Below are 57671 nucleotides of genomic sequence, written 5' to 3'. Positions count from 1 at the left end.
CCTTGTTGGGGGCCATCACCAAGGCCGGGCGTTCCAGTCGCTCGATTACCTTGGCCATGGTAACGGTCTTGCCGGTGCCGGTGGCCCCCAGCAGGGTCACGAAGCGCTCGCCATCGTTCAAGGCTTCCGTCAGAGCGGCAATTGCCTGGGGCTGGTCGCCTTTTGGCTCCGGGCCCTGGTAGCGAAACACATGACTCATCTAAACCCCCGGTGTTCTGGCATAGATTGCCAATTTACTTCTTGGGGATATTTTCTGTCTAAACCAGAACACAATGTGCACAAAAAAACCCCGCCCCAAAGGGCGGGGTCTGAAGTGGGGGTTCGATTAGAACTTCACTTCGTAGCTAATCTTGAAGGCGGTGCCGGTGCTGACAGTGGTACCACCGCCGTCCTTCAGGTCAGCCGAGGCGGCCGCCATGGTCAGGTTGCCGTACTTCCACTCGAGGTAGAGGCCGGTCACGCTGCCCGAGGCCGTGCCAAAGCCGGTGGTCAGGTTCCAGGGGAACTGGACTTCACCGGGGTAGGTGAAGACGCGGTCGGTGGTGATGGAGAGGGGGAAGTTGCCGTAGCCGCGCTGCGGGGTGGTGGCGGTGGGGTTGGGCGAGACCACGTTGGTCGCGCTGTAGTTGGCGTAGCCCACCTTGAACACGCTACCAGTGGCCAGGAACTCGTTGAGGTTCAGGCCCACCCGCCAGTAGGTCTCGCTGGAGTTGTTGGAACCAGGAGCGGTTTCGGTGATCTGGTTGGCGGCAAAGGCCCCTTCCAGGCTGGGCCGGAAGAAGATGCCCAGCGGGTCGGTGGTCACCCCAATGCCGTACTTGAGGGCAGTGGTGGAGAGGTTACCCGGCGCCGGAGTATTAGCAGCAAAGCTGTGGTAGCGCACGATGGGGTTCAGCGACACGAAGCCCAGCTTCAGGTTGTAGCCCGCGCTGGCCAGGATGTCGGTACCGGCGTTGGGGCCTGCGAAGGACTGGTACCACAGGTTCAGATCCAGACCCGAGATCAGAGCGTTGCTGGCACGCCCGTTGTGCACCAGCTTCACCCCGAAGCCCGACGACCAGCGGGCGTCCAGGTTGTTGTAGACGTAGAAGTTGTAGTTGCCGTTGATGCCCGACTGAAGACCGGTAGCACCGGAGACCTGGGCACCGTTGACGTTGGTGTTGTTGTAGAAGGGGTTGATGCTGAAGCCAGCGAACAGCGGGATAGTAGCGCCCACACTGAGGGTGTCGGCGGTCTGGGCGCCGGTGGCAAAGTCGGCGGAGTTGTCGTAGAAGCCGCGCACCTCGATGCCGCCCAGGATGGGCAGGGTCAGCTTGCCTTCCAGACCAAAGCCGCGGTTGTTGGCCGCGAAGGGGGCCTCGCCGTTGCCACCCAGGCCAAAGGTGTAGAAGCCAGAGGCAGCGGACATGCCGGCCACACCGTTTTCGTACTGCGGGTCAATGGCGCGGTAGTTGGCGTTCAGTTCGATGATGCCCAGCTTCACCCCGAGCTTGGTGTAGAAGGCCTGGTCGGTAACCAGCGCGTTGCTGAGGTCAACAGGCGTACCAAAGGGCGTGGAGGCCACAAAGGCGCCTTCCAGGTTCAGCAGACCGAAGAGCGAGCCGCTGTAGTCAATACCGAAAGCGGTGCGGTTGTTGCGGTTTTCGGCGTAGCTGAGGCCGGTGTTCAGGCCCAGCAGGTTGACCTCGGCCCGCAAACCGCCGTAGATACCGTTGAGGATAGTGTTACCGCCGTCCTTGGTAGTGTCGCGAACACCCTCACCCGCTACAATGGTGAACTTGGGCGACAGCGGGAAGGCCTTGGCGTCGAGCGTAGCCACAAAGCCACGGGTGGTTACCACATCGCCTACGGTGCTGTTGTTGAAGAGGTAGGGGTTGAAGCGGAAGGTGCTGTCGTCGTTGTTGTAGGTGACGCTGAAAGCTTGGCCGCTCAGGCTACCCTTCACGCTAGCGCTGTTGAGCTTGATGGCGCGGTCGGGATCGGTTCCGCCGTTGAAAAGACCGGCACCCAGACCCAGGGTGACCTCGCTGATGGCGCCTCCTGGCTTCAGGCCGAAGTTAAGGCTAGCGCCGCCGCCGGTATAGTCCTGGTCAAAGTCGCCCCGGCGGAACTGGTTGCGGATACGGTTTTGCGGGGTATTGTCTTGGGCGCCAGCACCCGAGCTCAGGGCGTTGTTGGGGAACAGGCGGTCGATGTCGAAGTTGGGACCCGTAGCGGTGGCGTAGCCGTAGGTAGCCGAGACGCTACCGGTCAGGGTCGGACGGGTGGCTTCCACTGCGCCAAGGCGGCTATCCAGGCCGCTCACCCGGGTGTCCAGCGCGCTTACCCGGTCGGAGAGGCGCACCAGGTCGCTGCGCAGGGCGGTGGCGAATTCCTGGATGGCGCTCACGTCTTCGCGGTTGGCAAAGCTCTCAAAGTCCACGTCGCCCAGTTGCTTCTCGAGGGCGGTCACGCGGTCTTGCAGGCTGAGCACGTCCTGGTTCAGCAGCACGGCCAGCTCGTTGAGGGCGCGGATGCTGTCGGCATCGGCCTCGACCTGGGTCTTGAGAGCAGCCACGTCGCCTTCCACGCCGTCCAGGCGCTCGGCCAGGATCTGGGCCTGGGCCAGGGCGGTGTCGGCGGCCACGCTGGCAGCTTCAACGCGGTCGGCCAGGTCAGCCAGGGCAGCTTCGTCCATGCCGCCTTCGGGCTTGGCGCTCTTCAGTTCTTCGATGGCAGCCTCGAGGCGGGCGATGTCGTCTTTGGAAGCGGCGTTATCTTCCAGGGCCGAGACGCGCACACCCAAAGCAGCCAGCTCGGCGGCCAGTTCCTGCACCGCGTTGCGGATAGCGGTCATGTCCTCTTCGCTCATGCCGCCGCCTTGACCCTTCACGCACTCGCCGCCCTGCTGAATCTCGTTGAGCAAGCGCTGGAAGATCAGGGCAGCCTGGTAGCGGGTCAGGTTGGTGTTACCACGGAACGTCCCGTCGGGGAAGCCCGTGATAAGACCGCAGGCCGCGATGCGCTCGACGGCTTCTTTGGCCCAGTGTCCGGCGGGTACGTCGGAGAACTGCGCCTGACCGAAGCCTAGACCGAGCACGGTCAGCAACCCAGCCAAGTAAACTACTAGCTTCTTCTTCATTCTGCCTCCTCAAACTCTCATGTTGTGTCCAGATGGACACACCACAAGAACCTGATGTTGCGGAGGTGCAGGATTTTTTTCTAGGGGGCGAGTTGCCGTGTTTCCTCTCCCAAAAAACCCTTTACATCCGCAACGGACGCCAGGTAAGAGATGCCCCCTTTTCAGGGCTCAAAAAGCTCTCACCTTGCGCATCCGGGGGGCATCATACCCGTGTATTTATCGCGCTGTCAAGTATGAACAAGCACACAGACGAAAAAACCGTACAATGAATAGGGGTTTATTAAGCCCAGAAAGGAGGGCCAAACTACAAAGTGAGGAGCGCAGGGGGTAAGGATGGTTGCAATGGGAGCGGTTAGCAAAAACTAATTCTGCTCCCACTCGGAAAGCCATTTTTTTACCTTACGAGGTGGCGGTCTTTTAGAGATAAGCAGCGAGCTGCGAAAGATCGAAGGTTCCGCGGATGCCGCCAGGGCGCGAATCCCGCCCTCTCCGCTGGCCCAGGTATTTATGGCCAGACCAGCTCTACGGGAAAGCCAGCAGCGCGAGCGCTGGACAACCAACGAGCAGGATTCAAAGGAATCGGGAAAATAGCAGTAACACGCAAAACACCGGCCGCGTCAAGGGGCTGGAGGCCCACCGGGCGGGTGGGCAAGGTAACGTCAGTTTGGTGCAAAAACGGGTGGGTTGGCCCTTTGGTTGTTCTATGGTTGATACAGGGCTGACTCGGGGGGCAAACAACCAGGATTGAGAGGTTAGAACATGTGCGGAATCGTGGGATATGTGGGTTTTCGAGATGCGTCGGAGGTTATTCTGGACGGGCTCAAGCGCCTGGAGTACCGGGGCTACGACTCGGCGGGGATTGCGGTCAAGGTCAACGGGCATCTGGAGGTGGTCAAGAAAGCGGGCAAGCTCAAGGTGCTGGCCGATAGCCTGAAGGAGCACCGCCTGAGCGGGCAGTTTGGGGTGGGACACACCCGCTGGGCCACCCACGGGGCCCCCACCGACCCCAACGCCCACCCTCATATGACCGAGAAGGGCGAGATTGCCGTGATTCACAACGGCATCATCGAAAACTACCTGCCCCTCAAAGAGGGCCTGATTGCGCGGGGCCACACCTTCAGCTCCGAGACCGACTCGGAAGTGCTGGCTCACTTGATTGAAGAAAAATACCAGGGGAGCCTGACCGAAGCGGTACGACTGGCCCTCTCCGAGGCCTACGGGGCCTATGCCCTGGTGGTAGCCCACCAGAACCACGAAGAGATTGTGGTGGCCCGCACCGTGAGCCCGCTGGTGATTGGGCTGGGTGAGGGGGAGAACTTCGTGGCCTCGGACGTGCCGGCCCTCCTGCCCTATACCCGCCGGGTGATTTTTCTGCACGATGGCGATATGGCGGTGGTGCGCCGCGAGGGGGTACAGGTCACCGACCTGGCCGGTAATCCGGTAGAGCGCGATGTGGTGACGGTGGAGTGGAGCCTCGAGGCCGCCGAGAAAGGTGGACACCCCCACTACATGCTCAAGGAAATCTACGAGCAGCCGCGGGTGCTGGAAAACACCCTGGGGGGCCGCCTTTACGAAGAGGAGGCCGGTGTAGAACTGGGCCTCAGCCTCGAGCCCACCCGCTACGACAAGGTGCACATCGTGGCCTGCGGCACGGCCTACTATGCGGCCTGGGTGGGGAAGTATCTGCTGGAGGCTTTGGCCCGGGTGCCGGTGGAAATTGATGTGGCCTCCGAGTACCGCTACCGCGACCCGGTAGTAGACGACAAAACCCTGGCCATCTGCATCAGCCAGTCGGGCGAGACCATCGATACCCTCGAGGCCATCCGCGAGGCGGGGCGCAAGGGGGCCGGCACCCTGGGGGTCATCAACGCCAAGGGCAGCAGCATCACCCGCGAGGTAGATGACACCCTCTACATTCACGCAGGGCCGGAAATTGGGGTGGCTTCCACCAAAGCCTACATCGCCATGCTGGCCGCCATGGCCATGCTGGCGGTGTGGATGGGCCGGGCCAGGGGCACTCTAGACGAAACGGCGGCGCGGGAACTCCTGCGCGAGATGCGCAAGCTGCCCCGGCTGGTAGAAGAAACCCTGGAGCAACGCCCTCACATTGCCCATATTGCCGAGAAGTACCACCAGGCCCAGGACTACCTGTTCCTGGGGAGGCACATCCAGGCCCCTACTGCCTACGAAGGGGCCCTCAAGCTCAAGGAAATCAGCTACATCCACGCCGAGGCCTACCCCGCCGGCGAGATGAAACACGGCCCCATCGCCCTGATTGACGAGCGCCTGCCGGTGGTGGTGCTCGCTACGCAAAGCCCCTTCTACGAAAAAACCGTCTCCAACATCCAGGAGGTGCGGGCCCGGGGCGGGCGGGTGATTGCGGTAGCCAGCGAGGGCGATACCGAGGTGCAGAAGTTTGCCCAGGACGTGATTTACGTGCCCAGGATCCACCCCCTGCTGGCTCCGGTGGTGAGCGTGGTACCGCTGCAACTCCTGGCCTACGAGACCGCCGTATTCCTGGGCCGCGACGTGGATCAGCCCCGGAACCTGGCCAAGAGTGTGACGGTGGAGTAAAGCGGCCTCTGGTGGCCCCCTGTACACGCGCTATCGCTTTGATAGCGCGTTCTTTTGGTATTTGTTTGATCTGGCGTGCATCGAGCAGTTTCGGTGATGTGGAATGAAGTACGATAGGTGTGATTATTTCCAGCCCTCAGCCTTCAGCTTTGGGCCTTGGGCAGTTCGATAAAGCATGGAAATCTATCTGGGCACCGGCGGCTACACCAACGAGGACTGGGTGGGCCTCTTGTACCCGCCCGAGGCCAGGCGGGAGGCGTGGCTCTCCATCTATGCGCGAACCTTCAACGCCGTGGAGCTGAACTCCTCTTTTTACAACATTCCGGGCCTCAAAGCCTTTGCCGGCATGCTCGAGCGCAGCCAGGGGCGGGTGCGCTGGGCGGTCAAAATTCACCAGCGCATGACCCATGAGCGCAACGCTAGCGAAGACGACTACCGGCGGCTTTTTGAGTCGGTGACTCCATTGCGCGAGGCAGGGGTGCTGGGGCCCTTTCTGGCCCAGTTTCCCCAAAGCTTTCACCGCACCCCCGAAAACCGCAGGTATTTCGCCGCACTGGCCCAGCGTTTTGCCGACCACGTCCTGGCCCCCGGCGGCCTGGCAGTGGAGTTTCGTCACACTTCCTGGGATAACGAGGAGGTCCGCGAGGCTTTCCGCAGGGCAGGGTTGATTTGGGTTAGCACCGATTACCCTCCCCTGCCCGGTCTGCCCAAGAACGAGCTACACCTCACCGGCGAGACTGCGTACATCCGGCTTTCGGGACGCAACAAGGAAAAGTGGTACGAGGGCAAGGATCAGTCCGAACGCCATGACTACCGCTACAGCGAAGAGGAACTGCGTTACTGGGTGCAAGCGCTGCTGGCGGCACTCGAGCACCACACCCTGACGCAGGTCTGGTTCATTTTCAACAACACCACCAAAGGCCACGCCCTGGCGAACCTGGAAATGCTCAAGAAGCTCCTGGAAGAAGCCGGGCTGCAACCCGGATAAAGCCACTACCGAGCGCTTGCCAGCTGCGGCCTGCTAAGGAAAAACACCAGCGCCAACCCGATCAGAAGGGCCGAAAACACATAGGGATAGGCCGGGGAAAGCCCGTACAACGAGGTACCCACCACCGGCCCCAGCATCCGGCCCAGGGCCTGCGCCGCGCTGGACAGGCCTGCTACCGCACCTTGTTCATCGTCGGAGACCGCCAGCGACTGAGCCGCCGTGAGGCCGGGGCTGGTCATGGAACCCAAACCCAGCAGCATCAGCGAAGCGGTGAGCCAAGCAAAGCTAGAGGCAAACATCAGGCCCAGGTAGCCCAGCAATAACAGGGGCATCCCCAGCATCAGCAGCTTTCGCGGCGGCCACTTGACGGCCCGCACCCAGACCCCCTGCACCAGCACCCCCACCACTCCAAAAACCACCAGGGCTATACCTACAGCCTGGGCAGTCCGGGCAGGGCTCAGCAAAAGACGATCCTGATACAAAAAAGCTACAGTCTGCTCCATGGCAATGGAGGCCAGGTTGATGCTCAAGCCTATTAACAGCAAAGGCAGGATACGGGGGTCGGCCCAGGAGAGCTGGGGCGGGCTCGAGGGGCGGGCCTCAGCCTTGCGCGACTCCGGCAAGACCACCCACACAAACAACGCATTCAGCAAGGCCAGGCTGGCCGAAAAAACCACCGGCGCCAGCAAGCCAAAATGAGACAGCCCTGCCCCAATGGCCGGGCCAAAGATCACCCCCAAACCAAAAGCGGCCCCCAGAATGGCGAAGCTCTGGGTACGCTCTTCGCGGGGGGTAATATCGGCCAGGTAGGCCTGCGCGGTGGGCAAGGTAGCTGAAGAAAAAGCGCCGCCCAAAAGCCGGGAAAATAGCATAGCCGCGAAAAGACCCCACCCCAGAAGCACTTTCTGGTAGCCCAGCCAGGCAAAAAAAGCAAATAAAAAGAAGCTGACTGCAAAACCCACAATACCCATCAACAGAATGGGCTTGCGCCCCATCACCTCGCTGCGGCGCCCCCAGTAGGCGGCCAGTACGAACTGCATCAGGGCGTAGCCGGTGGAAAACAATCCAACCTGCACCTCGCTCAAGCCCAGCTCGCGGGCAAGCGGCCCCAGGATGGGGAACAACACCGAAAGGCCCAAAATGCTATTGAACAAGGTGAGAAACAACAACGAAAGCGGCGTCACCGCCCAATAGTTTACCGCATGCGAAAAGCCCTAGGCCTTTCCTGGTTGAGCCGGTCAGGGCAACCGCAAGGTCAGAAAACCACAAGGCACGCGCCCCTCTCCCCTTGTGGGGAGGGTTAGGGTGGGGGTAGCGAGCAAAGCGAATGCCTTTGACCTTGGATTTTTGCCCTACGCAAGTCAAGCAGCCAGGCTCGGACACCCTCACCCCCGCCCTCTCCCATCGAGGGAGAGGGCGCTTAAGGCAACTTTGCGGTTGCCCTATTGAATCGGTGGTGTCGGGTTTACACCTTACACAAAAGGGGATGAAACGTTATAGCCCTGCAACAATTTGCGTTTATGCGTTTAAACTCTGTGAATAAGCTGTGGATAAGTCTGTGGATAACCTGTGGATAACTCTGCAGCGGTTTGCCTACTATTGGAGGGTTCTGGTAATACCAGATTCGGTTAGTTCGCCACCAAAGGGTGACGAACTAACCCGACCGAAGTTATCCGCGTAGCGGAGGGCGATACCGCCTCTTGGAAGGGAGACGCTTTCTTCGCCGACCGACAGGGAGGGGTGTACTCCAGGATTCAAAAAGACAGCCTCTGGTGTTTTTGTTTTTGTAAACTGTCTTTTTGAATCCGGTATAAGCCACAGGGAATGGGCTGTCCTGATCGTGGTACCCGCCCGCCACAGCAAAATCTTTTGTACGACTATTCGTGGGAGGCCGCTCTGAAAAACACCCACTAGGATTTTCGATATAGCAAAAAGGCCAGAGAAGCTATTCCCTGGCCTTTACTTTGGCGGAGGAGGGGGGATTCGAACCCCCGATAGGGACTTTCGTTCCCTATAACGGTTTAGCAAACCGCCGCCTTCAGCCACTCGGCCACCCCTCCAGTTAGGTTGTTGGGTTTGGGGGCACGTCCCCAAAAGCCGCAAACGATACTTTAGCACAAAACCGGGCATTTGAAACACCAAGACCGGCATTGGCGGAGGGAGAGGGATTCGAACCCCCGGTAGGCTCGCGCCTACAACGGTTTTCAAGACCGCCGCTTTCAACCACTCAGCCATCCCTCCACACGCCACAAGCTGGTTGTACGCCCTCCACTAGGCCAAAGCGCTCTACCAATATGGGATCGAGCGCTGGGCTTGTCAAGCAAGCTAGCGCACCGAGCGAATCTGGCGCACCAGAAGGGTACCCAGCACAAAACACACGGCGGCAATCAAGAACAGCACCGTATAGCCTGAGCCCGCGCTCTGGCGATTGAAAGTATCGAGCATGGCCCCAAAACCGCCTGCCAGCACCTGCGGCAGCACAATCGAGGTTTGCCAGATACCCATATCGGTGGCATGGGCCTGGGGGTTGGGCAGCACGTCCGAGACCAGCGCCCAGTCCACCGCCAGATAGGCCCCGTACAGCACCCCAAACACCACCGCCAGCACTATCAGCACATCGTAGCGCGGCAGCAACAGGATGGGCAGCATCAAGGCCGCCAGCCCCACCCCCGCCACATAGATGATGGGCTTGCGGCCTTGTTGGTCGGATATGCGCCCTGCAGGCACCGCCGAAATAGCGGCCCCAATGGAAATGAGCAGACCCAGCAACGCTACCGCCTGGAAGGCTTCCGTGGCTAGGGTCTGGCCGAAAGCCTGGAAGGTTTGCACCACATCAGCCAGGTAGTACTGAAGGTAGGTCTGTACCGTGTATTGCGCCAGCATGACCAGGAAGCGGGTAAACCAGACCCAGCGGAAATCGGCGTTGCGCCAGGGGGCCACCATGCTCTCCCAAAGCCCTCGCCTTTGTGGCTGCAACCCCGGCACCTCCCGAATCAGGCTCAGGATCATCCCGGCGGCCAGCAAGTTGACCAGGGCAATCAGGAGGAACTGCCACTGTAGGTTGGCCAGCAAAAAGCCCACCGCTCCTGCCACCACTTGACCCCCCACCTGCAACGCGCCCAACCACCCCGAAGCCACCCCGCGTTCCCGGCGGGCCGTAAGGTCGGGAATGAGCGCCGAGTAGGGGCCGGTGGCCATATCGTCGGCGAGCTGGAGCAGCAAATAGGCCACCACCAGTTGCCAGTAGCTGCCCGCATAGGCCATCCAGACCAGCGAACCTGCCGTCAGGATGGCCCCCAGGGCCAGAAAGGGCATTCGACGCCCCACCCGGTCGGAGATGTAGCCCCAGATGGGCGGCCCAATAAAGGCCATTACCGCACCCAGGGCAAACAAGAACCCCAGCCGGGTGGCCCGCTCGGGTTCGGGCACCAGCTCGGCCACCCTAGCTGGCAGCAGCACCAACAGAATCAGAAACCATTTGAAGCTACTCGCAAACCAATAGGAGGAGAGCACTAAGTACCAGGGGTTGGTGTGGATGCGCATTTGACCCAGTATACGGGTAGCACAAATGCGGTTTATCTGCGTTCAGCCGGTCGGAACCCCGGGCAACCCAACAATAAGAGTGTTCGGGAGGAAGCACATGCATGAAGCAACCCTGGTGATTACCGAGCAAGAACTGATTTGGGAAAAGGATAAAACCCACCTGGCCCACGACGACCAGGGCCGGATGTACCGCGCGAAGCGGCTACCGCGGCCTCAGATTCAGGGCGAGGTATTGCGCTCCATTCTGGCGCGCGGGGTTGGGCTTGGCAGCCCTCGAGTCTGGGTGCTGGTAGATGAGCGGTTAGAGCCTGTCGGTATCGTCACCCCCGTCTTGGAACTGGATGGGTTGGTAGAACTCAAGCATCCTGAGCTTCTACTGGCCATGTCTGTGAAAGGTGCTTTGCTCGATGAGGATTTGCTTGATTCCGAAAAAATGCTGCAAAACCTCGCCCTTGACCCCGCAGGCAAACTCTGGGTTCTGGACTACTCCAAATCTGGGGCTAAGTGGGTGTCCTCTTGGTATGAAGGGGACCCCAACATCCTGGTGAGCCTGTTTGCTCTCAGCGTTCATAGTCATTTTATTCCCGAACAGTTACCCCAGGTTCTAAAGTCTTGGGAGCGGGCCGCTCACACAGGCCTGGACGCCTTTGATGGCCCAGGGCTGCGGATGCTGGGGGATGTACGGTTGCTCAATCAGAGCTTAGCGAAGGTTACAACGGAGATGCTCAAGGCTTTCACCGAACAGCCCGATCAGGCCCTGGGGACACCTCGAGGCCTTGCTTGAAGCAGCTCTCCCAGGAGGGCCTGGCCTTACTGCCGCCCAGGCTTGAAAAACAGCCTTTAGGAAAAAAGTAATCCGGGGCGTATTCCCCGGATAAACTGGCGGGCGCGGCAGGATTCGAACCCACGACCTACTGATCCGTAGTCAGTCGCTCTATCCAACTGAGCTACGCGCCCTAAAAGAGCATCGGTGTACACCACCAAATGCGTCCTGTAGGGTAGCACAGGCACCCAAATGCTGTCAATCGAAGATGGAGGTCTTCCTCGGTTATCCGATGCGATTGACATTTTATGGCCAATACCTTACGCTTACCTTCATCTAGCGAATACTGCATGCAGAATGCAGAGTGCAAGTTGGGGGCATTCATGATTTCAAAAGGGCCAGCACTGCGCGACCAGGTCTATAGCCATATCCGTGACCGCATTGTCAGCGGTACCCTCGAGCCAGGCCGGGTGATTGTCGAGGTAGAACTGGCTGCCGAACTCAACGTCAGCCGCACCCCTGTCTCCAACGCCCTGGTCATGCTTAAGGAGCGGGGCCTCCTCGAGGACGATGGGGGCAAGTTGAAGGTGCCCATCCTGAAGCTCGAGGACGTGATTAACCTGTACTGGTGTCGCATGGCCCACGACGGTCTGGCCTCGCGGCTGGCCGCTGAACGCATCGGCGCCAAAGACCTTAAGCAGCTCGAGACCTATCTGCGGGCCTGGGAAACCCCCGAGCGCGAGGACGATCTTTCGGCCTTGTGGGTGAGCGATCTCAACTTTCATCACCTGATCTACCGGGTTGCAGGCAACCGTCACCTCCTGCGCTTCTCTGAACTGACCACCGAGTTGGTCTCGGTCTACCGCCGCAACACCATCCGCCGCATGACCGACCCCACGAGCGGAACCAACCGCTCCCGCAATGACGTACGGGCCGAACATGAGGCTATCTACGAGGCCATTGCTAGCCGGAACCCGGATGCAGCTGAAGAAGCCGCGCGTTTCCACATTCGGATGGTCATTCAGCATCTGGAGCAGGCCGATCTGGTCATCCAGCCCGAGCAGGTGGGGCTATGAGCAAGCGCCCGGAAGGCTGGCTCGAGGGCAAGGTGGCAGTGGTGACCGGAGCCGCGAATGGCATGGGTCGCGCTACAGCAGTCCTGTTCGCCCAGGAGGGCGCGAAGGTTGTCCTGGGCGACGTGGACAAGAAAGGGGGTCAAAACGCTGTCGAAGAAATCAAAGACCGCGGCGGTGAGGCTGCCTTCGTGGCCTGCGATGTGAGCAAAGAGGCCGAGGTGATTCGGCTCATCGGCACGGCCAAACGCAAGTATGGTGGACTAAACACCATCTTTAACAACGCCGGGATCGAACAACCCGTTACCCCCAGCCACGAAGTGAGCGAGGAGCTGTTTGACCGGGTGATTGCCATCAATCTCAAGGGCACCTTTTTTGGCTGCAAACACGCCATCCCACTGCTGCGCCAGGCCGGGGGCGGCACCATTGTCAACAACTCCTCGGTCAGCGCCTTTGCCAACGTGGGGGGCAACATCAGCTACGGTGCATCCAAGGGGGCCATCATGTCCCTGACCCGGATTCTAGCCATCGAATACGCCCGTGAGAACATCCGTGTGAACGCCATCTGCCCTGGGGTAATCGATACCCCCATGAACCAGCGTAACCTGGAAAAGGCTGCCGACCCGGATGCAGTGCGCGAAAAATGGATGGCCGTCACCCCCCTGGGGCGCATGGGTACCCCAGAGGAAGTGGCCCGCACGGTGCTTTATCTGGCATCGGAGATGAGCTCTTTCACTACCGGCATTGGACTGCTGATTGACGGTGGAAGGGTGGCGACTTGAAGCGACTTCTGCACAAGGTCTGCCTTGTTACGGGCGCAGCCCGTGGCATAGGACGGGCGGTGGCACGGGCCTATGCCGCCGAGGGGGCCATCGTGTACGGGGCGGATGTGGTGGCCGATGAACTCGAGGCTGAGATGAAAGCCCTGCGCGACCAGGGGTTTTGGGCTGTGGCCGTTCCGACCGATTTAATGAAGCCGGATGAGATCACCGCCCTGGTGGACCGGGTGGTAGCTGACCAGGAGCGGGTGGACGTACTGGCCAACGTTGCCGGGGTGATTGAGCTCAAGCACCTCGAGGAAACCACCCTCGAGGACTGGGAGACCATTCTGAATATCAACCTCCGCGCACCCTTCCTCACCTGCAAGGCCGTGGCCCCGGTGATGAAGCGCCAGCGCTCCGGCTCCATCATCAACGTTTCCAGCCGTGCGGGTGTGATGGGTTTTGCCGACGAGGTTGCCTACTGCGCCTCCAAGTGGGGCCTTGAGGGGCTATCGCGCTCGATTGCTCTGGATCTGGAGCGCTTTGGCATTGCGGTCAACACCCTCACCCCGGGAACCCCTACCCAGACCGCTATGAGCGAAAAAACCTACTCCGAGGAGACCCGCAAAATCTGGCGCGATCCCGCCGAGATTACCCCGGCCTTCGTGCACCTGGCCCTACAGACCCCCCAGGGCATCCACAACCGGTATGTGAACGCCTGGGCGCTTTCGCAGCAGTTGAAGGGGCTTGAGGAGACGACATGAAAGCCTTCATGGTCGGTCAAATCCTGGATGGCAACGGGGGCAAGCCGCTGATGAATGGGGTACTGCTCGAGCACGAGGGTCGCATCGTGGGCCTTGGCTCCAGGGGAGCGGTCTCGATTCCCGAGCAGGCCCGGGTGATTGAAGCACCCCAGGCTACCTTACTCCCCGGCCTGATGGACAGCCACGTCCACCTGGCCTACAGCGGTTCCCCCAACGTGGGGGCCTTGCGCAGCGAGGTCAGCGAGCAGTCCTATCCCCTGCTGGCCCTCCGTGCAGCCCGGCACGCCCTGGAGACCTTGCAGTGGGGCTTTACCGCCGTGCGCGACCTTAACGCTCCTGGGGGGGTGATTATTGATCTGGCTAAAGCCATCCACCTTGGCTACGTACAGGGTGCCAGGATCAAGGCTTGTGGGCTGGGTCTGAGCGTCACGGGCGGGCACATGGATCCGCCCGGTTGGGGCGACCATGTGCACCTCGAGGCCATGTCCCTGCCTTGCAATGGCGCCGAGGCCTTCCGGCAAGGGGTACGCGAGCAGGTTAAGCGGGGGGCCGACTTCATCAAGATTAACCTGTGCGTGAGCTCGAGGCGCAATCTTTCCACGCCCTACCGCCAGGAGATGACCGACGAGGAGATCTTCGCTGCCATCGACGAGGCGCATCGCCTCGAACGCAAGGTTGCCGCCCACACCTCGGGCGGCCCAGCCATCACCAAGGCGGTGAAGTGGGGTCTGGATACTGTTGAGCACGGCCACTGGGTGGATGAGGAAACCGCTGACCTGATGGCCGAAAAGGGGGTCTACTACATCCCCACCCTGCTAGTCAACGAGCGCAACTTCGACTTTACCCCCGAGCAAATGGGTATGTCCAGGCAAGCCTGGGCCTGGCTGGAGAAAGCGCGAGAGGACAAGTGGCAGAGCCTCGAGCGGGTACGCAAAGCTGGGGTCAAGATCGGCTGCGGCACCGATGCGGGTTTTATGCTGCCACACGGGGCAATGAACGCCCGAGAACTCGAGCTGCTGGTTCGGGGGGGCTTGACCCCCCTGGAAGCCATCACCGCTGCCACCCGAACCAATGCCGAGCTGATGGGACTGGACGAGGTAGGGGTGCTGGCGGCGGGCAAGGTAGCCGACCTGCTGCTGGTGGACGGGAACCCGCTCGAGGATATCCGGGTCCTGCAAAAACAAGAAAAGCTGCGGGTATTCAAGGACGGCGCGGAAGTCAGCCGCCCCGATCTGCGGGCCCGCTGGTCGGGCGCGGAGGGAGTATTGGCATGAACGGCGAAGCCACCCTGCAAAAAGTCTTCGATTACATAGATGCCCGTGCCGAACAAGCCGTGGAGGACTTGCGTACCCTCCTGCGTCAACCCTCGGTGAGCGCCCAGAACATCGGCCTGGCCGAGTGTGCCCGGTTGTTGCGGGACTTGATGCAGAAAAACGGTGTACAGGATGCAGAAATCCTGCCCACCGAGGGGGGCCCGGAGGTACTGCTGGGGACAGAAAACGCCCTCCACCCTAACGCGCCAACCTTGCTCTGTTACGGCCACTACGATGTGCAACCCCCGGAGCCACTGGAACTATGGCACTCCGACCCCTGGGGGGCCGAGGTGCGGGAGGGGGTGATCTATGCCCGTGGGGCCACCGATAACAAAAGCGGCTGCCTGGCTTTCGTGGAGGCGGCCAGGGCCTACCGAGCGGTAGCGGGCGGTACGCCAGTGCGCCTGCAGTACCTGTTCGAAGGTGAAGAGGAGATTGGCTCCCCCCACCTGGAAGATTTCGTTTGGAAGCACAAAGACCGGCTCCACTGCGATGCCTCCATTGGGCTCGACGGCGGCGTGAACCGCACCTCGCTGCGCCCCGAGGTACACCTGGGTATCAAGGCCATCCTTTATGTCGAGTTGCGCTGTAAAACCCTCAAACAGGACACCTGGTCGGGGCGGGCCCAGATGCTGCGCTCAGCCCCCTGGCGTTTGATTGAATGCCTCACCTCGATTGCCGACCCGGCCACGGGGGTTATCAAGGTAGAGGGCTGGTACGACACGCTAATCCCGCCCGACGAGTGGGATCTGGAGTTCCTGCGCGACGAGCTACAGTACTTCAACCGGGCCGAGTTCATGCGGCAGATAGGGGCCCGGCACCTCTCTACCGACGACGATTTTGAGCTACTAAAACGGGCCCACTATGGCGCAAGCGCCAACATCTGCGGCTTTGGCTCGGGCTATACCGGCGAGGGTTCTAAAACCATCGTGCCCGCCGAGGCTGTTGCCAAAATGGACTTCCGCTGCCCGCCGGGCCTCGAGCCCGCCGAGCAGTTCAAAAAGCTGCAAAGGCACCTCAAGAAACACGGCTTCGATGACATCGAGCTGATCCTGATCAACGCCCGCAAGAACCCGTACAAGGTCTCCTCCCGCGAGGCCATCGCCCAGGCCACCTTCCGTGCCGCCGAGCGGGTGTTCGGCACCCAGCCCATCGTCCACGGGGTCAGCATCCAGGGTCTGATCATGCTGGCCATTCCCCACCCCGCCGTGCTTTCCGGCTTTGGCGCACCCGAGAACAACCTGCACGGCCCCAACGAAAACATGCCCATCGTCCGCTACATCCAGGGCATCAAGTACGCTGCCGCAATCTATCACGAGTACGCCGTGGAGATGGCCAAGAGGAAACCATGACCCAGTACCTCATCCGCCGCGTATTTCAGCTGATTCCGACCTTTATCGGGGCCACGCTTCTGGCATTCATCATTATCCAGCTCACACCCGGCGACTTCACCGACCGATTTGCCCTCGACCCCAACGCCGATGCCGAGCAGTTGCGGCGTTTGCGCGAAAACTTCGGCCTGGACGACCCCATCCTGGTGCAGTATTTCAAGTGGATGTGGGGCATCATCACTGCCGGATATCTGGGCGAATCGTTCACCTACCGCGCACCCGTCACTGAGATCATCGTTCCCCTGATCATCAACAGCTTCACCCTGGTACTGATTTCACTCGTACTGACCTACTTGCTGGCCATCCCGATCGGAATCTACCAGGCCGTAAACCAGTACAAGCTGGGCGATCAGGTCTGGTCTTTCTTTGCCGTGGTGGGGCTGGCGATTCCCAACTTCTTTTTTATCTTGCTGCTGATTGTCGGCGTTCTGTTTTTGCAAGGCCCATTGCGCGAGGTAGCCCAGGGCAATGCCTGGTACAAGCCCATCCTGGATTTCCTTAGCTACGACCTGAGAAACGGGCTTTTGTTTCCGGTGGGCGGAATGCGAACCACCGAAATTTACGATAGCCTCTCCTGGTGGCAGCAGGTGGGGGATCGGCTGTGGCACCTGGTCTTACCCACCCTGGTGATTACTACTGCTGGACTCTCGAGCCTGGTCCGCGTGGTGCGCGGTCAGGTGCTGGACTTCTTGCAATCAGACTTTGTACGCACCGCCCGTGCTAAAGGTCTATCCGAGCGGGTCGTGATCTACAAGCACGTGCTTCGCAACGCCATCAGCCCGGTGATTTCGGGCATCGGCACAGTGTTGCCGGAGTTGGTGACCGGGGCCGGTTTGGTGGAGTTTGTTTATCGCTGGCCGGGCATTACGCCGGGTTTCGTGATTGCCATTCAGCAGAAAGACCTTTACGTGGTGATGGGCCTATTGGTGCTATCGGCCATCTTGTTGATGATCGGGAACTTGATTTCCGATGTGTTGCTGGCGTTGGTGGATCCAAGGATTAGGTACTCCTGATGAGCGAGCCCATGACTTCCAGTTCTACTCCGCTACGCACGCTCTCGCGGGGCCAGGTGGTACGGTTACAGTTCCGCAAACACCGCCTGGCAATGGTCAGCCTGTGGGTGCTGGGCATCCTGTACGTGCTGGCCGCCTTTGCCGACTTCATTGCACCTTACGGGGAATCGGAGTCGTTTTTTCGGGGAGCCATTGACCGCAGCTTTGCACCGCCCACCCGGATTCACTGGCGCGACCCCGAAACCGGCGCTTTGACACGGCCTTTCGTTTACAACGTGCGCAGTGAGATCAACCTTGATACCCTTCAGTTCGAGTTCAAAGAAGATACCAGTACCCGCTATCCCCTCCGTTTCTTTACCCAAGGGCAACCCTACGTACCCTTCCCGTTCAATCTGATTCCCCAGACCTGGCGCAACACCTGGGGCTTCAACCCCACCCTCACCCTCCGGCTGTTCGGGGTGGACAAGCCCGCCACCATCTTCCTGTGGGGGGCCGATCGGCTAGGGCGCGACGTGTTTGGGCGCATTCTGTTTGGAGCCCGCATAACCCTTACCATCGGGATTTTTGCGGCGGTGCTGGCCCTGGTGGTGGGGCTGGTACTGGGCGCGATAGCGGGCTACTATGGCGGCTGGCTCGACGACCTCATCATGCGGGTGGTGGAGGTGCTGTCCACCATTCCAGCGCTGTTCTTGTTGTTGGCGCTGCGGGCACTCTTTCCGCTGGACGCAAAGTCAAGCGTGGTGTTTTTTGTGGTGATCCTGATTCTGGGGTTAATTCGCTGGGGTGGGGTAGCCAGGGCGGTGCGTGGGCAGGTGCTAAGCCTGCGCGAAGAGGACTATGTGATGGCCGCTCGAGGGCTGGGCGCCAACGATGTGCGCATTATTTTCCGTCATGTTCTGCCCGCCACCGCCAGCTTTGCCATCGTCAGTTTTAGCCTGCTCATTCCGGGTTTCATCCTGACCGAATCGGGGCTATCGTTTCTGGGTCTGGGTATCTCCGATCCCAACGCTAGCTGGGGCCTGATGCTGGCAGTGGCTCAGGAAGGTGGGATGCAGACTTTCACCAGCAGGCCCTGGATGCTCATTCCAGGCTTGTTCATCTTCATCACAGTGCTGGCTTTCAACTTTATTGGCGACGGCTTACGCGACGCGCTAGATCCCAAGGCGAGGAGAGGATAAGCATGATCATTGCGTCCAGTAGAAAAGACAAACCTCCATGAAGTCCTACACGCCTTATGCGCAATAGATGCATCTTCGACAGTTATGAGGTCGTTTTTCCAGGAGGCAGGCATGCGTAAACTCAAGTGGTTGGTTTTGGTTTTGGTAGTTTTGGTGGTGGCCGGAGCACTGGCTCAACCGCTGGTTCGTCCCGCACGGTTTGGGGGGGCTGGCAACGCACAGATGGGTGGAACGCTCACCTATGGTCTGGTAGGGTTGCCCCCGACCTTCAATCCCTTTACTGTACAGTCGCTTTCCGATACCTACATTCAGTACCTGTGGTACCCCCAACTAGTACAGTTCAATGCGGCCAGTGGGCAGTATGAGTGCTACGTCTGTGTCAATTTCCAGCAACGGGGCCTCGATGTCACCTTTACCATTCGCAGCGGCATCCAGTGGTCGGATGGGCGTCCGCTGACTGTCGATGACATCCTTTATAGCGCCGAGCTACACGCCAATCCGCAGATCAACTCGCGCCAACGCAGCCTGTTCACCCAAAACGGCAGGCCACTCCGCTGGACTCGAGTAGACGGAAACACCCTTCGCTTAACCCTGAATGCTCCAGATGCAGCTGTCCTTGACCTGGCCACCTGGCCCATCGTCCCACGCCATATCTGGCAACCCATCTTCGAGCGAGGTGGTGCAGCAGCCGTGAACGGTGCTTATACCGTCAGCACGCCGCCCGCTCAGATTGTGGGCGCAGGCCCCTTCCTGGTTGAAGCCTATCGCCCAGGCGAGGAGATGGTACTGCGCAAGAACCCCAACTACTGGGCGGTGGACGAGCGAGGCAATAAGTTGCCCTATCTGGATCGCATTATCGCCCGCAACTATGCCGATACCAATGCGCGTCTGGCGGGCTACATCGCTGGGCAGCTCGATTATTTCCAGCCCTTGACCATTGACGAGGTGCAGGGGGTACGACAGGCCATTAGCGCAGGTCGCCTGGATGCTGAGTTGAAGGTCAACATTACCCAATCGGCAGTGACCAGTACCATCTTTTGTAACTTCCAAAACCCCGACCCCTTCAAGGCTCAGCTCTGCCGCAACGTTAATTTCCGCCGGGCACTCTCGCACCTGGTAGATCGCGAAACCATCTTGCGGGTGGGGCTGGGTGGGCTGGGCCGCCCCTTGTATGGCCCCATCAGTTCAGGCAATACCCGCTGGTATAACCCCAGTGTCTTCGTGGAAGGCCGTACCCAGTTTAGCTATAACCCCCAGCGCGCCGCCGAGCTGCTGCGCGGGCTTGGCTTTACCCGGCGCAATGCCCAGGGCTTCTTGATTGACGCCCAGGGCCGCACCATAAAGATGAACGCGCTAGTGGTCTCGACCGAAGCCCTGCAAAAAGTGGCCGCTCCCATCGTTATTGAAGATATGCGCAAGGCTGGAATTGATGCCAGCTTCACCGTGGCCGACAACGGCAGCGTGATCAACCCCGCCCTGCGCAACTTCAACCCCGATGGCACCCGCAACTTCGACCTCTCCTTCACCGATTTCGGTGGGGTGTTTGACCCCCCCACCCGTCGCAACCTCTACAATCTGAACGGAGTAGCCCACCTCTGGAATCTGAACCGTCCGGGGCAGCTCCGCCCCGACCGCCCCGAGACCTTCGAAATCCTGCTGGACAAACTGGTCTCCGACGGTCTGGCTACCACCGACTCGGCCCAGCGTAAGGCCATTTATGACCGCTTTCAGGCTGTGGCTGCGGAGAACCTCCCGCTCGTTTATCTGTACACCCGTGGTCTTCACGTCTCCTATAAGAAGCGGGTAGGCAATACCCAAGACCAATTGCAAGATCCCATCGGCGCTTTCCAGAGCACGGCCAACGGCTATCTGGGTGAAGGGATCAACTTCCTCGATACCATCTTCGTGCGGGGGAACTAAACCATAGCGGCGTCTAGGGTCAAGAGCCAGGGGACGAAAAAAGTTTTTCAACGCTTGTCTCTTGACTCTAGATAGCTGCCAGGAGGCTACGTGTCTACATCCTCTACCCGATACCGAATAGCCGATCGGGTCGTTCACAAAGACGAGTCCATCCGCACCAGGATGCTGGGCATTGCAGCCGGGTTGGAAGGTGTGATTGCAATGGGGCGGGGCGACCCCGACCTGGACACCCCCAGGCATATTGTAGAGGCGGGCCAGAGGGCTTTGGCGGCTGGAGCCACCCACTACACCGCGCCCCAGGGAATGCCTCAGTTGCGTGCGGCCATCTGTGAAAAACTCGAGCGGGAAAATCACCTGAACTATACCCCCGATGAAATCATCGTCACTGCCGGAGCCCAGGAAGGCATCTATGTGGCCATGCTGGCCCTGATCAACCCAGGAGACGAAGTGCTGGTTACTTCGCCTGGTTACACCTCTTACAACCAGGCCATCGAGTTGGCGGGGGGGGTGGTGGTTCCGGTCAACGTTTACCAGAAGGATAACTTCGCCCTGACCGCAGAAGCCGTAAAGGCCAGGATTACCCCCAAAACCCGGATGCTATGCTTGATGAACCCATCCAATCCAACGGGTTCGGTCACACCCAAAGCCGAGGTGGAGAAGCTGGCTCAGCTGGCCAAAGAGCACGATCTGATCGTGATCTCAGACGAGATTTATGAACGTCTGGTGTTCGATGGGCATAGCATCACTTCAGTCGCCAGCTTGCCCGGCATGAAAGAACGTACCCTCACCCTGAATGGGTTCTCGAAGGCCTACGCCATGACCGGCTGGCGCATCGGCTACCTGGCAGCCCCCAAGGAGCTCGCTGTACCGATGAACGAAATCCACCACGGCATCAGTATCTGCGCCCCCGCCGCCAGCCAGCACGCGGCTCTAGCTGCCCTTCAGGGCTCGCAGGACTGCGTAGAGGAGTACCGGCAGATTTTTGCGGAGCGTCGTAGGTATTTCCGCACAGTGCTGGACAGCCTGGGTTTTACCTATGGTGAGCCGCAGGGGGCTTTTTATCTCTATACCAACGTCTCCTCGACGGGTCTAGGGGCGGGCGAGTTCTGCATCCGGCTGCTACAAGAAGCCCGGGTGATGATCTTCCCGGGAACCCTCTTCGGCGACCACAACGACTACTTCGTACGGATTTCGCTGCTGCAACCGATGGCGAAGCTCGAGGAAGCCGCTGACAGAATGGCCAAGGCGGTGAAGACGCTGAGAACAGAGGACTGACAGAGAGCACTTTATTGGTTTTGGCCATCCGTCCTGTGCTTTTTGCTCTGTGCTAACTACTATGGACAACCCCCAGGTGCTTTCCATCAAACACATGGCCTTCGCGGTGCGTGACGCACGAAAGGCCCTTGAGACCTACTGGCGATTTCTGGGCGTACCCGCAAACACCGAAATCAAGGAGTATCCCAGGTCGCGCAACAAAGTAGCCCTTTTTACCCTTGGTGGTATTGAGTACCAGCTCTGCCAGAGCATGGACGAGGGTGGGCGTTTTGATGAATGGATCAAACAGCGTGGCCACGAAGGGCTGCACCACATCTGCTACGAGGTACGCGACCTGGACAAGGCCCTCGAGCACGCCCTGGCCAACGGCGCCCAACTCCGCATCTGCAAGGCCTGTGGGGTCTATGGCAAACATCCTCACCCTGAGGGCTTCATCGCTTTTCTGGATAACGACGCCGCCGGAGTCGAGATCGAGTTCATGCAGGTGTACACCGAGGCAGAACTCAAGGAGTACAAGAAGGTACAGGGCATCTAGCAGAGGGCAAAGAGCAGAAGGTAGAGGGCAGCAAACGCACTGATCATTAATAGCTCTCTGCTCTCAGCCCTAGGCGCTCTGCCAAGTGGAGGCAACATGGGTGCAATCAAAGTAGGGACAGCCAAGGCCAAACCGGGTACATCAGCTACCGGGATTATTGCTGTTCCGGGCAGCAACGTGGAGATTCCGGTCATCGTGATCAATGGGGTCAAGGATGGGCCTTGCTTATGGATAGATGGGGCCATCCACGGCGACGAACCCGAAGGCCCGCTGATGTGCCACATTCTGCGGCGTGAGGTAAACCCGGAGAAGCTAGCCGGGGCGTTGGTGCTGATTCCGGTTATCAACACACCTGCCTTTGAAGCCGCTTCGCGGGGCAATCCGCTCGATACCTTCAGCTACGACATGAATCGCATCTACCCCGGTCGAGCCAACGGATATTTTTCCGAACGGGTGACCTGGGCGCATAAGGAGTGGATGGTCAAGGTAGCCGACCTCGAGCTGTCCATTCACTCGGGCGGCGCCCACTCTTACCTCTCGGAGACCATCTTCGCTACCGAGGATGACAAATCTCAGGAGCTAGCCAGGGCCATGGGCGAGGGCTGGGATCTGGTGCTCAAAAGCTTCCTACCCAAGGGCAACCCCATGGCGGTCATGCTCGAGGTGGGCAAGACTGGCATCACCGTGGAGTTGGGCGGGCGTAGCGCCACCTCCCCCCAGGCCTTCCACCGGGTAGGGCGAATCCTGGCCGATGCAGCCCTCAACGTGATGCGTCACTACAAGATGATTGCAGGCAAGCCCAAGTATGCCAGGCCTCGCTACACCGGTGTGCAGCATGCCCTGCTGGCCCCCAGCAGCGGCCTGTTTGTGGCCGAACCCGACATCCAGTTCAAAAAACCTATGAAGAAGGGAGACAAGATCGCCACCATCTACAACCTCTTTGGGGACGTTTTGGACACTCTTCATGCCCCTACCGACGGGCGCATTTTCGGACTGCGGGCGTTGCCCAACGTGACGATGGGGGATTGGTGCTGCTTCTACGCCGAAGTGCAAGGGACACTGGATTAGCGGAGAGCAGAGAACGAAGAGCAGAGAGCAATCTTCTTCTTGGCCCCCGGCTCTCTGACCCGAACCCTCTGCCAACTACACGTCATGAGCGAATTGATCGAACTCCTAAAAGCATTGATCGAGATTCCCTCACCCAACCCACCGGGTGACCACCGGGCCATTGCAGAATTTGTGGCGCAATGGCTACGGGATGTGGGGGCCGAGGTATCGGTACTCTCTCCCACGGAAAAACCAGACGCCCGGAGTGTGGTTGCGGTGATTGGATCGGGTGATCCGGTCATTATGCTGCACGCCCATATTGATACGGTGCCGGTAGGCGAGAGCGAGGCAGCAGCTTGGTCGAGCGACCCCTTCAGAGCGGTTGAGCGCAACGGACGGCTTTATGGCAAGGGCAGTGTGGATGATAAAGGCCCTTTAGCAGCAATGATGATTGCCTTCAAGAAATTGGCCCTATCGGGACACTCGGGAACCCTGGTACTGGTGGGAGCGGCGGAAGAAGAGGTGGGTGGGCAGCTGGGAACCCGCTGGCTGGCCGATGCAGGACATTTACCGCAGTGCGATTTCATCATCGTTGGGGAACAAACCTTCAACCGGGTGGCTACTGCTCACAAGGGGGTTATGCGGGCCACCATTCGCACCACCGGGCACAGTGTGCATGCCACCAACCCTGACCGTGGGGTTAATGCCATCAACGCGATGGCCCGGGTGGTGCTGGCGTTAGAAAACTACCACCACGAGCTCTCCCAACGAGTCCACCCGCTGGTAGGTGTACCCACCTGCAACGTGGGGGTGATTCAGGGAGGCTCGACCGCCAACGCAGTGGCCGATCAGTGCATGATTCGCCTGGATCGTCGGGTGATTCCTGGTGAAAAACCCGAAGTGGTGCAGGCAGAGCTTCGAGCCGTCGTAGATTCCATGGAGCTAGCACCAGCCACCGTGGAGGTAGGAGAGTTCTTATACTCCAGCCCCTTCGAGTCCAAGCTACAGACCTCGCTTGGAAAAGCTTTTTTGGAGTGCTCGAGCAGCCTCACCCAGGCCCCTGCCGAGCCCGTCGGCTACCTACCCGGTAGCGATGCCAAACACTTGATAGGGCTGGTGCGCGGCGACATGGTGATTTTTGGGCCGGGTAGCTACGAGGTAGCCCATGCCTACGACGAATACGTGGATATTGGGGAACTTGAACAATGTGAGGCTGTCATCTCTAAGTTTCTGCAACAGGTAATGCAGGTGGGGGTAGAACGCCATGCGTGAGCCCTTCATCTATCAAATCGTTAGCCTCGCAAAGGTGCAGGCATTCTTCCAAAACCCGAAACGAGGCAACCATGATTGACCTTCTGATACGCGGCGCGGCGGTCATCACCCCCGAAGGCCAGCAACGGCTGGATGTGGCAGTACAGGGCGATAAGATTGCTGCACTGCTGGAACCGAATACCCCCACCGAGGCCAAGGAAGTGGTGGATGCAACCGGAAAACACCTGCTACCAGGAGCTATTGACATCCATTTCCACGTCCGTGCACCAGCCTACCCCGTTCGGGGCACCTGGGAGAGCGAGACCCGGGCCGCTGCCGCTGGGGGCGTGACCACCGTCTTCGAGATGCCTATCTCCAAGCCCTGCTGCGCCACCCCGGAAATCTTCGTGAACCGCCGCGAACAGGGCAAGCGCGAGGCAGTGGTGAACTTCGCCCTCTATGGCGCGCCCGGGATGTTGAGGGCCGAGCTGGTGCAAGGTATGGCCGCTGAAGGGGCCATTGCCTACAAAATCTTTACCACCGACCCGGTGCCAAACCGGCTGGATGAGTTCGAGGGGCTGTGTGTGCCGGAGGAGTGGCAGCAACTACGGGCGCTCGAGCTGGTGAAGGAAACCGGCTTGGTCACGGTGGTACACGCCGAGAGTCAACCCCTGATGAACCACTACACCGCCTTGGTGAAAGCCACTGGACGTAACGATGCTTCCACCCATGGCGAGTCCCGACCGCCGGTAGTGGAGGCACTGGCCATCAGCAAGATTGCCACCCTCAACGACCTGGTGGGCACCAAACTGCACATCGCCCACGTGACCTCCAAGCACGCTCTACAAACCCTGCGAAAGTGGCAAGGCCACCAGGACATCAGCGGCGAGACCTGCCCACAGTACTTGCTCTTCACCGAGCAAGCCCTGGCCGATTTTGGCAGCTACGCCAAGATTAACCCGCCGCTTCGCACGCCTAGCGATATTGAGGCTCTCTGGGAAGGCATACGAGATGGCTCACTGATTTCCGTCACCACCGACCATTCGCCCTTCACCGTGGAGGAAAAGGAGCGTGCCCGCGCCGACATCTGGGCTGCACCACCGGGCGCACCCGGAGTGGAGTTCCTGGTACCCATGATGCTGGATGCAGCCGCAAGGGGCCTTGTGACCCTCGAGCAGGCCGTAGCCCTGATCAGCTCCAATGGGGCCAAACGCTTTGGTATATACGGGCGCAAAGGCCTGATTGCCAAGGGGGCAGACGCCGACCTGACCCTGGTGGATTTGCAGGCCAAAACGGTGGTAGACCGGGCCAGGGAGTTCAGTCAGTCACGCAACACTGACTACTTTTTCCATGGCAAAACTTTTCAAGGGAGGGTAGTGCGCACCATAGTCAACGGCAAGACGGTGTTCTTGGATGGTGAAGTTCTGGGTAAGCCGGGGGATGGGAGGTTTGTACGGCCTTGAACAACTTCCCCCCCGCCCGCCCCTTCCCCGCACGGGGGGCAAGGGTTCTGTTCACAGGTGCGGGTGGGTTTGTTGGGCGGGCGGTGACGAGGCACCTTGAAGATGCGGGCTACGTGGTTGAGGCTTGTGATTTGCAAGGTGCGCCTCGAGTCCTGGACGTGCTCGACAAACAGGCTTTGCTCGAGGCCACCCAGGAGGCCAAGCCCCACGCCTTCATGCACGCTGCCGCACTCACTTCGGGTGAAGACTTGCAGGTAATCAAGGTCAACGTTCTGGGGACTTTGAATGCCTTGGAGGCCGCTAGAGCTGCAGATGTTCGACACTTCATTTATTTCAGTTCGTGCGGGGTCTACGCACCTTCGAGCAAGCCCATAGACGAGTCGGGTATAACCACGACCACCCATGCCTATGCACTCTCAAAACTTCTGAGCGAGCAAGCCGTGAAACTGGGTAAAGCTTTAATGACCGCTTGGCTCTTGCGCATAGACGCGGTATACGGCCCTGGCGAACAGCCATCCGCAACACGAAGCCGCACCTCGGTTGTTCATCAGATTGCCGAGTCCATCCACACGGGGCAAAACCTGAGGCTCAAATGTGCCCCATACGACGTATATAACTGGCTTCACACCAAAGACTTAGCACGGTTACTCTCGGTCATCATCAAGCATCCCGCAGACAGTGTGACCCGCCTCTACAACGTCGCGGGGCCAAGCATCTCTGTCGCCGATTTGGTGAGCACTTTTCAGGCCCTCAAATCAGAAATTGATTTGGAGAAGCTGCTCGAGTACAGCCCCAACCCGCCCCCACGACACGGGGTGATTGACAGCTCAAAGATAAAGAGAGAACTTGGTTTTTCGCCAACTGTAAGCCTAGAAGATGGTCTCAACGATTATTTAGCCCCCTCCCCCATCAAGGGGGAGGGTTGGGGTGGGGGTGAGCCAATCAAACCATGAGCCAGCTTAAGGTTGTTCTTGTCGGGTTGGGCACACGGGGCCGTCACTGGGCGAGGGTGATTGCCGAAAACCCCCGTGCTCGTCTTATTGCTGGGGTTGACCCGAGTGCCGATTCGGTCTCGATTTTGCGCGAGAAGCTGCCGATGTTGGATTTTCCGGTTCTGACCTTTAATGAAGCCCTGGCCTTGCAGCCCGACCTGGTAGTGCTGTCCACCCCGCCCAGCGTCCATCTCGAGCAAATCACCGCCTGTGCCGAGCGGGGCCTACCAGTGCTATGCGAGAAGCCGCTGGCGCTCGATTTTGACACCGCCAGGGCCTGTGTCGAAGTCGCTGAAAAAGCCGGGGTTTTGCTGGGTATCGGGATGAACTTTCGTTACCTGGAAACCACCCGGGCTGCCCGCGAGATCATCCAGGGTGGCAGGCTGGGGCAGGTCGGCTTCGGGCGCATCAACTACTGGCGCTACCGCGACGGCAAACGGCCACTCCTGAATAAATATCCCCTCACCATGGAACAGCCGATGCTTTTGGAGCAGAGCATCCACCACCTCGACCTAGCCCGCTTCATCTACGGCGTAGAGGTGAAAAAGCTGTGGGCCCGCACTACCAACCCCCCCTGGAGCATGTACCGCTCCGACGCCACAGTAGCGGCCTGGCTCCTTTTCGAGAACCGCTTCGAGTTGCAATACTTCGGCACCTGGATGGGTACCAATAGCAAGAACGAGTTCCAGTGGCGCACCGATGGCAGTGCCGGGATGCTCTTCCAGCGCGACATCTTCCGGGGCCTGGAGTACTGGAAGGCCGGTGCAGCCGAGCCAGAAGAGATTGAACTCGCGCCGCAGGAAGATTTTGTAGACGATACCCGTGGTTTGTTTGACGATTTCCTCAAGGCGGTGCGCGGCGAACCCAGCACCTATCCTTCGGGGCGCGATCACCTAAAAACCATGGTGCTGACCCTGGGATGTGCTGAAAGCTCGAGGCAAGAACGGATGATTGATTTGCTCGAGTACGGAAGGCAACTCGGCATGGAGTCTTGAAATGCTACCGACCTCGCAGTTCATGTCATCAAGAGAGTGTCATTCCAAGGAGGTGGTTTTTGCCGACGAGGAATCCTTTGCTGAGGGGTGGGCAACCCACCGTGCGGTGACTTTGGTGGCACGCTGCAAAGGATTCCTCTCTCTGCTGCACGAACAACGACTCCCTTTGGTCTTTACCGCGCGGAATGACAGGTTAAGTGCAGGGTGGCTTGGCGAGCATGTTTCAAAAACAAACATCGGGAGGCCCAATGATACAGACTGACTTTTCGTCCATGCTCTCGAGGGTTGCGGTGGCCAACCTCGAGCACTCCATCGGCAATCCAGTCAACCCGCGGATGCTCAAGGCCATTCACAACGCCAAAAACCTGGTCAATCTGGGCTCGGGTACGCCCGACCTACCTACCCCTGACTACGTGCTGGATGCCGTGCGCGAGGGGATGACCGGAGGTCTCATCCAGTACACCGCTTATGACGGGATTCTGCCGCTGCGCGAGGCCATTGCCAAGAAGCTCTTCGAGGAGAACGGGCTGGACTACTCGCCCGCCGACATCATTGTGACCCACGGGGCGCAGGAATCCATCTTTGTGATTTGCGGGGCGCTTCTCAACCCTGGCGATGAAGTGATTGTCACCAACCCCTACTACAGTGCCTACAACAACATCGTTGCCCTATCGGGAGGGGTGGCAGTAACGGTTCCGGTCAAGCCAGAAACCGGCTGGTCGTGGGATCTGGAGGCCCTCGAGGCCGCTATCACCGCCCGCAGCAAGATGATCGTGCTGGTATCACCTGACAACCCCACCGGCGCAGTAGTGACCCAAAAAACCATGGAAGCCATTGCAGAGCTTGCCGAGCAATACAACCTGATCGTGGTCTCAGATGAGCTCTACGAAAAGTACCTATACGACGGTGCAGAGCATTTTTCCTTCGCCAGGATCCCCGGTATGAAGGAGCGCACCATCACCGTGAATGGGTTTTCCAAGAGCTTCGGGATGACCGGCTGGCGGGTGGGCTACATCGCGGTTCCGCAGTGGCTCAAACAGGTCGCCACCGAGGTCAAGCACATGCACTCTATCTCCACCGCCGTCCCCTCGCAGCTCGGGGCACTGGCCGCCCTCATCGGGCCAAAGGAACCCTGGCAGGAGCGGCTGAATACCTACGCCGAACGGCGCAGGTATCTGCTTTCGCGCCTGGAAGCAATGAAGCTTCCCTTCATCCGCACCCACGGCAGCTATTACGTGATGGCCGACATACGGGCCAGCGGCATGGACTCCATGACCTTCAGCAGCGCCCTCATCGAGGAGCATAACGTACGGGTAGGGCCTGGGGTGGTCTTCGGCAGTGGGGCCGAAGGCTTTGTGCGCCTGAGCCTGATGTGCCCCCGCCCGCAGATGGACGGGGCACTGGATAGGCTGGCTGATTTCTGGAACCGGTATGTTTAAGGTCAAAGTTAACTGCCCCTCACTCCCAGCCCCTTTCCCAAGGGGAGAGGGGGTCTTATTTAGTTTTGCAAAACAAAATCCCTTATCCCTCGAGCGCTCCGCGCCAGAGAAGGATTGGGATGAGGGATCTTTGGGGGTTGCAAACTTATGAGCGATAAATTTGTCGGTATCCAGATCAGCCCCATCAGCTTCATTGACGAAGGCGTAGAGCCGCTCCTGGACACATTGCAAGGGCGATTTGGCATCAACGTACTCTTGATCGGGACGATTTCCTGGCTGGGGTTGAAGGTGGGGCGGCGGATCAGCTGGAAGCTTGAAGGCTTTCCTGACCACGGTGTACAGGAACCTGACCAGATGAAGGGTGGCTCCTACATCCGGCATCGGCCCGAGTTCTACCGGAACACCAGCATCACCCACTTCGTCAACCAGGACCCTGGCCTGGAAGGCAAGGACATCCTCGAGATGGTCATTCCCGCCGCCAAGGCACGCGGTATGAAAGTGATGCCCGAGGTGATGGAGCCCCTGTTCAAATACGCCGACCACGGCAGTGCCAATACCGTGCAGATTCCCAACATGCCCCAGTACCTTGAAGTTGACCAGTTCGGGCGCATTGGCTCGGAGCCCTCCACCTCCAACCCCCACTACCGCACCTGGCTGCATTCAATCCTCGAGGACTACGCCCGCAACTACGAGATTGACGGCATCATGTGGTGCAACGAGCGCCGCAGCCCGCTGGATAACCTGATTGCGGGCAACCCCGCCAACGACTTTAGCCCGACTGCGCGGCGCGAAGCAATTGAGCGCGGCATTGACGTGGAGCGGGTACTGCTGGCCTTTCGCGAGGTCTATGAGTTCTTCCAAAAGGCCCGCAAAGGCGAGAAGTTTGTGGATGGCTACTTGGTGGAGTTCCTGCGGGTGCTGCTGCGCAACCCCGAAGTGCTGATCTGGGAGCGCTTCTGGCTCGAGCGCAACAAAGACCTCGACCGCGAACTCTACGGTATCGTCAAGTGGTGCAACCCCGACCTGAGCTTCGGGCTGAATGTGTGGAACCGCAATCACCTCAACCCCCTCCGCAAAGCCCAGTGGCCCTGGATCGAGCAAACCCTATACTGCGACTGGGTCAAGCCCATCACCTACCAGCACCAGTCGGGCGGCATCTATAAGCGCGAGATGACCGACTTCCACAAAACCATCCTGCGCGACTTCACCCCCGCGGAGTTCACCCCCATCATGTACCGCATTCTGGGCCTCTCCGAAGCCCCCTGGGAAGAAGTGTTGGAAAACGGTTTCGACCCCGATACCTACGTAGGCGGTCAGACCCGGGACACCGTCGCAGCTGTGCAAGGCCGCGTGCCGGTGTACATGGGCATCGGAGTCGACGCGCCGCGCACCTCGGCCACCCAGGCGGTATGTACGCCCGAAATCGTGTACCGCAGCGTTAAGGCGGCTTACCGCGAGGGTGCCAAGGGAATCGTCTACTCGCCCAACTACGCAGGGATGAACCATACCAACCTGGACGGTGGGGCGCAGGCGTTAAAGGAACTGGGGCTGATGTAGGTATGGCAGAGGGCAGAGGGCAGAGGGCAGAGGGCAAGAAGTGGCAGCTTGCCAAGACGGGGTTTTTTGCGCTTGAAGACCTTGAGATTTATCAATTATCTGTTGAGTTAGCGTATGAAGTTTACAAGCTGGTTAAGAGCTTTCCTGATGACGAAAAATACGCTCTGACCAGTCAACTTAAGCGGGCTTCGACCTCGGTCACGTTGAATATTGCTGAGGGTAGAGGGCGAGGCAGCGACAAAGATTTCGCCAAGTTTCTGTTTCAAGCTCGAGGTTCTCTGCTCGAAGTCGTTGCAGGTTTCCACTTAGCCGAGCGCTTTGGCTACATTCAACGCGACCACACCCAACCCATTTACGCCACCGCTAACGACCTCGCCTCCAAACTCACCGCCTTCATCAAAACCCTAGGAGGCTAGGTTTCGCTTTTTGTCTTTTGGCCCTCTGCCCATTATCACAAGGAGAACCCCCTGAACCCCCCCTTCTACCAACTCATCCAACCCGAGGGCATCTACAAGCCCGCCACCTACAACCACGCCGTGCGGGCGGGCAACACCATTTATGTTGCGGGTCAGGTGGCTCGAGACATAAACGGAAACCTCGTCGCCCCCAACGATGCGGCTGGACAAGCACGGCAGGTGTATCACAACCTGCGGCAGGTGCTCGAAACCGCTGGTGCGAAGCCCGAGCACGTGGTCAAGGTGACCACCTACCTCGTAGACCCCGCCGACTCCAAGGCGGTGAGTGAGGTTCGGCTCGAGTTCTTCGGCGACCACCGCCCACCCCATACAGGCCTGATCGTGGCCGGTCTGGGTAGCCCGGAGGTGAAGGTGGAAGTGGAAGTGATTGCAGTTTTGGAGGAGTGAATGTCTGCCTATACCGAGTTCTCCAACTACATCGCTGAGGTCAACGACCTCCTCAACACCATCTCGATCCTCAACTGGGATGCCCGCACCCAGATGCCTGTGGGCGGCACCGAGACGCGGGGCAAGCAGCTCGCCACTCTGTCGGCCATCGTACAGGAGCGGCTGACCTCGGAACGGCTACAAGACCTGCTGGACAAGGCCGAGGGCGAAGTTGCCAACCTGCCACCCGACGCCACCGAGCGTCGCAGCGTGGCGGCAGTGCGCGAGGCCAGCGACCTCTTCCGCCGCACCCCCCCCGAACTGACCCGCGAACTGGCCCACCTACGCTCGGTAGCGGGCAAGACCTGGGCCGAGGCCAAGGCCAGCAATAACTTTGCTCATTTCGCGCCCGACCTCGAGCGGATGTTCGCCCTCAACCGCGAGTTCGCCCGCGCTATCGGCTACACCGAGCACCCTTACGATGCAATGCTTTCCCTCTACGAGCCGGGCATGACCACCGCCCGCCTGCAAACCCTCTTCGCAGGGCTACGGGCGCGGGTGGTTCCGCTGCTGCGGCAAATTGTGGACTCGGGGCACAAGCCGCGCACCGACTTCCTGGAGCTCCACTACCCCCCCGAGCAGCAAAAGCAGTTCGCGCTCGAGGTAGCCCAGTCCTTTGGCTTCGACCTATCGAGGGGCCGCCTCGACGAGTCGCTGCACCCCTTCGAGATTTCCTTTACCCGGAACGATGTGCGGATGACCACCCGCTACAACCCGCACTTCCTCCCCACTGCCCTTTTCGGGGTGCTGCACGAGGCAGGGCACGCTATCTATGAGCAGAACATCGCACCCGAACTCACCCGCAGCGCTCTTACCTCCGACCTTAAGGGCTTGTACGCAGTGGGCGGGGTTAGCTTCGGGGCCCACGAGTCGCAGTCGCGTCTGTGGGAGAACATCGTGGGGCGCTCCCGCACCTTCTGGCAACACTGGTTGCCACGCTTGCGGGCGTACTTCCCCGAGCAGCTTGCGGGCATTGATACCGAAACTTTTAATCGCGCGGTTAACACCGTCGAGCCCAGCCTGATCCGGGTCGAAGCCGACGAAGTGACCTACAACCTGCACATCATGTTGAGGGTTGAGGTCGAGATGGGGCTAATGGACGGTTCGATGGCCGTGCGCGATCTGCCCGAAATCTGGAACCAGAAGATGCAGGACTACCTCGGCATCACCCCACCCGACGACACGCAGGGCGTACTGCAAGACATCCACTGGTCGCACTCCAACATCGGCTCCTTCCCCTGCTACACCGTGGGCAACATCATGGCCTCACAACTCTACGAGGCAGCAGAACAGCAGATTGAAGGGCTGGAAAACTCACTGGCAGAGGGCAACTATGCACCCTTGCGCGAATGGCTAACCCGGCACGTCTATCGCTTCGGGCGCACCTTCTCACCCGACGAGCTGCTGGCTAAGGCCACAGGGAGAGCGCTGGACGCTGAGCCATACTTGAACTACCTGGAAAGCAAGTTCCGCGAACTGTATGTGCTGAGGGGGTGAGAAGTGAGCCAGACGGTGTTTCTTGTGGGCAAGCTGCTGGATGGCGCGGGAGGGGTGATTGAGCAGGGCTTTCTACTTATGGAGAACAACCGTATCGCTGCCCTGGGGCGAAAGGCCGATTTGGGCGAACTTCCGGCCAACACCACGGTTGTCAACGCTCCACACAGCACCCTGCTGCCAGGGCTCATTGACAGCCACGTTCACCTGGCCTACTCGGGCGCGATTGAGTCGAGGGCCTTCCGCACCGAGGCCAGCGAGATGAGCTACCCACTATTGGCACTGCGGGCAGCCAAGCATGCTCGAGAAACCCTCGAGTGGGGCTACACCGCGGTGCGCGACCTCAACGCCCCCGGCGGGGTGATTATTGACCTTGCCAGGGCCATCCATGCGGGCTACGTGGTGGGGCCTCGAGTAGTGGCCTGCGGCCTGGGCCTCTCTATCACCGGCGGGCACATGGATAAAGGCGGCTGGGGTGACCACGTAAGCCTCGAGGGCATGACCGCCCCCTGCGACGGTCCCGACCAGTTCCAGCGCGGCGTGCGTGAGCAGGTCAAGCGCGGTGCGACCTGCATCAAAATCAACCTTTGTGGCGGTTCCTTCCGCGACTGGGCAACTCCCTGGAAGCAGGAGATGACCGATGCCGAGATCGAGGCCGCCATTGACGAGACGCACCGGCTCGAGAAAAAGGTGGCTGCTCACACCTCGGGCGGGCCGTCGGTGACCACAGCCGTTCGGATGGGTCTGGACAGCGTGGAGCACGGGCGCTGGCTCGATCAGGAGTGCGTCGAGGCAATGGCCGAGAAAGGTACATACTACGTGCCCACCCTGCTGGTGCAGGAAAACCACTTCGAGCACTCCTGGGAGTTGCAGGGCGTGAACGAACAGGGCAGAAGGTGGCTCGAGCTGGGCCGAGAGGCCATGTGGGAGAGCCTGATGCTGGCCAGGGCTGCTGGCGTGAAATGCTCCACCGGCACCGATGCAGGCTTCATGCTCCCGCACGGCAGCGTAAATGCACGAGAAATCGAGCTGTTTGTGAGGGGTGGTTTCACACCGCTGGAGGCCATTACCGCTGCTACCAAGCACGGCGCGGAGCTGCTGGATTTGGACGAGGTGGGAACGCTGGAGGTGAGCAAAATTGCAGACTTGCTCCTGGTTCAAGGGGACGTATTAGCAGATGTCCGTATCCTACAAAAACAAGAAAACCTGCGGGTGTTCAAGGATGGAGTGGAGTTGGTGCGGGGTGGTTAAACGGCTTGAGTCGGCAGGTGTGAAAGCCGATTTGCAACCACAGTCGGTTCCTTACTTGTGGGAGGGGTTTGGCGCGGGGTCAAAAACGGTAGCTTTCATTGGTGCGCCTAAGTCAACTCATTACCCCTCTTCCCCGGTCTTCTCCCATCAAAGGAGCGAGGTTAAAGGCTCAGGAGTTTCAGCGCTATGACCAAAGTTGAAATTGCTCACAACCGTTACTACAACTATGCCGAACTGACGACCCACCTGCACGCACTCACTGCAGCCTTCCCACACCTCTGCAAGCTCTCCTCTATCGGCAAAACCTTCCAGGAGCGTGACATTTGGCTGCTCACCATCACCAACTGGGAAACCGGATCCGATACCGACAAGCCCGCCTACTACATTGACGGCCACATCCACGCCGAGGAACATGCCACCAGCGCCACCGCACTCTACGCCGCCTGGTACCTACTGCATCAGTACGGCAGCGACCCCAAGGTGACGATGTTGCTGGATGAGCAGGTGTTTTACATCCTGCCCCGTCTCAACCCGGATGGTGCCGAGTTCTCGCTGGCACACCCATTCCGCTGGTGTGGTAATGGGCGCTTCGTACCCGGAAGCGAAGACGAACGCACCAAAGGTTTGTACCAGAGCGACCTCAACGGAGATGGCTACATCGTGCAGATGCGTGTGCCCGACCCCGCCGGCGAGTGGAAAATCAGCAGCAAAGACCCCCGGGTGATGGTGCAGCGCGAACCAGGGGAGTTCGGCGGGCAATACTACCGCCTCTACCCCGAGGGCCTGATTCCCGATTACGACGGGGTGGAGGTGGAGATCGAACCCACCCGCGACGGCAACCTCAACCGCCAGTTTCCGGCGGGCTGGATGCCCGAGACCGTCCAGTACGGTGCGGGTTTGTATCCGGGTTCGGAGCCCGAGTCCAAGGCGCTGATTGATTTCATCCTGGCGCATCCCAACATCTGCGGGATGAACTCCTTCCACACCCACGGTGGGGTGCACCTGCGCCCTTCCACCACCAAGTATGACCATGAGCTAAGCCCACGGGATCTGACCCTGTTCAAAGACCTTGCCAACGTAGCTCTGAAAACCACCGGCTACAAGACCATCTCCTCCTTCCAGGATTTCACGCCCGACAAATCCAAGCCCAGGCGCGGCACGCTAAAGGACTGGGCTTTTGAGGAAATGGGAATTCCCGCCATCGCCACCGAACTCTGGGACATTGAGGTGGCCGCAGGCATCGAGAAGGTGGCCTTCTACAACCTGCGCCCCCGCGACGAGGACACCCTGGTTCGTATGGTGCAGTGGGTCTGGGAGCACCACGGCGAAAAGGGCTGGCGCGAGTGGGAGCCCTTCGACCACCCACAGCTGGGCAAGGTGGAAATTGGCGGGCTGGCCGAGATCTGGGTGCTGCGAAACCCACCAGGGCACATGCTCGAGGAAATCTGCCACAAAAACACCCTGTTCTGCCTGGAACACGCCGCTGCCAGCCCACGCCTGCGTGTGCGAGGCTCGAGCGTCGAAAAACTGGGAACCACAGCCGACGGCGCCAACCTGCTCAAAATCTCGGCGGTCATTGGCAACGACGGCTACCTGCCCAGCCACCTCACCGACACCGCCCTCGAGCGCAAGGTCGCCAAGACCGTGAAGGCGGAGTTGCGTTTGGAGAACGCTGAACTGTTGATGGGCGATGCAGTCGCTGATGTGGGCCACCTGGCGGGCCGCAACGGACGCAAGTACCCGTGGTCGCCCTGGGGTGAGCGGTGGCAGCGTACCGCCCGCAAAACTGAATGGCTGGTCAAGGCCCAGCCCGGCGCCAGGGCGACCATCGTCGTTCAGAGCGAGAAAGGGGGCAAACAGGTTGCAGAAATCCCCCTGTCGTAGCGTCAAGCGGTGACTCATCCGTCTTCTACCCCATGCAGATTGAATGGTCAGTCCGTTTCGGAATCAATGAAAGGAGCAAAAAATGTCCCTCTCTGGCGTACATGTCATCATGCCCACCCCATTTGATGGGGCGGGCAAGCTCGACCTCGAGTCCCTGCACACCCTCACCCATTTCCTGATCGAAAAAGGTGCCAACGGCCTGGTGGTGCTGGGCGTGATGGGCGAAGCCTCCAAGCTGGGTGAGGCCGAACAAGAAGCCATCATCCGCGAGACCGTACAGGCTGCCCAGGCCCGGGTTCCGGTCTTTGTGGGCAGCGGCGCAGGCGGTACCGACCTGGCCATTCAAAAGTCGGCCAGGGCAATGGAATTGGGGGCTTCGGGACTCCTGGTTGCGCCGCCACCTGTGCAGAACGACACGGTAATTTTCAACTACTACCAGCGCATCAACGACGCGGTGGGAGCGCTGATCATCCTGCACGACTACCCGGTGAGCACCGGCATCCTGCTGAGTGTTCCCCTGGTGACCCGGCTGCACAGCGAACTCGAGCACGTTCGGGTCATCAAGCTCGAGGACACCCCCACTGGCCCCAGAACCAGCGCCCTGCGCAAGCTGAATCCCCACCTCTCCATCCTGGGCGGGCTGGGCGGGCTGTACATGCTCGAGGAACTCGAGCGCGGGGCCAACGGCATCATGACCGGCTTCTCCTACCCCGACATCCTGCAAGCCATTTACACCGCCTACACCTCGGGCAATATCTCACTGGCTCAAAAGATTTTCTACCAATCCTGCGCCATGATGCGCTACGAGTTCCAGCCCGGCATCGGCATTGCGCTCCGCAAGGAGGTCTACCGTCGGCGCGGTGCCATCCGAAACGCCTACGTTCGCCACCCCGGCACACAGGTCGACGAAACCATGCAGAAGGAACTCGAGCAGATTCTGGAGTTCTCCAGGCTCGAAGACCTGATTGCATCGCTTAAGACAGGAGAAGTTAGCCTATGAGCCTCCCGCCCCGCCCCCAACTCTCCATCACCCATAACCGCTACTTCGACTACGACGAATACACCCGCCTCCTGCACGACCTGGTAGCCCGTCACCCCCACCTGGCCCGCCTCCAGAGCCTGGGCAAGTCCCACCAGGGCCGCGACATCTGGCAACTCACCCTGAGCGACTTTTCGACTGGCCCCGACTCGGAGAAGCCCGCTTACTACATCGACGCGCAAATCCACGCCGAGGAACACGCTACTAGCTCGACGGCGCTGTACGCGGTGAACTACCTGCTCGAGCGCTTCACCCACGACCCCGAGGTTACTCGGCTGATGCAACGCATGGCTTTTTACATCCTGCCGCGCATAAACCCCGATGGCGCGGAAATCTGCCTCAAGACTCCCCACCGCTGGTGCGGCAATGGTCGCTACAGCCTGGGCCAGGACGAGGTGACCCGGGGCCTGCACCAGTGGGATGTGGACGGCGACGGGCACATCGTTTTCATGCGTAAACGCGACCCGAATGGCGAGTGGAAGGTCTCGCAGAAAGACCCGCGTATCCTTGTCCAGCGCCAGCCCCACGAAGTAGGAGGTGAGTACTATCGCCTCTACCCCGAGGGCTTGATTCCAGACTATGACGGGGTGGAGCCGGATATCGAGCCGCCCCGCGACGGCAACCTCAACCGCCAGTTCCCAGCCAACTGGTCGCCGCACGAGTACGGCGCAGGCGACTACCCTGGCTCCGAGCCCGAGGCCAGGGCCGTGATTGACTTCATCCTGGCACACAAGAATATCTGCGGGATGAACTCCTATCACACCCACGGCGGGGTGATTCTCCGGCCTAGCGCGGTGAAGTACGACCACCAGATGTCAGCCCGCGACATTACCCTCTTCAAAGACCTCGGTGCGGTGGGGACGGAAATCACCGGTTATCCAGTGATTTCGATTTTCGAGGACTTCACCCCCGACAAGACCAAGGCCCGCCACGGCTCCCTCACCGACTGGGCCTACGAGCAGATGGGCATCCCCATCTTTGGCACCGAGCTATGGGACATCGAGCGCGAGGCGGGTCTCGAGAAAACCCATTGGTACGGCATCCGCCCCCGCACCGAGGACGAGCAGATCAAAATCCTCGAGTGGATCACGCGCAACGTGGGCGAGTGGGCTTTCTTGGACTGGAAGAAGTTCAACCACCCACAGTTGGGCGAGGTCGAGATTGGAGGGATGTTAGAGGTCTGGACCTTCCGCAACCCGCCCGGGCATCTGCTCGAGGAGATGTGCTACCGCAACGTGAAGTTCTGCCTGGCTCACGCTGCCAGCAGCCCGTTCCTGGAGATTTCTGAGGCCAGTGCTACCCTCCTGGCCGAGGGGGTTTACCGGGTGCGTGCCATAGTGCGCAACACCGGCTACCTCCCCACCAACCTGACCGACGTGGCCATTGCCGAGGGCTTCGCCAAGACCGTGCAAGTCGAACTTTTGGGCGCAACCGTGCAGGGCGCAGCCAAACACGACCTCGGCCACCTAGCAGGCCGCAATGAGCGCAAGTCCACCTGGTCGCCCTGGGGCAACCAGTGGAACCGCACCGCCAAGCCTGTGGAATGGACGGTGAGCGCGGCGGCGGGGACGACGGTTGAAGTGATAGCGAGAAGCGAGAAGGGCGGAACGGTACGCCGCAAAATCACCTTGTCCTAGCCGTAAGAACGAGGGCCCTTCATCCAAGCATCCTCGCTACTTACTTTGAATGGCCACTCAAAGGGCGAATGTAGATGCAAATGTAGATGCAAAAGAGACCATGAGACCTACCGCATCGAACTGACCTTTGAACCGAAGAATCTAATGCCTTATAAGTGCACCCTACGTATCAAGCTTTGCAACACATCAAATTCGAAGCATACACGTACCGAAATCGAAGTTGAGCGGATCGCCAGATACAGTACTCACACCGCAAGTTGCAAAGCGCAACCCATATAAACAACACCCCAGCATGACAGAAGAATCAAAAAAAGGAGAACACTATGCCCGAAGCCCCCCACTGGAAGTTTCAGAAAATCATCAAGCCCATGTTTGACCTGCCCAAGGAGCACCTTCTGTTGCGCGGACGGGTACTGACCTGTGACGGCGAGGAACGAATTGAAGATGGCATAGTCGAGCTGCAAGACGGAAAAATTATCGCTGTCAGCACCGCCTCCGACTTTGGCACCCGGCAATCCGATGCTTATCAAACGGGCGGAACCATCCTGCCAGGCCTCTTTAACTCCCACGCCCACCTGGCCTGGGACGGCATCCACGACCTGGCCCACCAGTCCATCTACGACGCTCCCGAAATCTCGGCCTACAAGAGCGCGGGCAACATGCTCCTGAGCCTGCGGGCGGGCATCACCACTGTGCGCGACCTGGGGATGCACAACACCAACCTGTTTGCCAAGCAGGCCGTGGAGCAGGGGATTTTCCCCGGCCCCAGGGTGTTGGCATGCGGGGCGGCGATTGTGCAGACCGGCGGCCACACCTACTGGGCCTGCCGCGAGGCCAGCGGGGCCGACGAGATGCGGCGGGCCGTGCGTGAGCAGGTGCGCGGCGGCGCCGACCTGATCAAGATCATGGCCTCACACGACCTCAACGAGTTCACCGACGAAGAGCTGGCCGCCGTGATTGACGAGACCCACCGTAATGGCCTTCCCATCACCGCCCACGCCACCTTCAACTCGGTCATCAAGCGCGTGGCCGAGTTCGGCGTGGACTGCATCGAACATGGCGGCGATATGACCGACGAAACCATCGAGCTCATAGCAAGGAAAAACATCCCTATTGTCACCACCTTCGCACCGCTGGTGATGCAGAGCCAGCCCGAGCTGGCCCGGAAGTACAACGTACCCGAGTGGAAGATCGAGGAACGCCAGCGAGCCGTAGCCAGTGGGGTGCGTTTCGCGGGACTGGTCAAAGCTGCCCAGGCGGGCATCACCATCGGGTTTGGCACAGACAGCGGTTCTCCGGTAGTGCAGCACGACGTGGTAGCCCCCGAGATGGCCTTCATGATCAAGTTGGGCGTGAAGAAGGATGCCTACGATGCGCTGCGCTCGGCGACCAGCGTGGCAGCGAAGATCAACCGCCTCGACACCAAGCTGGGGTATTTGAAGCCAGGCTATCTGGCCGATGTGATTGTGGTGGACGGCCAGCCCGACCACTACATTGAGGACATTGCCAAGGTGAAGATGACCTTTGTGGGAGGGCGGCGGATGGTGTAAAAAAATGGCTCCCAGGTGGGAGCCATTGTTGGTGCGCAGCGCTAGCCTCTGGCCGCTTCCAGGCTGCCGTAGTGCGTCCACCAGGGCTTGGCGCCCTTAGCCAGCACTTCGTTGAGCATCTGGATATTCTTTACACCCTGGTCGGCAAGCCAGTCTTCCAGGGCCGCCAGCCCTTGCTTGGCATAAACCGGAATACCATCCTGCCAGGTAGCCCGCCCACACAACACCCCGCTGAAGGGCACCCCCGCTTCGGCGGCCATCTCGAGCGACTCGCGGAAGACTGCATCGCTCACCCCTGCCGAGAGATAGATAAAAGGCTTGCCGGCAGCGCTGGCGGTGTCCTTGAGGAACTGCAGGGCCTGGGCCCGGGTGTAGGCTTCCTCGCCCTTGAAGCCCAGGGTACCGCTGGTGTAGGCGATGTTAAAGGGCAACTCAACCTTGAGCACATCCACGCCATAGCGGTCTTTGGAGAACTCCTCCATGTACATGGCCACATAGCGGGGCTTGGCTTTGGCCAGCTCGAGGCCCTCGCCCAGCTGGTCGTTGTAGGCGATGGGCTCGAGGAAAAACGGCATCTCCAGGGCCGCGCACTCGGCCCCTACCCGCTCGATGAAGGCGTGCTTAATGGTGTTGATTTTGGGGTCGTCTTCGGGGTTGTAGTAGAGCAGAATCTTGACCGCATCGCCGCCCGCTTCCTGAATGCGCCGTACGCTCAGGTCGGGCAGCAGGTCGGGCAGGCGGCCTGAAGTGCTGGTGTCGTAGCCCGACTTTTCATAGGCCAGCAGAACGCCAGTGCGGGGGGCTTTGTGCTTTAGAGCGGGCAGGCCGTACTCGGTATCAATCAAAATCGCCGAAGCATAGGGGGTAAGGATTTTGACCACGGCGGTTTTGAACTCGGTGAGTTCGGCATCGCTCACCTCCGCCCCTCTGGCCTTGGCAATGGCCTTGCGCAAGGAGCCGCGCTGATCCATTGCGGCAGCCGCAATTACGCCATGGTCGTCGGCACAAGCCTGAATCCGATCAAACTTTCCTTTGCTCAGTCCCATAGTTATCTCCATCCTCAAGTCTACCCTAAAGGCCGCTACAAACTCGCCTGGCGGATGGGCTTACAGGACGCCAAAGTCCAGGATAAACTGCTCCCATAGCCGGGCCCTGTCATCCCTGGAGGAAACATGCTGATTGTCGCCGGAGAAGCTCTGATAGACATGACCCCCACTGCCCACCATGGCGCTACTGCTTACGTCCCGCATCCCGGTGGTTCCCCGTACAACGTAGCCATGGGAGCGGGCCGCCTGGGCACGCCCACAGCCTTTCTGGGGCGAATATCGCGCGATGCCTTTGGGCAGTTGCTTAGACGCCACCTGGCCGAGAGCAAGGTAAGCCTGGAATATGTCAAGGAGGGCCAGGAGCTCACCACCCTGGCCCTGGTAACCCCTTCCGAGTCGGGCGAGTTTTTTTCGTTCTACTGCGAAAACACCGCCGACCGCTTGCTCTACCCCGAAGACCTGCCCACCACCCTCCCCCCCCAGGCGGCCCTGCACTTTGGCTCTTACTCGCTGGTGCTGGAGCCCGGTGCCTCGAGCCTCGAGCGCCTGATGCGGCGCGAGGCCCGGCGGCGACTGATCACCCTTGACCCCAACGTGCGGCCCTTTCTAATTCCAAACCGCGAGGCCTACCTCGAGCGGCTTTCGGGCTGGCTCGAGCAGGTCGATCTGGTCAAGGTCAGCCAGGCCGACCTCGAGTGGCTCTATCCGGGCGAGAGCCTGGAAAGCGTTGCCCAGGCGTGGCAGAAACAGGGCCCGGTATGGGTCATCGTGACCCGTGGGGGCCAGGGGGCTTTTGCCGTTCGCGACAAGGAAATTATTCGAGTCCAGGCTCCCCAGGTTCAGGTGGTGGATACGGTGGGCGCCGGGGATGCCTTCATGTCCGGCACCCTAAGCTGGCTGTGGCAGAGTGGGGTCTGGGCCAGGGCTGCACTGGAATCCCTGAGCAGCGAACAAATCACAGCCCTCCTCCACTTTGCGGCCCGCGTGGCGGCCATTACCTGCACCCGGGCCGGAGCCAATCCGCCCTGGCGAGACGAGCTGGCGTAGCCAAAGGCTTAGAGCCGGTACTGCTCCTCGGAGACCTGTTCCAGCCAGTCCGTGCTGACCCCATCCACCGCTGCCTGAATCGCCAGATGGGTCATGGCGTGGGTTGCGCTGGCCCCGTGCCAGTGCTTCTCGCCAGGGGCAAAGTAGATGGTGTCGCCCGCTTTCATCTCCCGCACCGGCTCACCCCAGCGCTGGAACCAGCCAATCCCGGCCTCCACGTGCAAAACCTGCCCTTTGGGGTGGGTGTGCCAGGCCGTGCGGGCGCCGGGCGCAAACATCACCCGCAGCACATGCAGGTGCATGGGCGCCGGAGTGACCACCAGCTCGCTCAAATAAACCGTTCCGGTAAACCATTCAGGCTTACCCTGTCGGGTGGGGGCCTGGGGCACAAAGGTTTTCCATGGGTTTTCCATAGCTCAATTTACCGCCGATGGTCTATAGTCCATAGCTGGTAGCCAGTGGCAGGGAAGCAGAACAAGCCTCTCTGTTGTGGGGGGGGCTGTTGCGAGGAGCAATCCAGGTAGGGCGTGCAAGGCGAATAACCGATGCCCACCGCAAGCACTTCGCATTTAGCTGGTCTTTGCACAACGCCCTCGAGTACGAAGATCCAGTCCAGGCTCGAGCTGGCCTTTGGCCTGCGACTCGAGACCTGCGACAGGGCGTTAGTATTCTTCGACGGGGTACCAGGTTTGTTCCAGGGAACACCCTCAGAAAGCCCGCTCGTACTGCACCGGCCAGACCTTAGCGCCCAGGGCTTGTGCGGCGCGGTAGGGCCAGTAGGGCTCTCGGAGCAGGGCCCGGCCCAGGAGAATCAGGTCGGCCTGCTGGGCCTGAAGAATGGCCTCGGTTTGTAAGGGCTCGGTCAGGAGGCCCACCGCGCCTGTGGATAAGCCTGTGGACAACCGAACCTGGGCCGCAAAGGGCACCTGGTAGCCAGGCCCCACTGGAATTTTTACGCCCGGAATGGCCCCGCCCGAAGAACAGTCCAGCAAATCCACGCCGCGTTTTTGCAGTTCCTTCGCAAACGCCACCGTGTCGGCGATGTCCCAGCCCCCTTCCACCCAGTCGCTGGCCGAGACCCGCACGAAAAGCGGCAACTCCTCCGGCCAGACCGCTCGCACCGCCTCCACAACTTCCAGGGGGAAGCGCATGCGGTTTTCGCGGCTGCCCCCGTAGCGGTCGCTGCGGTGGTTGGTGAGGGGCGACAGGAAGGAGTGCAGCAGATAGCCGTGGGCCATGTGCAGTTCAATCAGTTCAAACCCCGCCGCAAGGGCCCGCCGGGCCCCCTGCTGGAAAGCCTGGCGTATCTGCTCCAGACCCGTTTCGTCCAGTTCCTGCGGCACCGGCCAGCCTTCATGGAAAGCCAGGGGGCTGGGGGCTACCGGCGTCCAGCGGTGCAGGGGTTTGCCGCCCTGCCAGGGGCTGGCCGTACCGGCCTTGCGCCCGGCATGGGCGATCTGGATACCCGGTACTGCTCCTGCCTCCCTGATGCGCCCGGTTAGCTTTTTTAGCCCCGGTACGTGCGCGTCCGACCAGATGCCTAGGTCATCCGGGCTGATCACCCCCCGGGCCTCCACCGCCGTGGCTTCCACCATAATGAGCCCCACCCCGCCCACCGCGCGGGTGAGGTAGTGCAGCAGGTGCCACTCGGTCACCTGCCCCTCCTGGGCCGAGTACTGGCACATGGGGGACATGGCCAGGCGGTTTTTGAGGGTCACCGAACGCAGCTTCAAGGGGCTGAACAGCAAGCTCATAGCGCGGATTCTACGGCCTGGGGCAAGCCAATTTGTGGAATTCCATACATAACGCTTTTTCTTCACCAGGCTCGTGATACGATAGACAGGCCGGGAAGGAAAAAGTTATACTAAGTACAAGAAGTTTTTGTAAGGAGGTGAACCAACGCCGAAAGCTAAAAGCCGCAAGCCCGAAGCGAGTTGTTTTTCTGGCCTGGGGCCTTTAGCCTTCCGCCTTCCGCCATGCCGATTGACTTCAGCCTCACAGACGAACAAAAGGAACTGCAAAAACTAGCCCGTCGCTTTGCCAAAGAGCAGATTGCCCCCATCGCCGCCGAGTACGACGCAAAAGAGGAGGTGCCCTGGGGGGTGGTGGAAAAGCTCCACGAGGTGGGCCTGCTGAATGCCATCATCCCCGAGGCGTACGGGGGCCTGGGGCTGGGGATGCTCGAGGAGGTCATCATCGGGGAGGAGCTGGCCTGGGGCTGTATGGGCATCTACACCATCCCCATGGCCTCCGACCTGGGCATCACCCCCATCCTGCTAGCCGGCACCCACGAGCAAAAGCAGCGCTTCTTCAAAAAACTCACCGAGAAGCCGGCCCTGGCAGCCTTTGCCCTCTCCGAGCCGGGTAACGGCTCCGATGCCGCCGCTCTACGCACCCGGGCCGTGCGCGAGGGCGACCACTACGTGCTCTCCGGCACCAAAACCTGGATTTCCAACGGCGGCGAGGCCGAAACGGTGGTGGTTTTTGCCACCATCGCCCCCGAACTGCGCCACAAAGGGGTGATTGCCATCGTGGTGGAGAAAGGCACCCCCGGCTTTACCGCCCACAAACTGCACGGCAAGATGGGCCAGCGGGCCAGCGGCACCTATGAGCTGGTCTTTGAAGACTGCCGGGTGCCCGCCGAGAACCTGCTGGGCCAGGAGGGCGATGGCTTCAAGATTGCCATGCACACCCTGGACAAGACCCGCATCCCGGTGGCGGCGGGCAGTGTGGGGGTGGCCCGGCGGGCTTTGGAAGAGGCCACCAAGTACGCCAAGGAGCGCGAGGCCTTTGGCAAGCCCATCGCCGAGTTCCAGGCCATCCAGTTCAAGCTGGCCGAGATGTTGATGGGCCTCGAGACCGCCCGCGCCTACACCTACTACGCGGCCTGGCTGACCGACCAGGGGCTGCCCCAGGCCCACGCCGCTGCCATTGCCAAGGCCTATGCCTCGGAAATGGCCTTCGAGGCGGCCAACCAGGCCATACAGATCCACGGCGGCTTTGGCTACATGCACGAGTACCCGGTAGAAAAGCTTTTGCGCGATGTCAAGCTGAACCAGATTTACGAAGGTACCAACGAAATCCAGCGGCTCATCATTGCGCGGCATATTTTGAGTCAATAGTCTATAGCCGATGGTCTATAGCCAAAAACATTTCTATGGATAAACAGCGCAAAGCTCGGCCACTAAGCAGCAACGGCTTTTTTGGATTTGAGCAGCTCGAGGTTTACCATCTGAGTGTGGCCTTATCGGTGCAGGTCTACCAGCTCAGTGAAGCTTTCCCCGAAAAGGAGCGCTTTGGTCTCACCAGTCAACTAAGACGAGCTGCCAATTCGATTGCGCTGAACATTGCCGAGGGGAAAGGGCGCAGTAGCGACAAAGACTTCTGTCGCTTCCTGTATCAGGCTCGAGGTTCCTTACTCGAAACTGTCTGTTCGCTGCACCTTGCCGTTGAGCTCGGCTTTTTGCAACAGGCCGCAGTTCAACCCCTTTACGATCAAGCCAGCACCTTAAATGGTAAGCTCAACGCCCTGCTCAAAAGCCTAGACACCAACTTTAATCGAACCCTGACGATAGACCATGGACCATAGACTATAGACCCTTTGGAGGCATAAGATGAAATTCATAGCAGTCATCCGGCAAGTACCCGACGGCGAGTCCCGCCTCAAGATCGAGGGGGGCCAGGTAGACCTCTCCGGGGCCACCATGATCCTCGACCAGATGGACGAGTGGGCGGTGGAGGAAGTCATCAGGCTTCAGGAGAAGCACGGCGGCGAGAGCGTGGTGGTGGCCATGGGCCCAGAGCGCTTCGAGGAGGCCATCCGCACTGCCCTTGCCATGGGCATTGACCGGGCCGTTCATCTGGTCGCCGAGGGCTACACCGACCCCATCACCCAGGCCGAGGCCCTGGCCGAGGTCATAAAGGCCGAAGCCCCCACGCTGGTCTTCACCGGCGGGCAGCAGGCCGATTGGGATGCTCAGGCCCTGGGACCGGCCATAGCCGAGGCGCTCTCCTGGCCAGTGGTGAGCTGGACCACCCAGATCGAACTCGAGGGCGATTCTCACGCCAAAGCCAAGCACGACCTCGACGAGGGCGCCGAGGTGGTGCGCGTGGCCTTGCCCGCCGTCTTCACCAGTCAGCAGGGCCTCAACGAACCCCGCTACCCCACCCTACCCGGCATCATGAAGGCCAAGCGCAAGGAGCTAAAAAAGGTGCCCGTCAGCACCAGCAGCAAGGTGGCTATTGTGGAGCAAACCATCCAGGAACGTACTCGCCTGAACAAGGTGCTGGACGGCAAAGACCCCGTGGCCGCCGCGCACGAGCTGGTCAAGCTGCTCCACGAAGAAGCCAAGGTAATTTAGCCGATAGCGCATAGCCGATGGTCAATCGCTTTTTCGCCATCGGCCATCCCACACATCTGGAGGTTGCATGATCCTTGTAGTTCTAGAACACGACGGCCAGCGCATGCGCAAGGGCGCTCTGGAAGCCATCAGCCGGGCCCGGCAGCTTGCGAGCCTGGGCCCCATTGCAGGCGTGGTGATTGGCGAAAACACCCAGGCCGTGGCCCAGGAGGCCGCCCAGTACCTGCCGGTGGTCTACGCTGCCGAGGTAGGGCCCTACACCGCCGAGAAGTGGGCCGAGGCCGCCCATGCGGCAGTGCAAAAGAGCGGCGCTAAAGTGGTGATTGCTACCGGAAGCCGCCAAAGCCGCACCTGGACGGCCCGGCTGGCCTACAGGATGAAGGCCGGGCTGCTGGAAGACACCCTGGAAACCAGCACCGACAGCCAAAGCATCATCGGCACCCGCTATAGCTTCCTGAACCGCGTCACCGAGCGCCAGCAGGCCCCCTTGCCGGTGGTCTTTACGGCCAAGCCCAACACCACCCCCCTGGCCGAGCCAGAGGGCAGCGGCACGGTGGAGACCCTCGAGGTACGCATTCCTGCTGGGGTAGAGGTCCTGGAACGCGTAGCCGAGCAGAAGAAAGGGGTCTCGCTGACCGAGGCCACCGTGGTGGTTACGGGCGGACGCGGGCTGGGCAGCCCCGAGGCTTTCGCAGGGGTGGAGGAACTGGCCAACGCCCTAGGCGCAGCGGTGGGCGCGACCCGCGCGGTGGTGGATGCGGGCTGGCGGCCCTACAGCGAACAGGTGGGCCAGACCGGCAAGACCGTGCAACCCAATGTCTATATCGCCCTGGCGGTTTCGGGCGCGGTGCAACACCAGGCCGGGATGAACAAAAGCAAGTACATCGTGGCGGTGAACAAGGACGCCGAGGCCCCCATCTTCAAGGTTGCCGACTATGGCATTGTGGGCGACGTGCACCAGGTATTGCCTGCGCTTATTGAGGCGGCGAAGAAGTTGAAGGATTGAGCTAGTGACGACTCCCCACTCTGAAGAGCGGGGCTTCTCGGGCATGATGGAACTGTTTGCACAGCGCCCATCCCCGAAGGCTCCGTCCGAGCCCAGAAAGAACCTTGACTCCGTATCGGCAGGCGAGCGCAATGCTTCTAGCTCTGCCACGGGTGTTCGTTTGGAGTTTTACCCATCGGACTACCCGATGGAACCCCCTACTCCAAGTTTCAAGGTGCGCGGGGAACGCTGTCCCCAAGGAGATTGTACAACACATCCACCGCTCACCATGCTGTGTGCTCTCTCGGAGCACGTGGGGGAGTCCATGTATCCCCGGTTTGAAAACTGGGGGATTATAGCTCCCCCACACCCCCTCCTTTTTCTAATAACGGATTCAAAAAAGATAGAGCGCTCTTTGCATAAAGTGAGCCTCCCGAGAATTTAGAATCCTTTGTCCCAGACAGAACAGTTGCCGCCCCGGAAACTCGAAAACATGCGTCTGAGCCCAGACGCATTCTCGTTTTCGCGGGCGGCAACGTCTGTGAAGGGCATGATTATCGTTAAACCTCCAAACTTCAGAGGCTATCTTTTTGAATCCTAGAGCACCCCCTCCTTGACGGTCAGCGAAGCAAGCGTATCCCTTTCCAAGGGGCGGTATCGCCCCCCGTGCGTGGATAACTTCGGTCGGGTTGGTTCGCCACCATTCGGCGACGAGCCAACCGAATCTGGCATAAATCGCCCGAGTTTTCAGGTAAGCGGAAGAGTGCGAACTCGAGCACGCTCGTCCTCCACCACCAGCACACAGCCCGCCTCGGCTTCCAGGTCTGGTAGGGCTGCCTTGATAGCCTGCCAGACCCTTTCCCCCACTGTTTCCAAACGCAGCGAAGACGTTCGCAGCAACACCACACTTGGTTTAGCTCTCTGGCTCAGGGCTAAAATCGTGTTGAAGTCTTGATCGTGCGTCAAAATCACATAGCCATTGGTTGCGGCCCAAGCCATAACTTCGCTATCGGGCGCGTTGATGGCACCAATATCCGAGCAGCGCAAAGCTTCCAAACCAAGGCTTTGGAAAAACTCAACCCAGCGCGGTGATAAGTTTAGATCCACACAAAAGCTTCACGCAGGATTAACCTCGCGCTCCTCAGCTAGATATGCCACATACTGCAAGATCGCGTCCATAAGAGTCATACCAGATTCGGTTAGTTCGTCACCCTTTGGTGACGAACTAACCCGACCGAAAGGAATGCTCTAGGATTCAAAAAGACGGCCTCTGGTGTTTTTGGTTTTGTAAACTGTCTTTTTGAATCCGGTATCAAAGGGCTTCGGGTAGAAAACGGGCTGGACGAGGGATAAGCCTATTGGCAAAACTCGAGTGGGGCCAACTGACCCCACTCGCCTCTCTTGATGGGCAGCTACTTCACAAAGTTGAAGTTGGCCCGGTAGGTAATGCCGTTGGTGTAGCGCACCACCAGTTGGCGGCAGCTACCGGCCCAGGCTTTCTCGGTTTTCCAGGGGTAGGTGTAGCGGTCTTGCAGGGGGTCGTAGCTGAGGCTCCCCTTGCTGTTGGTGGGGTGAGTGCCGTTCACCGCAGCGGTAGAGCCGCACGGAATCACCTGCCACTTGGGGAACCCTGGCGCAAAGATGTTCAGCCCCTTGTTACCGCCCAGACTGAAGATGAGGGGGATGGTCTGGCCCGAGTTGACGTTGTTGAAGGCCGGGAACGGCGCAATGGGGCCAAAGAACCAGGCCCCCGGAGCAGCCAGGTTCAGCCCCACCACCACCGGGTCGTGGTCGGACACCCGGAACTGGTCGGGGGCGTAGAGCACTGTTTGCAAGTTTGCGGTCTTGAAGTCGGTGTTGTAGTCGAGCACGCTGGGCTCATCGGCGTTGATGTGGTACTCGGCCACCCCAGCAACCTGCGCGTTCAGGGAGGCCGAGGCCAGGGCGTGGTCGAGGTAGCCCCACTGCCCATCGAACACATACGAGTAGGCCCCCGGGCCCAGGCGGGTCTCGAGCAGATTCACAAAGCCCGCATTTTTGAGGGCGGTAATGGGGTCTTCCTGGGCGTAGGCGTTGTAGTCGCCAATCAGGAGCACGTCCGGGTCGGCGATGCCGGTGGGGTGGGTGGCCAGCCAGGCCGCAAGCTGCTGCGCGGCATTGGTACGCACCGCATTGCAGTTGCCCTGCCCGTCGCCCTGGTCGGGCAGGTCGCAGGCCGAGCCCTTGCTCTTGAGGTGGTTCACGTTCACGATGAAAATGGCCCCGTTGTCGTTTTGCTGGAAGGCCTGGGCCAGCGAGGCCCGGTTGCGCGGGGCGCTGTCGCCGCCGTTCACGAAGGCTGTGGTGTTGAGCACTGCCGTCTGGCCCACCGGGGTCACGCGGGCCGGCTTATAGATCAGGCCCACCTTGATGGCATCGGTGCCCAGGGCGTTCACCTGGCTGGTGGCTGCATCGGCGTCGATGAAGGCATAGGTCCCCGGCGCGGTGGCTTCGTTGAGTTTATCCACCAGGAAGGCAATAGCACTGTCGGGACCGTAGCCGTCGTTTTCCATCTCGTTGAAGCCCAGCACATCCGGGTTCATGGCCAGGATGGCCGCGACCGTCTTGGGCCACTGGCGGTTGAACTCGGCCAGGGTATCGGCGCCCCGGCAGTCGGTGGGCACACCCCCCACCCCGTTCGTACAGTTGTCTACTGTGTCCGGCAGCCCGTCAAAGGTATTGAAGAAGTTGAGCAGGTTCATCCCCACCACCCGGAGGGTTCCCCCCACAGCGGGCGAGGTGGTGGGGCGCGGGTTGGCCGCCACAAAGTTCACGTAACCGTTCAAGGCCCCAATAGGTCGCACCCGGTAGGCGTTGCCGCTGGCGGCGTTGCCGGCCCAGGTATAGGTCATCACGCCCACAATGCCTGTGGCCGTGTCGCCCCCGCGCAGGGTGTTGGAGGCGCTCAGGGGCTGCCCATTGCGGCCAAACAGGATGGGGTCGGGGTTCTGGTTTTGCAGGGCGTCATCCAGGATGATGCGGTTGAGGTTGTTCTGAGCTTGCAGGGCATTGGCCGCAGCGCCGGGCGTGGTCACGTGGGTGGGCTGCATCAGCCTGCCGCCCGACGAGAGCACCACCTGCCCAAAGCGCCCCAGCTGGAAGTGCTCGGTCACGTAGAGGGTCTGGGGTAGGCGCACCAGCATGCCCTCGTAGCGCTCGGCATCGGTGGCCGAGGCAAAAGGCAGGGTCACGTCTACAGGTGTGACGGTTCCAGTGCCGCACTTGGTAATGGAGGTCGCACTAATCTGGGTCTGATCCTGGAACTCGCCCGCCGTTCCGGTCACCCGCACCACATCGCCCAGCGAAACGCTGTCGTTGTTGGCGTTGAACACGAAAATGCCGTCGGAGGTGGTGTTATCGCCATCGCCGGTGGGGTCTTGGATATAAAAACCACGCAAGGCCGGGGTAGGGCCTTCATAGTCGCCCACCACCACGCCCCTGGTGACCACGCTGCCGGTAATGGCCGCCGCCAGGCCGCTGCCCTGAATCTGGTAGATGGGGGTATGGGGCAGGTCGCAGGCCGAGACCGGGTTGAAGGCAAGGGCAAAGTTGGCGCTCATGGTGTCGGGGGGGTCGAGGGTATCCACATCCGACACCTGCGCGGCAAAAACCGTGAGGGTACAGCTCTCGCCCGAGGCGAAATCGGCGTTGGGGTTAATGACGAACTGCGTGGAGGTGGCGTTGGCCGAGACCACTGCGTCGGCCACCGTGCGCGTTCCGCTGGCCGAGCAGGCAATTTCAAACCAGTTGCTACTCACGTTCACGGGCTCGCTGAAGGTCAGGGTCAGGTTATCGTTGGGGTTGATGGTACCGCCCGCCGCCGGAACCGAGGCCACCACGCTGGGGGCCGACTCCCCACAAAAATTGCGGGTGGAAGCAGTGTTGCGCGGGCTGGGCACGGCTGCTTCAAAGTCGGCTGCGTTCTGGTCGGTTTCGGTGCAGCCGTTGCCCTTGCGCAGCGCAGCAGTGGTGTTGGAAAGGGTAGGGGCCGCCCCCGAACCCTCGAAGAAGTTGGCATTGCCATACCCAACCAGATCCACGATTTGAGCCAGTTGGGCGGCAGAACAGGGGGTGGAGCCGCCATTACAACCCAGTGGGGCGGTGCTCGAGACGAGCGCCACCTTGCCCGCTGCCGCGGCCATGGCAATCGGGGTGGTATCCACCAAATCCGGCGTCGGCAGGGCCGCCCCCGCCGTGCCCCCCGCCTGCTGCACAAGGTAATACTGGCCTGGTTGTAGGGTCACGTTGGGCAGTTCGGTGAGCTGGGTGCTGCTGGCGCCAAAGTTGCCGGTGCCCGTTGCGCTGGCGTACTGGATAGACCAGCCATCCAGAGAAACCGGCGTGCTCCCACGGTTGAACAGCTCGACAAAGTCGTGGGTGTAGGGGGCCCCGCTGTTGCCACCCCCGCCATACACCTGGCTAATCACCACGCCATCCGAGACGGCCTGAGCGGTCAGTTGGGCCTGGAGTTGGGCAGGCGGGGCCTGGGTGCAGGCTGAGAGCACGATCAAGACCAGCGCTAAAGCACCTATGCGTAGAAATGGCTTCATATTTCCTCCTGGCCGAACTGTATTAACCTACCGTCAGGGCAGTGTGGCGAACAAGCCCAGCCAAAAATAACGGTTAGGCCCAGCCTACCGCAAAGGTGCGTTTCTTTTGACATTACCTTGGCATATCTGCCCAGGTTGTTTCGCTTTACTCGCTGCACAACCAAGAGCGCCGTACAATGACCGGGTGCCGTTGTCTTTGAAGGTGCGGGGCGCGCTTTACTACTTTGGGTTTTGGGGGGCCAATGGGCTTTATCAAGGCTTCCTGGCAGTGCATTTTCGGGAGCTGGGCTTGAGCCCCACACAAATTGGTCTGGCCATTGCGCTGTTTCCACTGTGCAACCTGCTTTTTGGTCCACCGGCGGCCGCCTGGGCCGATGCACGGCAAAAACGGGTGGCGGTACTGATGGCTTCGCTGCTGGCTTTGGCCCTCTCGCTTTTGGGTCTGTATTTTGCCAGGGGCTTTGGGGGGGTATTGCTGGGCATGGCGGCCCTGGGGCTCAGCCTGGCATTGGTAGCCCCGCTGGCTGACAGCCTGATTGGGCGGATGGCCAGCCGAAATGGCCTCGAGTATGGCCGCATGCGGCTGTGGGGCAGCCTGAGCTTTGCCCTGGCGTCCTCGCTGGCCGGGCTGGCCTGGGCCCGGGTGGGGTATGAGGCCATGTTTATCGTGGCGGCAGTCGCCACCCTGCCCCTTATCGCCATAGCTCGCACCCTGCCCGAAATGGCTGCCACAGAAGTCCGAGGAAGCCTGCTCACCACCCTTCATGACTTGTTCCACCACGACCGGGGCACCTTGTTGCTGCTGGGAAGTGTGCTGCTGATGGGGTTTGGGGTGGGCCTGGCAGCCCCTTTTTTGGGTTTGGCCATCCAGGATAGAGGCGGGGCTGCGGCCATGGTGGGGCTTTTGTATGGCACCATCGCGCTGGTGGAGATTGTCACCATGCGCTATGAGCGCAGGCTCTCGCGATGGCTAGGCGACGCGGGGGTATTGATGCTTTCCGCCGGGCTCTACGCCCTGGCCTATGTCGGCATGGCCCTGGCCAACAGCCCGGTGCTGATGCTGGCCTGTGGGATGCTAGTCGGGATGGGCTTCGGCCTGTTTTTCGTGGGTTCGGTACGGATTGTGGACGCCCGTGCCAAGGCCCATCGGGTCAGCACCCTGCAAAGCCTGCGCAACGGGCTGGCCTTTGGCCTGGCCCACCTGATTGCCGGGCCGGTGGGGGGTGCGCTATACCAGGCCCAGGGGCCAGGGACGCTATTTTTGCTGGTGGCCTTTGTTTTTTCCCTGACCTTCTGGTTGCTGTGGTGGGCTCGAGGCGCCATCAACACCCTTCCGCCCCATGCGCTGACCCAAAACAAAACCCCGGCCTGAAAGCCGGGGCGAGGGAGGAGCGCGCTCAGGTCGCTTTGCCTCGAGTATTAATTTTGAATGCCGCCCAGATGGGGCAGAAGTTGAGGGTGGCGGTTACTGCCATAATCACCCCCAAAAGACCAAACACCCAGGCCCAGATGCCGCTGCTACCAAAAAAGGCGATCAGGAAAAACACCACGGCCAGAATGTAGCGAACCAGCCGGTCTGTGCTACCCACATTGGGAACCATAGTTTCCTCCTCGTTAGGGAATGGGCCAATCAATCGCTTATAGGCGCTAGCGCCCCTGGGTTTTGATTGACCCGATTCCACTTATATTCTACCCATCGTGTCGCGGAAAAAACTGTGAACAAAGTCAGACCCGCCCTTGCGTTGCTCTAGGCTTTGCGCTGGGGTACTGGGCAGGTGTTGATGCCCAAAAGGGCGTACAGCGGGCAGAAGCCAATGGCTGCTGTCAGCAGCATGATCGCACCCAGGCCGACGGCCACATAGACCCACACCCCACCGGCCACCGTAAAGGCCAGCAGGAAGAACACCGCTGCCAGCACCAGGCGAATGATCCTGTCGGTTGTACCTTCGTTGGGTTTCATATTCTCCTCCTCTGAGTCGGTGCGTTTGGGTTCATAAATCGCACCGAATCTCTGATCAAAGGGTATACTTCATTTAGTGCTATTTCAATAGCGAAAATAGTGAAAAATAAACCAAGCCCCCTGGAGTCAGCATGAACACCCCCCGTCCCCTGATGGAATACCTCAAACAGCACGGCCCCAGCACCATCAAGGAACTGATGGCGCACCTGGGCCTGAGCGAGACCGCCGTTCGACACCAACTGCACAGCCTAGAAAAAAGCGGCTGGCTGGCGCGGGAACAGCGCCGCGAAGGCAAGGGTCGCCCGGCCACGGTCTACCGGCTGACCCAGGCTTCGGAGGGCCTCTTCCCCAAACGCTACCCCGAGCTTCTGGACGCCGTGCTGGCCGAGGCCGAGCGCGAGGGCCTCATTGAGCGGTTGTTGGACGGGGTGGCTGAAAGCATGGCGGCAGAGCTAAGGCGCAAGCTTCAGGGCCTCGAGGGCCCGGCCAAGCTCCGTGCCCTGCTCACCTACATGGACTACGGCGACATGCTGGGCACCCTGGAGGAAACCCCGGCGGGGTGGGAGCTCAAAGCCTACAACTGCTTGTACTACGCCACCGGACAACGTTTCGAGCCGGTATGCGACCTGCCGCCCAAGGTGATCACCAAGGCCACCGGCCTGCCCGCCGAGCGCCCCTTCTGCCAGCGGGACGGGCATCGGGCCTGCCATTTTCTCATTGCCAAACGTCCCTTATAACAAAAGCATTTTTTGACCCAGCGCTTCACCCTGAAAAATTTATGCTGGGTAGCATATGGCCTCCTGGTTGCGTTCCTGGGTATATTCCGACTCTACAAGCCGCGATTTGCGCATAGATTGGCTGCGGGGCTTTTGCCTGTTCGCGATGGCCATTGACCATATTGGCGGCGAATCGTTTTTGTATGTTTTTTCGGGTCGGCTCAACTTTTACATCAGTGCCGCCGAGGGTTTTTATTTCATCTCCGGCCTCACCCTGGGCATCCTGGCCAGCCGCCAGACCCTGCTGCAATCCCTCGAGCGGGTTCTGTCGCGGCTGCTGGTGCTCTACCGCACAGCGGTTCTGATTGCCCTGGGCTTCATGAGCCTCAGCCTGCTGGGGCTCAGGGTCTGGTACGACCCCTGGGACAAAAAGCAAAACGTACTGGAGTTTGTGGCCGGTGTTTTCACCCTGCAAGATGGCTACAACGGCTCGGAAATTCTGGGGCTTTATGTCTGGTACATGCTGTTCACCCCCCTGGCCTTCTGGCTCCTGTATCGCAGGCAGGGCAGGTGGGTACTGCTGGTTTCGGGAGCGGTGTACATCTTGAGCCAGGTGTTTCCCACCGTGGTCGGGGCCCCCATTGCCTCGATCTTCATGCCGGCAGCCTGGCAAGTTTTGTTTTTTGTGGGGCTGGTAGTAGGCTTCCACCGCCTCGAGCTAGCCCGGTTCTGGGCCCAAAGACCCTGGCTGCGCGATGGCTTGGGGATAGGGGTTTTGCTGACGGCTGCTGCGCTCATTATGGTTCATGCCCAGGGCTGGCTGCCCTGGCTGGATCGTTCGGTACTGGGCGATGCCAACACCGAACCATTGGTATGGCCCAGGCTGCTGTTGGTTGCGCTGTATCTGCAGGCCTTTTATATCCTCATCACCTGGTTCTGGCTGCCGCTTTCCCGTGGGGTGGGCTGGTTCTTAATTCCCCTGGGGTCGGCCTCGCTGTGGACTTTTACCGCGCACCTCATCGCGATGGTTCCGCTCTACAACCTGCTCGACTACTGGGAGGTCACGCAAAACCCCTGGCGGGGCACCGGGCTACAACTGCTGGCCCTGGGGGGCATCTGGGCCTCTATTCAGCTCTACCGCTGGTGGCGCAAGCAAAAAGCCGCCGGTTAGTTGCGGAAGGTATCGCAGCGGTTGGGGTCGCCGCTCTGGAAACCCCGGTTGAACCAGCCCACCCGCTGCTCCGACGAACCGTGGGTGAAGGCCTCCGGCACCACATAGCCCTGCGAACGACGCTGAAGGTTGTCGTCGCCGATGGCGCTGGCCGCCGCAATGGCCCCCTCCACATCGCCAAACTCGAGCAAACCCCGCCGCTGGGCGTAGTGGCCCCAGACCCCGGCCAGACAGTCGGCCTGCAACTCCAGGCGCACCGAGAGCTGGTTGGCCACCGTCTGGCTGCTGCGGGCTTGCTGGGCGCGCACCTTGTCGGAGATGCCCAGCAGGTTCTGGATGTGGTGGCCCACCTCGTGGGCAATCACATAGGCCTTGGCAAAGTCGCTGGTCTGCCCCCGGGTCAGGCGCTCCATCTGATCAAAAAAGCTGGTATCGAGATACACTTTGGCATCGCGGGGACAGTAAAAAGGCCCCACCGCTGCGCTGGCATAGCCGCAGGCCGACTCCACCTGGCCGTCGAACAAGACCAGTTGCGGGGGCCGGTAGCCCTGGATCATCTGCCCCCAGGTGTCTTCCAGGTCGCCCACAATGGAGCGCACAAACTGGCCCTCCCGGTCGTTGGCAGGTGTGTTTTGGGGGGCCGGGGCGGTGGTCACGGGCCCGCCCTGGAGTTGGGAAAGAATATCGGCAGGGTTCACCCCAAACAGCAGCCCACCCAGCAAGGCCAGTATCACCGCTCCTATGCCGATGCCGGCAGGGCCCCCCATGCGGGGGCCGCGTCCCCGGCGGTCTTCCACATTCTGGCTCTTGCGCAGGTCTTCCCATTTCATAAAGCCCCCAATCGTTCTTGAATTTGCCGCAAATGATGCCGCTCGTGATAGACCAGGGTTTGCAGCCAGCCCAGGGCGGTCAGGTCGCCAAAAAAGGGGTGCGCGTAGGTAGGGGGGTGCGACAAACGTTCCCCGCTTTCGGCTACCTCGGCCAGAACGCGCTCGCGCACGGCCTGCATTCGTTCCAACAGGGCCGCACGGGATAGCCCCCCCTTGGGCTCCGTCAGGGGCGGGGCCAAGGGGCGGCCATCGG

Annotated in this window: 49 protein-coding genes and 3 tRNA genes (1 of these 52 running past the window's edge); 36 read left to right on the top strand and 16 right to left on the bottom strand. The window is 60.3% G+C overall.

Annotated elements, in window-relative coordinates; genetic code table 11:
- Nucleotides 1-199, bottom strand: the 5' portion of a protein-coding gene (gene uvrB / locus Mhypo_RS03280; protein WP_119339880.1) for an excinuclease ABC subunit UvrB. It extends 1811 nt beyond the left edge of the window; only the first 199 of its 2010 coding nucleotides appear in the window; the start codon lies at nt 197-199; the stop codon falls past the left edge of the window.
- Between the two features lie 126 nt (nt 200-325).
- On the bottom strand, nt 326-3121 hold the full coding sequence (locus Mhypo_RS03275) for an S-layer homology domain-containing protein (RefSeq protein WP_119339879.1): 2796 nt from the start codon (nt 3119-3121) through the stop codon (nt 326-328).
- Between the two features lie 759 nt (nt 3122-3880).
- On the opposite strand from Mhypo_RS03275, the gene glmS reads away from it, so the two are divergent.
- Nucleotides 3881-5695, top strand: a complete 1815-nt coding sequence (gene glmS, locus Mhypo_RS03270) for a glutamine--fructose-6-phosphate transaminase (isomerizing) (protein WP_119339878.1) — start codon at nt 3881-3883, stop codon at nt 5693-5695.
- Nucleotides 5696-5870: 175 nt separating this feature from the next.
- Complete coding sequence (locus tag Mhypo_RS03265) at nt 5871-6683, top strand: DUF72 domain-containing protein (protein WP_119339877.1); 813 nt, start codon at nt 5871-5873, stop codon at nt 6681-6683.
- A 5-nt stretch (nt 6684-6688) separates the two neighbouring features.
- Here Mhypo_RS03265 and Mhypo_RS03260 read toward each other — a convergent pair whose 3' ends face one another.
- From Mhypo_RS03260 to Mhypo_RS03245, 4 genes are all read right to left on the bottom strand, one after another.
- Nucleotides 6689-7867 (bottom strand): MFS transporter, encoded by a 1179-nt coding sequence (locus Mhypo_RS03260; RefSeq protein WP_119339876.1) that lies wholly within the window; start codon nt 7865-7867, stop codon nt 6689-6691.
- Between the two features lie 781 nt (nt 7868-8648).
- Nucleotides 8649-8743 (bottom strand) — tRNA-Ser (locus Mhypo_RS03255).
- Nucleotides 8744-8834: 91 nt separating this feature from the next.
- Nucleotides 8835-8924 (bottom strand) — tRNA-Ser (locus Mhypo_RS03250).
- An 84-nt stretch (nt 8925-9008) separates the two neighbouring features.
- Nucleotides 9009-10226 carry an MFS transporter gene (locus Mhypo_RS03245; RefSeq protein WP_119339875.1) on the bottom strand — a complete coding sequence of 406 codons (1218 nt, stop codon included), beginning with the start codon at nt 10224-10226 and terminating at the stop codon, nt 9009-9011.
- Between the two features lie 97 nt (nt 10227-10323).
- On the opposite strand from Mhypo_RS03245, the gene Mhypo_RS03240 reads away from it, so the two are divergent.
- Nucleotides 10324-11010, top strand: a complete 687-nt coding sequence (locus Mhypo_RS03240; RefSeq protein WP_119339874.1) for a hypothetical protein — start codon at nt 10324-10326, stop codon at nt 11008-11010.
- A gap of 96 nt (nt 11011-11106) precedes the next feature.
- On the opposite strand, the gene Mhypo_RS03235 is transcribed toward Mhypo_RS03240, so the two are convergent.
- Nucleotides 11107-11183 (bottom strand) — tRNA-Arg (locus Mhypo_RS03235).
- 189 nt (nt 11184-11372) lie between these two features.
- On the opposite strand from Mhypo_RS03235, the gene Mhypo_RS03230 reads away from it, so the two are divergent.
- From Mhypo_RS03230 to Mhypo_RS03110, 25 genes are all read left to right on the top strand, one after another.
- Nucleotides 11373-12065, top strand: coding sequence for a GntR family transcriptional regulator (locus Mhypo_RS03230; RefSeq protein WP_170148202.1), 693 nt, complete (start codon nt 11373-11375; stop codon nt 12063-12065).
- Complete coding sequence (locus tag Mhypo_RS03225) at nt 12062-12844, top strand: SDR family NAD(P)-dependent oxidoreductase (protein WP_119339872.1); 783 nt, start codon at nt 12062-12064, stop codon at nt 12842-12844. Before Mhypo_RS03230 ends, Mhypo_RS03225 begins: the two co-directional genes overlap by 4 nt.
- Complete coding sequence (locus Mhypo_RS03220) at nt 12841-13587, top strand: SDR family NAD(P)-dependent oxidoreductase (protein ID WP_119339871.1); 747 nt, start codon at nt 12841-12843, stop codon at nt 13585-13587. The genes Mhypo_RS03225 and Mhypo_RS03220 overlap by 4 nt, the downstream gene beginning before the upstream one ends.
- Complete coding sequence (locus Mhypo_RS03215; protein WP_119339870.1) at nt 13584-14861, top strand: metal-dependent hydrolase family protein; 1278 nt, start codon at nt 13584-13586, stop codon at nt 14859-14861. The genes Mhypo_RS03220 and Mhypo_RS03215 overlap by 4 nt, the downstream gene beginning before the upstream one ends.
- Nucleotides 14858-16252, top strand: a complete 1395-nt coding sequence (locus Mhypo_RS03210) for a M20/M25/M40 family metallo-hydrolase (protein WP_119339869.1) — start codon at nt 14858-14860, stop codon at nt 16250-16252. The genes Mhypo_RS03215 and Mhypo_RS03210 overlap by 4 nt, the downstream gene beginning before the upstream one ends.
- Nucleotides 16249-17304 carry an ABC transporter permease gene (locus tag Mhypo_RS03205; RefSeq protein ID WP_119339868.1) on the top strand — a complete coding sequence of 352 codons (1056 nt, stop codon included), beginning with the start codon at nt 16249-16251 and terminating at the stop codon, nt 17302-17304. The genes Mhypo_RS03210 and Mhypo_RS03205 overlap by 4 nt, the downstream gene beginning before the upstream one ends.
- The gene (locus tag Mhypo_RS03200) at nt 17304-18482 is read left to right on the top strand and encodes an ABC transporter permease (protein ID WP_240637090.1); all 1179 of its coding nucleotides are present in this window, start codon (nt 17304-17306) and stop codon (nt 18480-18482) included. The genes Mhypo_RS03205 and Mhypo_RS03200 overlap by 1 nt, the downstream gene beginning before the upstream one ends.
- 111 nt (nt 18483-18593) lie before the next feature.
- Entirely contained in the window at nt 18594-20402 is a 1809-nt protein-coding gene (locus tag Mhypo_RS03195) for an ABC transporter substrate-binding protein (protein WP_170148201.1), read from the top strand.
- Between the two features lie 90 nt (nt 20403-20492).
- On the top strand, nt 20493-21677 hold the full coding sequence (locus Mhypo_RS03190; protein ID WP_206074891.1) for a pyridoxal phosphate-dependent aminotransferase: 1185 nt from the start codon (nt 20493-20495) through the stop codon (nt 21675-21677).
- A gap of 61 nt (nt 21678-21738) precedes the next feature.
- Nucleotides 21739-22212: a VOC family protein gene (locus Mhypo_RS03185; protein WP_119339865.1), complete on the top strand. Its 474-nt coding sequence runs from the start codon at nt 21739-21741 to the stop codon at nt 22210-22212.
- A 96-nt stretch (nt 22213-22308) separates the two neighbouring features.
- Entirely contained in the window at nt 22309-23280 is a 972-nt protein-coding gene (locus tag Mhypo_RS03180) for a succinylglutamate desuccinylase/aspartoacylase family protein (protein WP_119339864.1), read from the top strand.
- Nucleotides 23281-23364: 84 nt separating this feature from the next.
- Nucleotides 23365-24531, top strand: a complete 1167-nt coding sequence (locus Mhypo_RS03175; RefSeq protein WP_119339863.1) for a M20 family metallopeptidase — start codon at nt 23365-23367, stop codon at nt 24529-24531.
- 71 nt (nt 24532-24602) lie between these two features.
- Nucleotides 24603-25973 (top strand): dihydroorotase, encoded by a 1371-nt coding sequence (locus tag Mhypo_RS03170; protein WP_119339862.1) that lies wholly within the window; start codon nt 24603-24605, stop codon nt 25971-25973.
- Nucleotides 25970-26926: an NAD-dependent epimerase/dehydratase family protein gene (locus tag Mhypo_RS03165; RefSeq protein WP_119339861.1), complete on the top strand. Its 957-nt coding sequence runs from the start codon at nt 25970-25972 to the stop codon at nt 26924-26926. The genes Mhypo_RS03170 and Mhypo_RS03165 overlap by 4 nt, the downstream gene beginning before the upstream one ends.
- A complete protein-coding gene (locus Mhypo_RS03160; RefSeq protein WP_119339860.1) occupies nt 26923-27960 on the top strand; it encodes a Gfo/Idh/MocA family protein in 1038 nt (345 codons plus the stop codon). The genes Mhypo_RS03165 and Mhypo_RS03160 overlap by 4 nt, the downstream gene beginning before the upstream one ends.
- A 248-nt stretch (nt 27961-28208) precedes the next feature.
- Nucleotides 28209-29399, top strand: coding sequence for a pyridoxal phosphate-dependent aminotransferase (locus Mhypo_RS03155; RefSeq protein WP_170148199.1), 1191 nt, complete (start codon nt 28209-28211; stop codon nt 29397-29399).
- 147 nt (nt 29400-29546) lie between these two features.
- The gene (locus tag Mhypo_RS03150) at nt 29547-30956 is read left to right on the top strand and encodes an alpha-amylase family protein (protein WP_119339858.1); all 1410 of its coding nucleotides are present in this window, start codon (nt 29547-29549) and stop codon (nt 30954-30956) included.
- Nucleotides 30957-30958: 2 nt separating this feature from the next.
- A complete protein-coding gene (locus Mhypo_RS03145) occupies nt 30959-31372 on the top strand; it encodes a four helix bundle protein (protein WP_119339857.1) in 414 nt (137 codons plus the stop codon).
- A gap of 51 nt (nt 31373-31423) precedes the next feature.
- A complete protein-coding gene (locus Mhypo_RS03140) occupies nt 31424-31819 on the top strand; it encodes a RidA family protein (RefSeq protein WP_119339856.1) in 396 nt (131 codons plus the stop codon).
- Entirely contained in the window at nt 31820-33355 is a 1536-nt protein-coding gene (locus Mhypo_RS03135; RefSeq protein ID WP_119339855.1) for a carboxypeptidase M32, read from the top strand.
- 3 nt (nt 33356-33358) lie between these two features.
- Nucleotides 33359-34603 carry a metal-dependent hydrolase family protein gene (locus tag Mhypo_RS03130; RefSeq protein ID WP_119339854.1) on the top strand — a complete coding sequence of 415 codons (1245 nt, stop codon included), beginning with the start codon at nt 33359-33361 and terminating at the stop codon, nt 34601-34603.
- A gap of 186 nt (nt 34604-34789) precedes the next feature.
- Nucleotides 34790-36487, top strand: a complete 1698-nt coding sequence (locus tag Mhypo_RS03125) for a M14 family metallopeptidase (protein ID WP_119339853.1) — start codon at nt 34790-34792, stop codon at nt 36485-36487.
- Between the two features lie 82 nt (nt 36488-36569).
- Nucleotides 36570-37487 carry a dihydrodipicolinate synthase family protein gene (locus Mhypo_RS03120; RefSeq protein WP_119339852.1) on the top strand — a complete coding sequence of 306 codons (918 nt, stop codon included), beginning with the start codon at nt 36570-36572 and terminating at the stop codon, nt 37485-37487.
- A complete protein-coding gene (locus tag Mhypo_RS03115; protein ID WP_119339851.1) occupies nt 37484-39163 on the top strand; it encodes a M14 family metallopeptidase in 1680 nt (559 codons plus the stop codon). The genes Mhypo_RS03120 and Mhypo_RS03115 overlap by 4 nt, the downstream gene beginning before the upstream one ends.
- Nucleotides 39164-39486: 323 nt before the next feature.
- The gene (locus Mhypo_RS03110; RefSeq protein ID WP_119339850.1) at nt 39487-40713 is read left to right on the top strand and encodes a metal-dependent hydrolase family protein; all 1227 of its coding nucleotides are present in this window, start codon (nt 39487-39489) and stop codon (nt 40711-40713) included.
- A gap of 41 nt (nt 40714-40754) precedes the next feature.
- Here the strand turns inward: Mhypo_RS03110 and Mhypo_RS03105 are convergent, their stop codons facing one another.
- Nucleotides 40755-41759: a tagatose 1,6-diphosphate aldolase gene (locus Mhypo_RS03105; RefSeq protein WP_119339849.1), complete on the bottom strand. Its 1005-nt coding sequence runs from the start codon at nt 41757-41759 to the stop codon at nt 40755-40757.
- Between the two features lie 126 nt (nt 41760-41885).
- Here Mhypo_RS03105 and Mhypo_RS03100 point away from each other — a divergent pair, with 126 nt between their 5' ends.
- Nucleotides 41886-42806, top strand: a complete 921-nt coding sequence (locus Mhypo_RS03100) for a carbohydrate kinase family protein (protein WP_119339848.1) — start codon at nt 41886-41888, stop codon at nt 42804-42806.
- An 8-nt stretch (nt 42807-42814) separates the two neighbouring features.
- On the opposite strand, the gene Mhypo_RS03095 is transcribed toward Mhypo_RS03100, so the two are convergent.
- Both Mhypo_RS03095 and Mhypo_RS03090 read right to left on the bottom strand, forming a co-directional pair.
- A complete protein-coding gene (locus Mhypo_RS03095) occupies nt 42815-43219 on the bottom strand; it encodes a (R)-mandelonitrile lyase (RefSeq protein ID WP_119339847.1) in 405 nt (134 codons plus the stop codon).
- A 294-nt stretch (nt 43220-43513) separates the two neighbouring features.
- Nucleotides 43514-44560, bottom strand: a complete 1047-nt coding sequence (locus tag Mhypo_RS03090) for an NADH:flavin oxidoreductase/NADH oxidase (RefSeq protein ID WP_119339846.1) — start codon at nt 44558-44560, stop codon at nt 43514-43516.
- Between the two features lie 222 nt (nt 44561-44782).
- On the opposite strand from Mhypo_RS03090, the gene Mhypo_RS03085 reads away from it, so the two are divergent.
- The 4 genes from Mhypo_RS03085 to Mhypo_RS03070 all read left to right on the top strand — a co-directional run bounded on the left by Mhypo_RS03085 (nt 44783) and on the right by Mhypo_RS03070 (nt 48173).
- The gene (locus tag Mhypo_RS03085; RefSeq protein WP_119339845.1) at nt 44783-45928 is read left to right on the top strand and encodes an acyl-CoA dehydrogenase family protein; all 1146 of its coding nucleotides are present in this window, start codon (nt 44783-44785) and stop codon (nt 45926-45928) included.
- A 35-nt stretch (nt 45929-45963) separates the two neighbouring features.
- Complete coding sequence (locus Mhypo_RS03080) at nt 45964-46395, top strand: four helix bundle protein (protein ID WP_119339844.1); 432 nt, start codon at nt 45964-45966, stop codon at nt 46393-46395.
- A 25-nt stretch (nt 46396-46420) separates the two neighbouring features.
- On the top strand, nt 46421-47167 hold the full coding sequence (locus Mhypo_RS03075; RefSeq protein WP_119339843.1) for an electron transfer flavoprotein subunit beta/FixA family protein: 747 nt from the start codon (nt 46421-46423) through the stop codon (nt 47165-47167).
- Nucleotides 47168-47234: 67 nt separating this feature from the next.
- Nucleotides 47235-48173 (top strand): electron transfer flavoprotein subunit alpha/FixB family protein, encoded by a 939-nt coding sequence (locus tag Mhypo_RS03070; protein WP_119339842.1) that lies wholly within the window; start codon nt 47235-47237, stop codon nt 48171-48173.
- A 726-nt stretch (nt 48174-48899) separates the two neighbouring features.
- Here Mhypo_RS03070 and Mhypo_RS03065 read toward each other — a convergent pair.
- Both Mhypo_RS03065 and Mhypo_RS18020 read right to left on the bottom strand, forming a co-directional pair.
- Nucleotides 48900-49259, bottom strand: coding sequence for a DUF5615 family PIN-like protein (locus Mhypo_RS03065; RefSeq protein WP_119339841.1), 360 nt, complete (start codon nt 49257-49259; stop codon nt 48900-48902).
- Nucleotides 49260-49564: 305 nt separating this feature from the next.
- Nucleotides 49565-52741, bottom strand: coding sequence for an ExeM/NucH family extracellular endonuclease (locus Mhypo_RS18020; protein WP_147075501.1), 3177 nt, complete (start codon nt 52739-52741; stop codon nt 49565-49567).
- Between the two features lie 184 nt (nt 52742-52925).
- On the opposite strand from Mhypo_RS18020, the gene Mhypo_RS03050 reads away from it, so the two are divergent.
- Nucleotides 52926-54113 carry an MFS transporter gene (locus Mhypo_RS03050; RefSeq protein ID WP_170148197.1) on the top strand — a complete coding sequence of 396 codons (1188 nt, stop codon included), beginning with the start codon at nt 52926-52928 and terminating at the stop codon, nt 54111-54113.
- A 25-nt stretch (nt 54114-54138) separates the two neighbouring features.
- Here Mhypo_RS03050 and Mhypo_RS03045 read toward each other — a convergent pair whose 3' ends face one another.
- Nucleotides 54139-54342: a YgaP family membrane protein gene (locus tag Mhypo_RS03045; protein WP_119339839.1), complete on the bottom strand. Its 204-nt coding sequence runs from the start codon at nt 54340-54342 to the stop codon at nt 54139-54141.
- A 146-nt stretch (nt 54343-54488) separates the two neighbouring features.
- Nucleotides 54489-54701, bottom strand: a complete 213-nt coding sequence (locus Mhypo_RS03040; protein ID WP_119339838.1) for a YgaP family membrane protein — start codon at nt 54699-54701, stop codon at nt 54489-54491.
- Nucleotides 54702-54832: 131 nt separating this feature from the next.
- On the opposite strand from Mhypo_RS03040, the gene Mhypo_RS03035 reads away from it, so the two are divergent.
- Together Mhypo_RS03035 and opgC are read left to right on the top strand one after the other, a co-directional pair.
- Nucleotides 54833-55438, top strand: coding sequence for a helix-turn-helix transcriptional regulator (locus tag Mhypo_RS03035; RefSeq protein WP_119339837.1), 606 nt, complete (start codon nt 54833-54835; stop codon nt 55436-55438).
- Nucleotides 55439-55493: 55 nt separating this feature from the next.
- Nucleotides 55494-56588, top strand: coding sequence for an OpgC domain-containing protein (gene opgC, locus Mhypo_RS03030; RefSeq protein ID WP_119339836.1), 1095 nt, complete (start codon nt 55494-55496; stop codon nt 56586-56588).
- Here opgC and ypfJ read toward each other — a convergent pair.
- Together ypfJ and Mhypo_RS03020 are read right to left on the bottom strand one after the other, a co-directional pair.
- The gene (gene ypfJ / locus Mhypo_RS03025; protein ID WP_119339835.1) at nt 56585-57418 is read right to left on the bottom strand and encodes a KPN_02809 family neutral zinc metallopeptidase; all 834 of its coding nucleotides are present in this window, start codon (nt 57416-57418) and stop codon (nt 56585-56587) included. The two genes, opgC and ypfJ, sit on opposite strands and share 4 nt — an antisense overlap.
- The coding region (locus Mhypo_RS03020; RefSeq protein WP_147371336.1) for a DinB family protein at nt 57415-57671 on the bottom strand (257 nt) is incomplete at its 5' end. The genes Mhypo_RS03020 and ypfJ, both read right to left, overlap by 4 nt.

Origin of the sequence: Meiothermus hypogaeus, assembly GCF_003574035.1 — a bacterium.
Classification (GTDB): Bacteria; Deinococcota; Deinococci; order Deinococcales; family Thermaceae; genus Meiothermus; species Meiothermus hypogaeus.
This window is presented reverse-complemented; position numbering and strand designations above follow the sequence as displayed.

Bases quoted from the DNA above. Each gene is read 5' to 3' on its own strand.
- Mhypo_RS03275 (WP_119339879.1), bottom strand. From the start codon at position 3,121: ATGAAGAAGAAGCTAGTAGTTTACTTGGCTGGGTTGCTGACCGTGCTC.
- glmS (WP_119339878.1), top strand. From the start codon at position 3,881: ATGTGCGGAATCGTGGGATATGTGGGTTTTCGAGATGCGTCGGAGGTT.
- Mhypo_RS03265 (WP_119339877.1), top strand. From the start codon at position 5,871: ATGGAAATCTATCTGGGCACCGGCGGCTACACCAACGAGGACTGGGTG.
- Mhypo_RS03245 (WP_119339875.1), bottom strand. From the start codon at position 10,226: ATGCGCATCCACACCAACCCCTGGTACTTAGTGCTCTCCTCCTATTGG.
- Mhypo_RS03240 (WP_119339874.1), top strand. From the start codon at position 10,324: ATGCATGAAGCAACCCTGGTGATTACCGAGCAAGAACTGATTTGGGAA.
- Mhypo_RS03230 (WP_170148202.1), top strand. From the start codon at position 11,373: ATGATTTCAAAAGGGCCAGCACTGCGCGACCAGGTCTATAGCCATATC.
- Mhypo_RS03225 (WP_119339872.1), top strand. From the start codon at position 12,062: ATGAGCAAGCGCCCGGAAGGCTGGCTCGAGGGCAAGGTGGCAGTGGTG.
- Mhypo_RS03215 (WP_119339870.1), top strand. From the start codon at position 13,584: ATGAAAGCCTTCATGGTCGGTCAAATCCTGGATGGCAACGGGGGCAAG.
- Mhypo_RS03210 (WP_119339869.1), top strand. From the start codon at position 14,858: ATGAACGGCGAAGCCACCCTGCAAAAAGTCTTCGATTACATAGATGCC.
- Mhypo_RS03205 (WP_119339868.1), top strand. From the start codon at position 16,249: ATGACCCAGTACCTCATCCGCCGCGTATTTCAGCTGATTCCGACCTTT.
- Mhypo_RS03200 (WP_240637090.1), top strand. From the start codon at position 17,304: ATGAGCGAGCCCATGACTTCCAGTTCTACTCCGCTACGCACGCTCTCG.
- Mhypo_RS03195 (WP_170148201.1), top strand. From the start codon at position 18,594: ATGCGTAAACTCAAGTGGTTGGTTTTGGTTTTGGTAGTTTTGGTGGTG.
- Mhypo_RS03185 (WP_119339865.1), top strand. From the start codon at position 21,739: ATGGACAACCCCCAGGTGCTTTCCATCAAACACATGGCCTTCGCGGTG.
- Mhypo_RS03180 (WP_119339864.1), top strand. From the start codon at position 22,309: ATGGGTGCAATCAAAGTAGGGACAGCCAAGGCCAAACCGGGTACATCA.
- Mhypo_RS03175 (WP_119339863.1), top strand. From the start codon at position 23,365: ATGAGCGAATTGATCGAACTCCTAAAAGCATTGATCGAGATTCCCTCA.
- Mhypo_RS03170 (WP_119339862.1), top strand. From the start codon at position 24,603: ATGATTGACCTTCTGATACGCGGCGCGGCGGTCATCACCCCCGAAGGC.
- Mhypo_RS03160 (WP_119339860.1), top strand. From the start codon at position 26,923: ATGAGCCAGCTTAAGGTTGTTCTTGTCGGGTTGGGCACACGGGGCCGT.
- Mhypo_RS03155 (WP_170148199.1), top strand. From the start codon at position 28,209: ATGATACAGACTGACTTTTCGTCCATGCTCTCGAGGGTTGCGGTGGCC.
- Mhypo_RS03150 (WP_119339858.1), top strand. From the start codon at position 29,547: ATGAGCGATAAATTTGTCGGTATCCAGATCAGCCCCATCAGCTTCATT.
- Mhypo_RS03145 (WP_119339857.1), top strand. From the start codon at position 30,959: ATGGCAGAGGGCAGAGGGCAGAGGGCAGAGGGCAAGAAGTGGCAGCTT.
- Mhypo_RS03135 (WP_119339855.1), top strand. From the start codon at position 31,820: ATGTCTGCCTATACCGAGTTCTCCAACTACATCGCTGAGGTCAACGAC.
- Mhypo_RS03125 (WP_119339853.1), top strand. From the start codon at position 34,790: ATGACCAAAGTTGAAATTGCTCACAACCGTTACTACAACTATGCCGAA.
- Mhypo_RS03120 (WP_119339852.1), top strand. From the start codon at position 36,570: ATGTCCCTCTCTGGCGTACATGTCATCATGCCCACCCCATTTGATGGG.
- Mhypo_RS03115 (WP_119339851.1), top strand. From the start codon at position 37,484: ATGAGCCTCCCGCCCCGCCCCCAACTCTCCATCACCCATAACCGCTAC.
- Mhypo_RS03110 (WP_119339850.1), top strand. From the start codon at position 39,487: ATGCCCGAAGCCCCCCACTGGAAGTTTCAGAAAATCATCAAGCCCATG.
- Mhypo_RS03105 (WP_119339849.1), bottom strand. From the start codon at position 41,759: ATGGGACTGAGCAAAGGAAAGTTTGATCGGATTCAGGCTTGTGCCGAC.
- Mhypo_RS03100 (WP_119339848.1), top strand. From the start codon at position 41,886: ATGCTGATTGTCGCCGGAGAAGCTCTGATAGACATGACCCCCACTGCC.
- Mhypo_RS03095 (WP_119339847.1), bottom strand. From the start codon at position 43,219: ATGGAAAACCCATGGAAAACCTTTGTGCCCCAGGCCCCCACCCGACAG.
- Mhypo_RS03090 (WP_119339846.1), bottom strand. From the start codon at position 44,560: ATGAGCTTGCTGTTCAGCCCCTTGAAGCTGCGTTCGGTGACCCTCAAA.
- Mhypo_RS03085 (WP_119339845.1), top strand. From the start codon at position 44,783: ATGCCGATTGACTTCAGCCTCACAGACGAACAAAAGGAACTGCAAAAA.
- Mhypo_RS03080 (WP_119339844.1), top strand. From the start codon at position 45,964: ATGGATAAACAGCGCAAAGCTCGGCCACTAAGCAGCAACGGCTTTTTT.
- Mhypo_RS03075 (WP_119339843.1), top strand. From the start codon at position 46,421: ATGAAATTCATAGCAGTCATCCGGCAAGTACCCGACGGCGAGTCCCGC.
- Mhypo_RS03070 (WP_119339842.1), top strand. From the start codon at position 47,235: ATGATCCTTGTAGTTCTAGAACACGACGGCCAGCGCATGCGCAAGGGC.
- Mhypo_RS18020 (WP_147075501.1), bottom strand. From the start codon at position 52,741: ATGAAGCCATTTCTACGCATAGGTGCTTTAGCGCTGGTCTTGATCGTG.
- Mhypo_RS03045 (WP_119339839.1), bottom strand. From the start codon at position 54,342: ATGGTTCCCAATGTGGGTAGCACAGACCGGCTGGTTCGCTACATTCTG.
- Mhypo_RS03040 (WP_119339838.1), bottom strand. From the start codon at position 54,701: ATGAAACCCAACGAAGGTACAACCGACAGGATCATTCGCCTGGTGCTG.
- Mhypo_RS03035 (WP_119339837.1), top strand. From the start codon at position 54,833: ATGAACACCCCCCGTCCCCTGATGGAATACCTCAAACAGCACGGCCCC.
- opgC (WP_119339836.1), top strand. From the start codon at position 55,494: ATGGCCTCCTGGTTGCGTTCCTGGGTATATTCCGACTCTACAAGCCGC.
- ypfJ (WP_119339835.1), bottom strand. From the start codon at position 57,418: ATGAAATGGGAAGACCTGCGCAAGAGCCAGAATGTGGAAGACCGCCGG.